This window comes from Amazonocrinis nigriterrae CENA67 (assembly GCF_016056305.1).
Taxonomy (GTDB): domain Bacteria; phylum Cyanobacteriota; class Cyanobacteriia; order Cyanobacteriales; family Nostocaceae; genus Amazonocrinis; species Amazonocrinis nigriterrae.
The window spans coordinates 1-57,671 of record NZ_JAECZC010000028.1; the positions used below are offsets into that span (position 1 = coordinate 1).

36 protein-coding genes and 2 pseudogenes (1 of these 38 running past the window's edge) are annotated in these 57,671 nt (G+C 42.6%); 27 read left to right on the forward strand and 11 right to left on the reverse strand.

The window, feature by feature from the left end; all coding sequences use genetic code 11:
- Positions 1 to 623 precede the first annotated feature (623 nt).
- Entirely contained in the window at positions 624 to 3,368 is a 2,745-nt protein-coding gene (locus tag I8748_RS15635) for a zinc-dependent metalloprotease (RefSeq protein WP_198125504.1), read from the forward strand.
- Positions 3,369 to 3,565: 197 nt separating this feature from the next.
- Here I8748_RS15635 and hmpF read toward each other — a convergent pair whose 3' ends face one another.
- The gene (hmpF, locus tag I8748_RS15640; RefSeq protein WP_198125505.1) at positions 3,566 to 5,326 is read right to left on the reverse strand and encodes a pilus motility taxis protein HmpF; all 1,761 of its coding nucleotides are present in this window, start codon (positions 5,324 to 5,326) and stop codon (positions 3,566 to 3,568) included.
- A 474-nt stretch (positions 5,327 to 5,800) separates the two neighbouring features.
- Between hmpF and I8748_RS15645 the strand changes: the two genes are divergently transcribed.
- From I8748_RS15645 to I8748_RS15680, 8 genes are all read left to right on the forward strand, one after another.
- Complete coding sequence (locus I8748_RS15645; protein WP_198125506.1) at positions 5,801 to 7,024, forward strand: response regulator; 1,224 nt, start codon at positions 5,801 to 5,803, stop codon at positions 7,022 to 7,024.
- 171 nt (positions 7,025 to 7,195) lie between these two features.
- On the forward strand, positions 7,196 to 7,561 hold the full coding sequence (locus I8748_RS15650; protein WP_096553275.1) for a response regulator transcription factor: 366 nt from the start codon (positions 7,196 to 7,198) through the stop codon (positions 7,559 to 7,561).
- A 13-nt stretch (positions 7,562 to 7,574) separates the two neighbouring features.
- Complete coding sequence (locus tag I8748_RS15655) at positions 7,575 to 8,105, forward strand: chemotaxis protein CheW (protein ID WP_198125507.1); 531 nt, start codon at positions 7,575 to 7,577, stop codon at positions 8,103 to 8,105.
- 16 nt (positions 8,106 to 8,121) lie between these two features.
- On the forward strand, positions 8,122 to 11,046 hold the full coding sequence (locus I8748_RS15660; protein ID WP_198125508.1) for a methyl-accepting chemotaxis protein: 2,925 nt from the start codon (positions 8,122 to 8,124) through the stop codon (positions 11,044 to 11,046).
- Positions 11,047 to 11,214: 168 nt separating this feature from the next.
- Complete coding sequence (locus I8748_RS15665) at positions 11,215 to 16,671, forward strand: hybrid sensor histidine kinase/response regulator (RefSeq protein WP_198125509.1); 5,457 nt, start codon at positions 11,215 to 11,217, stop codon at positions 16,669 to 16,671.
- Between the two features lie 135 nt (positions 16,672 to 16,806).
- Positions 16,807 to 18,876 (forward strand): prolyl oligopeptidase family serine peptidase, encoded by a 2,070-nt coding sequence (locus I8748_RS15670; RefSeq protein ID WP_198125510.1) that lies wholly within the window; start codon positions 16,807 to 16,809, stop codon positions 18,874 to 18,876.
- A gap of 163 nt (positions 18,877 to 19,039) precedes the next feature.
- Positions 19,040 to 19,543, forward strand: a complete 504-nt coding sequence (locus tag I8748_RS15675) for an SMI1/KNR4 family protein (protein WP_198125511.1) — start codon at positions 19,040 to 19,042, stop codon at positions 19,541 to 19,543.
- A complete protein-coding gene (locus I8748_RS15680; RefSeq protein ID WP_225896430.1) occupies positions 19,524 to 19,856 on the forward strand; it encodes a Uma2 family endonuclease in 333 nt (110 codons plus the stop codon). Before I8748_RS15675 ends, I8748_RS15680 begins: the two co-directional genes overlap by 20 nt.
- 171 nt (positions 19,857 to 20,027) lie before the next feature.
- Here the strand turns inward: I8748_RS15680 and I8748_RS35115 are convergent.
- Together I8748_RS35115 and I8748_RS35120 are read right to left on the reverse strand one after the other, a co-directional pair.
- Positions 20,028 to 20,072: pseudogene (locus tag I8748_RS35115) on the reverse strand (hypothetical protein); the annotation flags it as partial.
- Between the two features lie 5 nt (positions 20,073 to 20,077).
- On the reverse strand, positions 20,078 to 20,338 hold the full coding sequence (locus I8748_RS35120) for a GNAT family N-acetyltransferase (protein WP_225896431.1): 261 nt from the start codon (positions 20,336 to 20,338) through the stop codon (positions 20,078 to 20,080).
- Between the two features lie 430 nt (positions 20,339 to 20,768).
- On the opposite strand from I8748_RS35120, the gene I8748_RS15690 reads away from it, so the two are divergent.
- The gene (locus tag I8748_RS15690; RefSeq protein ID WP_225896432.1) at positions 20,769 to 23,540 is read left to right on the forward strand and encodes a M16 family metallopeptidase; all 2,772 of its coding nucleotides are present in this window, start codon (positions 20,769 to 20,771) and stop codon (positions 23,538 to 23,540) included.
- Between the two features lie 418 nt (positions 23,541 to 23,958).
- On the opposite strand, the gene I8748_RS15695 is transcribed toward I8748_RS15690, so the two are convergent.
- Together I8748_RS15695 and I8748_RS15700 are read right to left on the reverse strand one after the other, a co-directional pair.
- Positions 23,959 to 24,222 (reverse strand): hypothetical protein, encoded by a 264-nt coding sequence (locus I8748_RS15695; RefSeq protein WP_198125513.1) that lies wholly within the window; start codon positions 24,220 to 24,222, stop codon positions 23,959 to 23,961.
- A 695-nt stretch (positions 24,223 to 24,917) separates the two neighbouring features.
- Entirely contained in the window at positions 24,918 to 25,784 is an 867-nt protein-coding gene (locus tag I8748_RS15700) for a thermonuclease family protein (RefSeq protein ID WP_198125514.1), read from the reverse strand.
- A gap of 1,132 nt (positions 25,785 to 26,916) precedes the next feature.
- On the opposite strand from I8748_RS15700, the gene I8748_RS15705 reads away from it, so the two are divergent.
- The 4 genes from I8748_RS15705 (at position 26,917) to I8748_RS15720 (ending at position 39,163) form a co-directional block, all read left to right on the forward strand.
- Positions 26,917 to 30,513 carry a non-ribosomal peptide synthetase gene (locus I8748_RS15705; RefSeq protein ID WP_198125515.1) on the forward strand — a complete coding sequence of 1,199 codons (3,597 nt, stop codon included), beginning with the start codon at positions 26,917 to 26,919 and terminating at the stop codon, positions 30,511 to 30,513.
- A complete protein-coding gene (locus I8748_RS15710) occupies positions 30,510 to 33,911 on the forward strand; it encodes a non-ribosomal peptide synthetase (RefSeq protein ID WP_198125516.1) in 3,402 nt (1,133 codons plus the stop codon). The genes I8748_RS15705 and I8748_RS15710 overlap by 4 nt, the downstream gene beginning before the upstream one ends.
- On the forward strand, positions 33,908 to 38,059 hold the full coding sequence (locus I8748_RS15715; protein ID WP_225896433.1) for a non-ribosomal peptide synthetase: 4,152 nt from the start codon (positions 33,908 to 33,910) through the stop codon (positions 38,057 to 38,059). Before I8748_RS15710 ends, I8748_RS15715 begins: the two co-directional genes overlap by 4 nt.
- 162 nt (positions 38,060 to 38,221) lie before the next feature.
- Positions 38,222 to 39,163 (forward strand): glycosyltransferase family 2 protein, encoded by a 942-nt coding sequence (locus I8748_RS15720; RefSeq protein WP_198125517.1) that lies wholly within the window; start codon positions 38,222 to 38,224, stop codon positions 39,161 to 39,163.
- A gap of 64 nt (positions 39,164 to 39,227) precedes the next feature.
- Here the strand turns inward: I8748_RS15720 and I8748_RS15725 are convergent, their stop codons facing one another.
- Complete coding sequence (locus tag I8748_RS15725) at positions 39,228 to 39,641, reverse strand: RidA family protein (RefSeq protein WP_198125518.1); 414 nt, start codon at positions 39,639 to 39,641, stop codon at positions 39,228 to 39,230.
- Positions 39,642 to 39,804: 163 nt separating this feature from the next.
- Positions 39,805 to 39,963: pseudogene (locus tag I8748_RS15730) on the reverse strand (response regulator transcription factor); the annotation flags it as partial.
- On the opposite strand from I8748_RS15730, the gene I8748_RS15735 reads away from it, so the two are divergent.
- The 5 genes from I8748_RS15735 to I8748_RS15755 all read left to right on the forward strand — a co-directional run bounded on the left by I8748_RS15735 (position 39,914) and on the right by I8748_RS15755 (position 44,725).
- A complete protein-coding gene (locus I8748_RS15735; protein WP_198125519.1) occupies positions 39,914 to 40,075 on the forward strand; it encodes a hypothetical protein in 162 nt (53 codons plus the stop codon). The pseudogene I8748_RS15730 and the gene I8748_RS15735 overlap by 50 nt on opposite strands.
- Positions 40,076 to 40,464: 389 nt before the next feature.
- On the forward strand, positions 40,465 to 41,928 hold the full coding sequence (locus I8748_RS15740; RefSeq protein ID WP_214662589.1) for an ABC transporter permease subunit: 1,464 nt from the start codon (positions 40,465 to 40,467) through the stop codon (positions 41,926 to 41,928).
- Positions 41,921 to 42,655 (forward strand): amino acid ABC transporter ATP-binding protein, encoded by a 735-nt coding sequence (locus I8748_RS15745; protein ID WP_198125520.1) that lies wholly within the window; start codon positions 41,921 to 41,923, stop codon positions 42,653 to 42,655. Before I8748_RS15740 ends, I8748_RS15745 begins: the two co-directional genes overlap by 8 nt.
- Before the next feature lie 871 nt (positions 42,656 to 43,526).
- The gene (locus I8748_RS15750; protein ID WP_198125521.1) at positions 43,527 to 44,264 is read left to right on the forward strand and encodes a DUF1995 family protein; all 738 of its coding nucleotides are present in this window, start codon (positions 43,527 to 43,529) and stop codon (positions 44,262 to 44,264) included.
- Between the two features lie 167 nt (positions 44,265 to 44,431).
- A complete protein-coding gene (locus tag I8748_RS15755; protein ID WP_198125522.1) occupies positions 44,432 to 44,725 on the forward strand; it encodes a hypothetical protein in 294 nt (97 codons plus the stop codon).
- A 123-nt stretch (positions 44,726 to 44,848) separates the two neighbouring features.
- Here I8748_RS15755 and I8748_RS15760 read toward each other — a convergent pair whose 3' ends face one another.
- A complete protein-coding gene (locus tag I8748_RS15760) occupies positions 44,849 to 45,466 on the reverse strand; it encodes a TetR/AcrR family transcriptional regulator (RefSeq protein WP_198125523.1) in 618 nt (205 codons plus the stop codon).
- A 515-nt stretch (positions 45,467 to 45,981) separates the two neighbouring features.
- Here I8748_RS15760 and I8748_RS15765 point away from each other — a divergent pair.
- The 5 genes from I8748_RS15765 to I8748_RS15785 all read left to right on the forward strand — a co-directional run bounded on the left by I8748_RS15765 (position 45,982) and on the right by I8748_RS15785 (position 52,009).
- Positions 45,982 to 47,175, forward strand: a complete 1,194-nt coding sequence (locus I8748_RS15765) for an ABC exporter membrane fusion protein (RefSeq protein WP_198125524.1) — start codon at positions 45,982 to 45,984, stop codon at positions 47,173 to 47,175.
- 159 nt (positions 47,176 to 47,334) lie between these two features.
- Positions 47,335 to 48,507 carry an ABC transporter permease DevC gene (gene devC / locus I8748_RS15770; RefSeq protein ID WP_198125525.1) on the forward strand — a complete coding sequence of 391 codons (1,173 nt, stop codon included), beginning with the start codon at positions 47,335 to 47,337 and terminating at the stop codon, positions 48,505 to 48,507.
- Between the two features lie 113 nt (positions 48,508 to 48,620).
- Positions 48,621 to 49,349: a DevA family ABC transporter ATP-binding protein gene (locus tag I8748_RS15775; RefSeq protein ID WP_198125526.1), complete on the forward strand. Its 729-nt coding sequence runs from the start codon at positions 48,621 to 48,623 to the stop codon at positions 49,347 to 49,349.
- Between the two features lie 1,063 nt (positions 49,350 to 50,412).
- On the forward strand, positions 50,413 to 51,348 hold the full coding sequence (locus I8748_RS15780) for a M23 family metallopeptidase (protein WP_198125527.1): 936 nt from the start codon (positions 50,413 to 50,415) through the stop codon (positions 51,346 to 51,348).
- Positions 51,349 to 51,469: 121 nt separating this feature from the next.
- On the forward strand, positions 51,470 to 52,009 hold the full coding sequence (locus I8748_RS15785; protein ID WP_225896434.1) for a late competence development ComFB family protein: 540 nt from the start codon (positions 51,470 to 51,472) through the stop codon (positions 52,007 to 52,009).
- An 86-nt stretch (positions 52,010 to 52,095) separates the two neighbouring features.
- On the opposite strand, the gene I8748_RS15790 is transcribed toward I8748_RS15785, so the two are convergent.
- Positions 52,096 to 52,929 carry a L,D-transpeptidase gene (locus I8748_RS15790; protein ID WP_198125529.1) on the reverse strand — a complete coding sequence of 278 codons (834 nt, stop codon included), beginning with the start codon at positions 52,927 to 52,929 and terminating at the stop codon, positions 52,096 to 52,098.
- A gap of 417 nt (positions 52,930 to 53,346) precedes the next feature.
- Complete coding sequence (locus I8748_RS34610) at positions 53,347 to 53,532, reverse strand: hypothetical protein (protein WP_214662591.1); 186 nt, start codon at positions 53,530 to 53,532, stop codon at positions 53,347 to 53,349.
- 703 nt (positions 53,533 to 54,235) lie between these two features.
- Between I8748_RS34610 and I8748_RS15795 the strand changes: the two genes are divergently transcribed.
- On the forward strand, positions 54,236 to 54,892 hold the full coding sequence (locus I8748_RS15795; RefSeq protein WP_198125530.1) for a sigma-70 family RNA polymerase sigma factor: 657 nt from the start codon (positions 54,236 to 54,238) through the stop codon (positions 54,890 to 54,892).
- 155 nt (positions 54,893 to 55,047) lie between these two features.
- A complete protein-coding gene (locus I8748_RS15800; RefSeq protein WP_198125531.1) occupies positions 55,048 to 55,659 on the forward strand; it encodes an anti-sigma factor family protein in 612 nt (203 codons plus the stop codon).
- Positions 55,660 to 55,678: 19 nt separating this feature from the next.
- Here the strand turns inward: I8748_RS15800 and I8748_RS15805 are convergent, their stop codons facing one another.
- Positions 55,679 to 56,134 carry a gamma-glutamylcyclotransferase family protein gene (locus I8748_RS15805; RefSeq protein WP_198125532.1) on the reverse strand — a complete coding sequence of 152 codons (456 nt, stop codon included), beginning with the start codon at positions 56,132 to 56,134 and terminating at the stop codon, positions 55,679 to 55,681.
- Positions 56,135 to 56,221: 87 nt separating this feature from the next.
- Between I8748_RS15805 and leuS the strand changes: the two genes are divergently transcribed.
- Positions 56,222 to 57,671, forward strand: partial view of a leucine--tRNA ligase gene (gene leuS / locus I8748_RS15810; RefSeq protein ID WP_198125557.1) — the 5' portion only. The gene runs 1,151 nt beyond the window's last position; only the first 1,450 of its 2,601 coding nucleotides appear in the window; its start codon is at positions 56,222 to 56,224; the stop codon falls past the right edge of the window.

The window sequence follows — 57,671 nt, forward strand, 5'->3', positions numbered from 1 at the left end:
GGAGCAGGGGGGCAGGGGAGCAGGGGAGAATTGTTTCTCAGTCCACTAAAGTGGACTTTAGCTATTAGTCAAGAAATAAATTTCTTGGCGAGATATTAGGCAGGTGCAAGATTCAGTTTAAAGGACTGACAAATCACAAAACACTCCATTGCACTTGTACCTTACTGAAAGTCAACAGTCATCATACCAATTTGAAAAATGATTGCGGCTGATGGTTCCACGCAACCCAGACACAGAAAGCGATTCCTAATCTAAAATCTAAAATCCAAAATGGTATCAGCCATCGAAAACTCCTGTCGCTGCCAAATGTAGCGCGAAATACATTTTTGGGTTTTAATTACAATATATAGTTCAAAAAAACATGTATCTTTAGTTTGAGCAAGCATCTACCGTAAGGCATAAATAAATCGATTTGACAATTGAAAAATTACTGAAAAGCTCCACTACCAATCAAAAGACACACTACTTTGAGGTTAGTGACCTTGTTTTCCCTGGTGACAAGCAATTGTCGCACTGAGGTGGATTTGACAGTACGTAAGTCCTAAGTATTTGAGGACTTGCATACAACCGATAAATCCACATTTTTCCCAACACAAGAACCGCTTCAGGTGAAAAGCGAAAGGATGAAATACTGGTTCAGGAAATTAGCAATCTATACAGTCTTGCTATATCACTTATTAATCGGAAATAGTTACGCACAAGCCAACCAAGTTGCGAATATTGATGTGCAGGGATTAAACGCGCTTCCAATAGTTGAAAACTTAGCAAGTGCTAATAATTTTGGGGAGAATCGCAAGGAAGATTGGTGGCGATTTCATGAGATAGTCAAAGGAACAGAGAAACTAGAGGGACTTTTCACACTTTATAGGAATGAAAACTCAGGTCAAGTTTACTTGGAAATTAAACCGGAACAGTTAAATAAAGACTATTTAGCTACAGTAACATTAGAATCCGGCATTGGGGAAAGTAATATTTATAGTGGATTAGCTCTTGATGATTTTCTCTTCTATTTCCGGCGAGTTAACAATAATTTACACTTTGTTGTGCGTAATGTTAAATTTCGTACAGAAGCAAGTGAACCAGAACAGCGATCGCTTGCTCGTTCCTTTAGTGACTCAGTTCTTTATTCCCTAGAAATAGACAGTATTGATCCGCGCAGTAAAAATATTTTAATTAATCTGGAAGACTTGCTCATGCAGGATTTACCAGGTTTAACGCCTCTATTGAAATACTCTTTGCAAGCTGATTATCGCTTAGAAGCAAGCAAGTCATATTTTGGTGATGTCAACAGCTTTCCTGAAAACATAGAGATTGATTCGATTTACGGTTTTTCATCACCAGAAGGAGCAAATTTAGTCACCTTACCCGATAGTAGGGCCCTCAGCCTCAAGGTACACTACAGTTTTTCCAAACTTAGAGAAAACAACGGTTATATTCCCAGACTTGCCGATGACAGAGTAGGATATTTTATTACTGCCTTTAAAGATTTCTCTAAAAATAACTCCCAAGAACCATTTGTCAGATACATTAATCGTTGGCATCTGGAACCATCCGACCCTAACCTACCCATATCTCCACCCAAAAAGCCAATTGTATTTTGGATTGAAAATGCTGTGCCTTTCGAGTACCGCAGCGCCATTCGTGAAGGTATTCTCATGTGGAACAAAGCATTTGAAAAAGCAGGATTCCAAAATGCTATTGAAGTACGGCAAATGCCAGATGATGCTGATTGGCAACCCGCAGATGTACGCTATAACACGATTCGCTGGTTCAATTCTCTGGATGCAGGTTTTGCCAGAGGGCCGACGCGCGTCAACCCACTCACTGGGGAAATCTTGGATGCAGATATTATCGTAGATGCCAATATGGTGCGATCAATTCAGCAAGTATATGGCACCTACGTAGAGTCAAAAGTGAACAAGAAAGGATTGAGGAATAGAAACATTACTCAAGCCTCTGAATGCATTTATGAAGATTTACCTCAGACTGTCGCGTCTGGAAAGTTGAATACCGGAAGCGATTCTGAACTCTGCTATGGTATGGAATCTTTAGATCAGGCAAGTATGGGGGCGTTGACATTATCAGTTTTGCAAAACGCCACACCCAATAGTGAAGCGATGCAGAATTACGTGCATCAATATTTGCGTTCTCTCATCGCCCACGAAGTCGGGCATACTCTCGGTTTACGCCATAACTTTCACGGTAGCACCATGTTAGCGCCCGAAGAATTAAATAATACTGAAATCACTCACACCAAAGGTTTAGTCGGTTCGGTGATGGATTATCTACCCGTGAACATAGCACCGCAGGGAGTACAGCAAGGTGACTATTTCCCCCAGGTTATTGGCCCTTACGACGAATGGGCAATTGAATATGGTTATAAAAGAAGTCCTCAAGTGCTACTTGAGGCAATGATTCCAGAAACAGAAAAAAGTTTTTTAGAACAGATTGCTTTGGCATCACCTCAACCAGAATTATCTTACGCAACTGATGAGGATATTTGGGACATCAATCCCCTGGCAAATGTTTGGGACATGAGTAGCGATGTGCTACTTTATTCTCAGTGGCAAATGGATAATGCCCGCGTCATGTGGCAGCGCCTTGACAAAGGTTATCTCTCCAAAGGAGAAAGCTACAGTAACCTGCGCGCCTTATTTAATAGAGTACTTCAATACTATTTTCGTAACGCCACCTTGCTATCTAAATACATTGGTGGGCAATCGTTTCGCCGTCTCCATGCTAGTGATGATACTTCCTGGGCATTTGTACCAGTTTCCCTAGCAAAACAACGTCAAACATTGACAAAGTTGCAAGAATATGTATTTGCTGAAGAAGCTTTTCGTTTTTCACCACAATTACTGAATCAGCTAGCACCATCGCGGTGGCAACACTGGGGTAGTCCTGTACCCAACAACCGCCTTGATTATCCCATTCACGAACGTATTTTGAACTTCCAAACTGCGGTATTGCGATCGCTACTAGACAGCCAGAGGCTAAATCGTTTACAAGATATAGAATTAAAAACCTCGCCTGGGGAAGCACTTTCCATACCAGAACTGTTCGACACCCTGCAAAAAGACATCTGGACAGAAATTTTGACTCAAAGCGAACCCAAGCCAATTTCTAGCATCCGGCGTTCATTGCAACGCGAACATTTGAATATTTTGCTAGAAATGGTGTTGCGTACTACTGATGCGCCTGAAGATGGGCGGACACTAGCTTGGTATGAATTGCGCCAACTGCAAAAAGCTATTGAGTCCAGGCTGAAACAATTTCCTGAAAACCTGGATATTTACACATTAGCTCACCTAGAACTTTCAGGCGATCGCATCACTAAAGCATTAAATGCACAGTTGCTCTCGAAGTGAGATGGGGGGATGGGGAACTCGGGGCCCCCACGACCGAAAGGAGGAGCCACTGCGTTGGGCGGCTCTGCCGACAGCCGCGCATGTGGCGTTGGGGATTAGGGGCGATGGGGGGATGAGGGGAAAATAATAACTCCTAACTCCCAACTCCTAACTCCTAACTCCCCACTCAGCACTCAGCACTCAGCACTCAGCACTTTCTAAGAAGCTAGCAATTCTGGCTGACATATCAAACTTTGCAGAGTCTGACGCATTTCGCTAATAGTCTGGAGTTGATAATCACCAGTTTCTTGAACATGAGCCAAAGATTCCCCAACTCCTTGCAACTTATGCCGCAAACCATCCAAAGAATCTTGAATTGGTTGCAATGCTTCTTCATAGAGACGCACACGACCCCAACATTCAGCGGTTGCTGTTCGCAAAGATAGCAACTTTGCTTCCATCTCTTTGAGTTCTTGCTGTTTTTCTTGTTGGTCTTGGGTTTGATTATCAATCATCCCTTGGTCTAGCTCAAGAGCAGCAAGCATCTGCCCAATTTCACGTTCTAACTTTTGTAGTTCTTGGGACTGTTGTTGTCGCTGAGTTTCAATTTGCAACAGAACTGGGCTTAAATCAATTTGCTTATCTTCTTCTGTATTAGTAACAGTATGACCTTGCCGCCGTAACAATACAGCTTGATGTTGTTTGACCAACTTCTGCCGCTGTAGTAAACTACGGCGTTGTCCTACCAAGCTAGAATTTAGCATCTCGTAGTGGTCTTTTTCATCTGCCAGTTCCATTTCTAAATTGATTTGGTCATGGTCAGGTGCTTTACTGATTTTAATTTGCAGTTCTTGTATAGTTTCTTGCTTATATTTAAGTTCTTGTTCTTGATCGTGGACAAAGCTAGAGTCTATTTCCAACTTTTCCAACAAATCTTGTACTATCTTTTGCAGTTCTTCTAAAGGCATTTTTTCTAAAGCTTCTACATCAACTTTCTCGCTGGGAGACACATTGCCACAAGTAGCAGCCAAGGAGTAAATTTGTTGATATAACTGTTCTTGATATTGCAACTGCTCTTTGACCACCCGGACATATTCTTGCTTGCTAGCAACAATTGCTGTATTCACTTGCAATTGGGCTGTTTGCTGCTTGAGAAAATCCTGTGCTTGTTGCCATGCATTTTGGCGATCGCTATAACTTTGCGAAAGGCGATCGACTTCCTCCTGTTGTTGATTTGCTAAAGTTCGTTGTTCCTGTAGTTGTTGCCAATGTGGGTTGAGAGTAGCTTGCTGTCTTTCCACCACTTCAAAAGCAAAATGCAGATGCTCTCGCACTTTTTCCGTAGGAGCAACACGATTAGACAAGCGATCGAGTAAATCACTCATCACCCGACTTTGCTCTTCATCCAAAACCGTACCCTGTTGGCAATCGGCTTGGCGTTCCTCAAAGCGGCGCTGCTCACCCCGCAAATGTTCCCAAGCTCCCTCTAATTCTTGGCGATTCCGCTCAATTTCAGCTTGCAACTGTTCAATTTGCTCACGAAATGCATCAACTTCCTGTTTTTGTGACTCCAGCTGTTGAAACTCTTCCTCCATTTGTTGCAACTGTTCCAGACGTGCTTCCATATCCATTTCACGGCGATTCATCTCTTGCGCCTGAAACGTCAACGACTGCTTCCACTGGTCAATCTCATCTTCCTTGAGCTTAAATTTTTCTAATTGGCGAGAAAAATTTTGCAAAATGTTCACTAATGGGCGTCCTGCTTCTTGAATCCGCTGTACTTGACGATTGGGATTCAGTTCCACAAGTACCAACGCACCATCATTTAATTTGCTTGCATCCTCAGCGGCAATTACTTCTTCCGACACAGTACTCCAATTCTGGTCGGTTCGCTGACAAGCTAGCAGTTTCAGTTCGGTTTTGGAACTACCACCGAGTAAGCCGCCTTTCTGCTTTTGTACTTCTGCTAAATACAGCACACCGTTTGTCCTTTTGTGTACTTGATGTCCGTGTTTTGGGATATACCTGAGATAATTCTGTCAACCTGTCTGATACCAATTTAGAGACTGGGCAATGGGGACTGGGGGCTGGGGATTCAAACCCTGCCCAAATCAATCCTTATTAGCTATCCTAATTGGGTATGATGCACCTCAATTTGGGAAAACAAGACAGACAAAACTATTGATAGATGCTAACCACGTCTTGATATTTATAAAAACGATTTGATCACGCCTTTATATTCTCTACTGATGACAGTGATGATGGCTTCCGTGGTATCACTAGCTTTGACAAAATCTATTACGAAAATTTACAGTTTGTATTTGAATGTATCCCCTGATCAGGATTAGTTACAAAAGAAATAAGATTTTGAGTACCCCAGACAAATTGGGATAGCTAATATTGTTTGAGATTAAAGAATGCAAACGGGATTAGAAGGAGCGCTATCGAGCTAAATGCAGGGAAATTTAAGTGAAATTGATATTCGCAGTATCCTGCAATTGATTGAGTTAGGGCAGCGAACTGGGCAACTTTTGGTGGAAGCCAGCTTTCACAACAACGACAAACTCACACTAGACGAAGCAATCAGACCTCGCCATTCTCGGAACTACAAACAACAGTCTTGGTTTGTCTTTTTCCTCAACGGTCAAATTATTTATTGCCAAGAAGGCGATAGTAATTTATTACGGATTGATGATTACTTACGCCATTACCGAGTTGAAATCCGGCTCGAAGAAAAGCAACTTGCCTGCCTAGGATTACAGAGTGTGCCAGAGTATGGATATATCTGGGCACTCTTAGAACGGAATATTATTAACCCCAAGGTCGCTCATAGTATCATCCACCACTTAGTGCATCAAACACTCTTTGATTTACTGAGTTTACACCAGGGTAATTTCGTTTTTCTTCAGGGGGCTGCACTTGCCCCACAACTAACTAGCTTAGAAATTGCTCCTTTAGTAACTAAAATTATGCAACAAGTACAAGAGTGGAAGCAACTACATCCACACATTCAGTCTCCCGAACAATTACCGATGCTAGCTGATATAGTGCAGCTCAATTCTTCACTACCAGCAGCAACCGTCAGTAAGCTACAACAATGGGCAGATGGGAAAACATCGCTGCGCCAACTAGCTCGTTATCTCAACCGAGACATTTTGACAGTTGCTAAAGCCATGTATCCATATGTACAACAAGGTTGGTTGCAACTAGTATATTCCGCGAGCAATAACTCCAAGACACACATACACGATATGGGAGTGGGAGAAAAGCATACTCTGCGGATAGTATGTATTGACGATACAACAACTATCGGTGAGACTGTAGAGTCTATCCTTAAAGCCGAGGGTTATGAAGCGATCGCCCTCAGTAATCCCCTAGATGCCATTAGTCTCATTTTTCGACTACAACCAGATTTAATTTTATGCGATATTGCCATGCCAGAATTGGATGGTTATGAAATTTGTGCCATGCTGCGACAATCCACAGCATTTCGGTTTGTACCAATTATCATGCTCACTGGTAAAGATGGATTTATTGATCGAGTCAGAGCTAGTATGGTCGGGGCAACAGATTATTTAACCAAGCCGTTTGGTGACACTGAGTTACTGATGCTCGTAGAAAAATATATAAACGCAAAATCTGATTTAGGCACACAAATAAGATACAAGACTTGTTGATTCTTAAAAGATAGAGTAAAAAATGTTATCACAGAATCAACCAACTCCAGTACAACGTTATTATCTAGTAAATTAGTGACTTAGTAGAATTAATTTATACAATAAATACTTACGGAGGATCAGGGAATGTTCCAAAAAGGAACGTCTACATCAGGAGGTAGATAGCCATTTATGAGTATAGTTCTGATTGTGGAAGACAGTATTGCACAAAGGGAGATGATTACAGACCTCCTGAAAGCCAGTGGCTTAAAAGTCACCCATGCCAGTGACGGAGTAGAAGCATTGGAGGCAATTCAAACTGCACCTCCGGATTTAGTGGTATTGGATATTGTCATGCCCCGGATGAACGGCTACGAATTGTGTCGTCGTTTAAAGTCCGATCCAAAAACCCAAAATGTTCCCGTAGTCATGTGTTCTTCCAAAGGTGAAGAATTTGACCGCTACTGGGGCATGAAACAAGGTGCTGATGCTTACATAGCTAAACCGTTTCAGCCAACAGAGTTGGTAGGAACAGTTAAACAACTACTGCGAGGATAAGGATGAAAACAACATGGTCAGCAAACCGGACTTTTTAAGTGGCAGTGGTCAAGACCACTTCCGTCCAGAATTACAAGTAGAAAGTCCAGAGGGTGAGTTACACTTGCGGTTTTACATACCCTCGCATCAGGAGTTTGCACTACCAGCAACCGGTATTAAGGAAGTGATGGAACTGAGTCCTGATAGAATCACCCCCATTCCTAATGCTTCTCCTTTACTTTTGGGTACTCTAAATTTACGAGGTCGAGTAATTTGGGTGGCTGATTTGGGTCAATTTCTTGGGGAAGCAGCTCCGTTAAACACAGATCGAGCAGAAATTCCGGTGATTGCTATTGAAGAACAAGACACAATAGTGGGCTTAGCAGTAGAACAAATCGGTGGTATGGACTGGCTGGATGTACAGCATTTAATGCCACCAGCGAATCTACCAGATACTATGGCTCCCTTTTTGCGCGGAGAGTGGGTATTGGCTGATAAAAACAACCAGTGTCTGCGACTGCTCGATCAAATGGCAATTATACGGAGTGCAAGGTGGGCAGGATGAAATTGGGAGAGAGTCAATGGCAGCTAGTATAGATGATTACCTCGAAATATATCAGCAGGCTTGTACAGCCTACGCGCAACAGAACTATGAAGTTGCGGTCAATTTAGTTGATCAGGTGGTACAAAATGTACCAGATGACCCCAATTGCCATTTACTGAGGGGTCATATCTATTACGTTTTGCAGCAATATGATGTAGCTAAAGCAGAATATCAAAAAGTGTTGCAGTTGACTGACAATCAAGAAATTATTGATTTGGCCAATAATAGTCTTGAAAGCGTCATTCAATACCAAAAATCCTTAGAAGGACAGTTTGCTGCTGTAGACAATAGCTCGCAAAAGCCAGCAAATTTTACAGAAATATCTGATACTCTTGACTCTGGTGAATTCAGATTAGAAGATTTAGGAACGTTTGGGGACTTAGATAGCAGCAGCTTTGATTTGAACTCCTTTGATTACCAGCAACAAGCTGTGGATGTAGAAGAGCTATCCAGTAGTAGTCCGTTTGATATCTCTACAGATAGTAGTTCGTTTAATAAAACCCTAGATTATTCAGAATCTTTAAGCGATGACCCTTTTGCTTTGAATCAACACTTAGATGAACAAGAGTCGAACGCCAACGTTTGGGAAAAGCAAACAGAATTAGAGTTACCTATTTTCTGGCAGGAAGAAAATGTTGAGCAGCCAGAAATTAATAGTAATTTACTAGATAGTGGTGGCAATTACACTAATAACAAGTCACCATTTAATAAGAGTATCGACTCACCTTTCGCAGAAAATAATTCGCCAACTAGCAATGACTTAGAAACAGATGATGAACTTTTGGAAGAAGAAAATTACCAAAAGCCAAGTAGTGCAGGATTGGACTTGAAAGTGAATAGCCTGCAAGATGAAACTTTACTGTTCACCAAAGAAGAATCCAAAAATGATTCTACACAAAAAAATACAATCAAATCTAGTAGCCCAAACAATTTATCTGAACCAGAATCAGGTAATTGGGTGCAGCGACTAGAAGAACAAGAAAAATTTTCAGAAGTTCCCTCATCTGTGAAGGAAAAATTTTCTTTGAAAGACCAGCAGGTGAAAGCAGATTTAACAGCAGAACCAAATAACTTTGATAGTGATGAAGGTTTTGACTTTGAAGCCTTTGAGTCTGCCTTTGGTTCAGAAGAATTCTCATCTGATGCAGACCTTAACAGCATACCAAGCAAAGGAAATTCTAAAAGCAACATCGAATTCTTAGACGACTTTGATGAATTCGACGACTTAGGAAATATTCCTGGGTTTGACTTGGCAGATGCAGACTCTAGCTTTGGTGATGTGACAATGCTTTCCACTGCCATGGAAACAGGTGGGAAGACACGCGCTAAAGAAGGTAATAATGGAGCAAGCGATCGCGACGATGAACTGTTTTCCATTACTGGCTCCCACACAGGCGCACAACAGTCAGTACCAGTTTTTACCCAAACCGATGCCTCGAAGCTAGAACCCACCGTCAGTGTTGAACAGGGCTGGTTAGCACCATTAGAAAATGCCTCCCTAGACACGAAACCCTGGTTTGTTGCTGGTACTGTGGGCGCTTTCTCAGCGCTAGTTGTAGCCACAGTCAGCTTCGCGGCTACCAGCTTTTCTCCACCCCTACAACGGGAATCAGTACGGAATACAGGCTGGGCCATGTCACTAGCAGCTGGCATTGCTGGGTTTTCTACCGCTGCCTTCATGGGCAATCTCACACTCAAGCAAATTCGCCGCACAACTAGGGATCTGCAAGCTCAGTTTGATGCAGTCCGCCAAGGAAATCTCAATGTTCAAGCCACGGTGTATTCCGAAGATGAATTAGGAATGTTAGCCACTGGCTTTAATGAAATGGCGCGGGTAATTTTCACCACCACCAATGAAGCCCAACGCAAAGCCGACGAACAAGAGGAAGCTAAAGAAAATTTGCAACGTCAAGTGATTCGCCTGTTGGACGATGTAGAGGGCGCTGCTAGAGGAGATTTAACAGTCCAAGCTGAAGTCACAGCTGACGTACTGGGAGCCGTTGCTGATGCTTTTAACCTGACAATTCAAAACTTGCGAGATATTGTACAACAGGTAAAAGTGGCAGCTAAAGAAGTTACTAAAGGTGCAACTAACTCGGAAACTTTTGCTAGAGCTTTATCTAGTGATGCTTTGCGGCAAGCGGAAGAGTTAGCAGTCACTTTAAATTCCGTGCAGGTAATGACCGACTCAATTCAGCGGGTAGCTGAAGCGGCGCGGGAAGCGGAAACAGTTGCTCGTGATGCCAGCACCATCGCCCTCAAAGGTGGGGAAGCGGTGGAAAATACTGTGGCAGGTATTTTAGAAATTCGAGAAACTGTAGCTGAAACAACTCGGAAGGTGAAGCGCTTAGCGGAATCTTCTCAAGAAATTTCTAAAATTGTGGCGTTAATTTCTCAAATTGCCTCCCGTACTAACTTGCTAGCACTCAATGCTAGTATTGAGGCAGCACGGGCAGGAGAAGCCGGACGCGGGTTTGCAATTGTGGCAGATGAAGTGCGGCAATTAGCTGACAAATCTGCTAAATCCTTAAAGGAAATTGAACAAATTGTGATGCAAATCCAAAGCGAAACAGGCTCAGTAATGACCGCAATGGAAGAAGGCACACAACAGGTAATTAAAGGCACAAAATTGGCAGAAGAAGCCAAGCGATCGCTAGAGAATATCATTCAAGTAGCGAATCGTATCGATATTCTTGTGCGCTCAATTACTAGCGATACAGTAGAACAAACGGAAACTTCCCGCGCCGTTGCTCACGTCATGCAATCAGTGGAATTAACGGCCCAAGAAACCTCCCAGGAAGCGCAGCGAGTTTCTGGTGCCCTACAAAACCTAGTGGGTGTATCCCGTGACTTAATTGCCTCCGTTGAACGTTTCCGCTTGGAAACCCTGGAAACAAGATAAATCTAAGTTAGGAGTGGTAAAAGTTAGGAGTTAGGAGTTAGGAGTTAAGAGTAAAAATCAGAATTATAATTGATAACTCATAACTCATAATTGATAACTCATAACTCGTAAATCACAACTCATAACTCATAACTCATAACTAATAACTTATAACTCATAACTTTTGCTATGCTGCCGGAACAACAACAGCGGATTTTGGGTTACTTTATTGAAGAAGCAAGAGACCACCTGAACACAATTGAACAGGGGTTGCTGAATCTCGAAAGTACCTTGAACGACCCGGAAATGGTCAATGAAGTTTTCCGGGCGGCTCACTCCATTAAAGGAGGAGCGGCAATGCTTGGTTTGACTAGTATCCAGCAAACCTCCCACCGTCTGGAAGATTGTTTTAAGGTTCTCAAAGAGCATCCGGTTCAAATTGACCAAAAGTTAGAGTCTTTATTTCTTGGTGTGTCTGATACCCTCAAGTCGCTGTTAGAGCATTTGAGTGGGCCGTTTGGTCTATCGGAAGAGGCTGCTAGTACTCTCATGTCAGAAGCGGAGCCAGTTTTTAAATGGCTCAATGAGCATCTCGATATACTTGTAAAACAAGGAACCAGTGGCAGCGAGAGTACTGTAACACAAATACAGCCATTCCCAGGCGATAGCGTCAACACCCTCACGGAGATTTTCCTGCGGCCGGATAATCTGACTCTGGGAGAGGACACTTCCACAGAAATACCTTCGTCTGTGGTATCCCAAGCAACAGGTTCGCCAGCCACCGCCAGAGAAAATTTGAACGCGGGCGAGTTCCAAACTCAGGTTTTACAGGCATTGCGGGAAATGTTGCAATCATTTAAGCAAAAAACAACACCCGAATCGCGGCAAAATCTTCAGCAATCCTGTCAGCAGTTAGTTAAACTCGGCGATACATGGAATTTATCCAATTGGTGTAGTTTATGCCAAGCAGCAGCAAATGCGATCGCTAATCCTGATAATACCTATCTGACTCTAGCCAAAATCGTCATTACTGAAATTAAGCAAGCCCAAGAATTAGTTCTCCAAGGTAGAGAAGCCGAGATTGCAATTAGTCAGCAATTAGAAGGACTCTTAACCTTTCCAGAAATTGATTTATTAACAATAACTACAGATTTGCTGGATGAACGGCTAGCCATCATCACAGAACCACCCACTGAGCTAGCACCAACATCTCATCAAGATCATATTAATAATAATGCTACTGTTGTACAACCAACAGATAGTGTAATTAGCCTGACAGAAATATCCGAGCAACTTCACATCGATGTCGCCACACAAAACGCTGTTACTGGGGATGTACCTGCCAATCTCTTATTTGGTAGTGAAGATGATGCATTTATTCTTAGTAGAAGTACTGACCAACATGGCCCAGAGGTAGGATTAGCTGAGTTAAACACACTTGCCGATTTGTTTGAAGGCGAGACTCCTGAACTTGATGAAACCTGGCAACAAGAAGAAGTTCTAGATATTAATGGTGTCAGTAAATTAGGAATTGAACTGAAAAAAAGTAATATTGAGGATGCTGATAGCGATTTAGCAGATTTCCTCTCATTGGATGAAGATAGAAACAGCAATGGCTCTCAAATCAGCCCGACTACAACAGAAGACTTAAATCTGTTATTTGGTGACAACTTCCTAGAAAAAGATAATTTTGAACCGCAAAATTTACCCACATCTGCGGCAATTCCTGGTGAACTTTTAGAAGAATTTACAGAAATCTCTAGCGAATCACAGCAGTCTTTGGAAATTCAGCCGAAAGATGTAATAGGCGATTTATTGTCAATAGCATTAGATGAAAATGACACACTCTCTGTAAGGGAAGTCACTCAACCAGAAACCAAGGTTGTCACCAGCAGCGAACTATCTACAAACCAACAAAGCAGTTTTGATGAATTATTTATAGAAACTGCAAATGCAGGTAGTTTTGAGGAAATAACATTTAGTAACGACCAAGAATTAAAATCTACCATATCCCAGCCAGATGCCTTGTCTGTGGGTAATCTGTTTGCTGATCTCGAAGAAAATACAATACTGTCCACGAACGAACCAGAAATTGCTGATTTATTTGATGCATCGCCTACAACAGCAACAGGAGTGTCTCAAACAGACGAGGATTTGAGCAACTTCTGGAACCAGGAAGCTCAAGTAGAACCACAACCAGAATTTGATATTGTAGGTGAGCCGGATGTAGCAAAAGCGCTAGAAGAGAGTTTGCTTGCAGCTGCGGCTTCCGGTGAGATTTTTAGTGAAATTCAGCAGTCTATACCTTCTCCCACAATAAGTTTTGAGCAAGAAGATTTTGATATGACTTTCTTGCAGCTAGAAGAGCCGCAAGATTTGATATTATCATCAAATGGTAAGGATAATTTGTTTGAAGAGTTAACCACAACTAACTCAACAATTTCTCCTGAAGTGGGTGATCATAATGTTTATTTGCCAGAAATTCCTAGCTTATCGCAAGAACCAGAAGTTTTAGATTTTATTCCTGAATTTACTAACCAGCCAACAGAGAACTCTTTGATAGATTCTCCTCAAGTATCTGCAAAACTAGAAATTGATTTGTTCGATACTATTGAAGGCAACAAAAATGAAAAAACACAAATTCTATTTGAAGATATAGCTGTCATAGATAATTCAACTTATATTCAAATCGAAACTACAGAAAATCTGCTTGGTAATGATTTATTTATTTCAGAAAATACTTTAGATATAAGTTTAGGAGAAAATTCAGACTTACAACAGTTTTCCACTCATCCAGAGTTTTTAAATACTAATACTAACTTAGAAGCGCTCACTGAGTTTTCAGAGACAGCAGAACTCGGTTTAGGTGATGAATTATTTGCACTATCAACTGAGTTATCTAGTGAAGACAGTCACGCTAACTTAGAAGCGCTCGCTGAGTTTTCAGAGACAACAGAACTCAGTTTAGGTGATGAATTATTTGCGTCATCCACTGAGTTGTCTGCTGAAGACATTAACACTAACTTAGAAGCGCTCGCTGAGTTTTCAGAGACAACAAAACTCGGTTTAGGTGATGAATTATTTGCACCATCCACTGAGTTAACTGTTGAAGACAGTCACACTAACATCGATGCGATCGCTGATTTCTCAGCAACTACTATTCAATTTGATGTATTTGAAGAAACAGCAGATTTGTCCGCACTGTTGTTTGACGCAGATGTTACATCTGAGGCTGTACCACTGGCTGAAAAAGAAGATACTACTGATATAATTGCTGAATTAGGTTTGACAACAGCAGCAGTAGAAACCGCAGAAAATATTGCCCCAGTAGCAGAAGTTACTTTAGATGAAGCTGATATCTCAGATGAATTTGCTGATTTAGAAGCATTACTAGAAGAGGAAGTACCACAAAACACCAAAGCCAACTTTATAGCCGAAGAAGATTTTGCTGCCCTGGAAGCATTACTTGGTACAGACAATGATGAAAAAGCAACACCTACACCAGCAAGCAACCATGTACAGGAATTGCGACCAGAGGCTACAAACAATACTGAGAATAATCCTGTTTCATCACCAAATATAGGAGATGAATTTGGTGATTTGGAGAAACTGCTGGCAGAAGCAGATAAAACCATATCCCACTCCTCACCCGCAAAACATCACACCAGTAAAACTCCCCGTGTCTCTACTCGTCGGACTGCCAGATTTGAAGAAACGATGAAGGTGCCAGTCAAGCAACTGGATGATATGAGTAACTTGGTTGGGGAGTTGGTAGTCAACCGCAACACCTTAGAGCAAGATCATGAACGACTGCGACAATCACTAGATAACTTGTTGATTCAAGTTCAACAACTCTCAGATGTGGGAGCAAGGATGCAGGAATTGTACGAGCGATCGCTTTTGGAAGCATCTTTGTTAGCAAGTCGTAAAACCAAAGAATCTCCTAAACAAACCAATTACCACTCGCCAGATGCAGATACAGACAGGGGTTTTAGCGAACTAGAAATGGATCGCTTTACTCCTTTCCACACACTATCCCAGGAAATGATTGAACTGATTGTCCGGGTACGTGAGTCAGCTAGCGACATAGACTTCGTGACTGAAGAAACCGAACGAGTAGCTAGGCAATTCCGCCAAGTGACAACCCAGCTACAAGAAGGATTAACACGAGCGCGAATGGTGCCATTTTCCCAAGCCATTGATCGCTTGCGGCGAGGAGTGCGCGACAATGCCATTAAGTATGGCAAACAAGTAGAGTTAATCATTGAAGGCGGAGACACCTTAATCGACAAGATGATTTTGGATCATCTCACCGATCCGCTGACTCACATGCTCAACAATGCGATCGCTCATGGCATCGAAACGCCAGAGATTCGGCAAGCAGCAGGTAAACCACCCGTGGGAGTCATTGCCATCCGTGCCTTCCACCAAGGCAACCAAACTGTGATTTCCGTGGGTGATGACGGTGCTGGCATTGATACAGAAAGAGTCAAGTCTAAGGCAGTAAAAGACGGTGTGATTACAGCAGAACAAGCAAAAACCATTTCGCGCATGGAAGTTTACGATTTGCTGTTCCAGTCCGGTTTTAGTATTAAAGATAAAGCAGATGAAATTTCTGGTCGCGGTGTGGGGATGGATGTAGTTCGCTCCGAGATTAGCGAAATTCGCGGCACAGTGAACACAGATTCTACTATAGGCAAGGGAACTACCTTCACTATTCGTCTACCACTGACCTTGAGTATTTGTAAAGCTCTGTGCTGTGTCTCTGATAAAGCTCGGGTTGCATTCCCTATGGATGGCGTGGAAGATACCTTAGATATCCATGTGAAAAATATACAGCATAGCGCCGATGGACAATCATTTATTTCTTGGCGTGATACAGTGCTACCATTCCGACCTTTGAAGGAACTGTTAACCTTTAATCGTCATATCGGTCGGGGCGGCGTTTATGGTGGTACTAGAGATGATGACATGATTTCTGTTGTGGTGGTGCGATCGGGAAATACCCTGATTGCCCTACAAATTGACCAAGTGCTGAGTGAACAAGAAATTGTAATTAAGCAATTTGAAGGCCCTGCACCCAAACCCATTGGTGTAGCTGGTGCTACAGTCCTTGGTGATGGTCGAATTATGCCCATTGCTGATGTGCTGGAAATTATTGACATCTTCCAAGGACGGCTTGCAAAACAACCTGGTGGTACACCTTGGCAGCAAAAAGCTATTCCGAATGTGCCAGAAGCCCCTGCTGTGAAGATTGATCCGACAGTACTGATTGTCGATGACTCTATTACAGTCCGGGAATTGCTCTCTCTAACGTTTAATAAAGCAGGTTATCGCGTTGAACAGGCGCGTGACGGTCAGGAAGCTTGGGATAAACTCCGCTCTGGTCTGCCCTGTGATATTGTCTTCTGTGACATTGAAATGCCCCGTTGCGATGGTCTGGAGTTGCTTTCTCGCATTCAGAAAGACTCCAACCTCAACCACCTACCCATCGCGATGCTGACCTCGCGCGGTGCGGACAAACACAGACAAATGGCAATTCAACTCGGTGCTAGCGGCTACTTTACCAAGCCTTATTTAGAGGAAGCTTTACTCGAAGCCGCAGTGCGGATGTTGAAAGGAGAGAAACTCGTTAGTAGTAGTTAAATGCTAAAAGCCTCATAACGTTGTTTGCTTGCCGAAGAGTACGAAATCCGCCTTAAAGGTTGGTGAGACTAGTCTCAACCGTTGCCTGAACTGTTGAGATTTGTAGAATAGGCAAGTAAGCTATAATCTGACACCATGTCTGATATCAATAAATCTCTGACCTACCCAACCAGCCACAAAAGTGACCAAGTTGATCATTACCACGGTACTTTAGTTGCAGATCCTTACCGTTGGCTAGAAGATCCAGATTCGGAAGAAACAAAAGCCTGGATTTCGGCAGAAAATCAAATTACTTTTGACTACCTGAGCGAAATTCCTGCTAGGGAGAAAATTAAACAGCGACTGACCAAACTTTGGGATTATGAAAAATATGGTATCCCCTTTCAAGAGGGCGATCGCTACTTTTTTTTCAAAAATGACGGACTGCAAAATCAAAGCGTCCTCTACACTCTCTTAACTCTCGATGCTGAACCTCAAGTTTTACTCGACCCGAATCAACTCTCCGCAGATGGTACTGTGGCACTTTCGGGATTATCCATTAGCGAGAATGGTAAACTTTTAGCATATGGTCTATCTGGCTCTGGTTCTGACTGGCAAGAGTGGAAAGTCCGCGATGTCCAAACTGGTGAAGATTTGCCAGACCACCTGAAATGGATTAAATTTTCTCGTGCATCCTGGACACACGATCATCAAGGTTTTTTCTACAGTCGTTACGATGAGCCAAACGCCAAAACCAAATTAGAAGATGTCAATTATTATCAAAAGCTTTACTATCACAAAGTGGGTACGCCCCAATCTGAAGATGTACTAATTTATCATCGTCCTGATGAGAAAGAATGGGGTTTTGGTGGCGACGTTACAGAAGATGGACGCTATTTAATTATTTCTGTTTGGCTGGGAACTGACTCTAAAAATTTGGTTTTCTACAAAGATTTGACTAATCCCAATTCAGAAGTTGTAGAATTAATCAATCAATTTGAAGCAAATTATAGCTTTATTGACCACAATGATAGCATCTTTTATTTCCGTACGGATTTAGATGCACCACGCGGTAGAGTTATCGCTGTTGATATCAATAATCCTGCTAAAGAAAACTGGAAAGAAATTATTCCTCAAACGGCGGCAACTTTAGAAGGTGTTAACATCCTCAACAACCAGTTTGTTGCTGATTATCTCCAAGATGCTAGCACTCAAATCAAAATTTTTGACCTCCAAGGTACATTTGTGCGTGATGTAGAATTACCCGGAATCGGTACGGCTGGTGGTTTTAATGGTAAGCGTGATGATACGGAAACTTTTTATAGTTTTACTAGCTTCACGATACCGGGCGCTATATATCACTACAACATGGTGACAGGAAAAAGTGAACTTTTCCGTCAACCAGAAGTAGATTTTAACCCTGATGATTACGAGACAAAACAAATCTTTTACAGCAGTAAAGATGGTACGCAAGTGCCAATGTTTATTACTCATAAAAAGGGGATTAAATTGGATGGTAATAACCCCACCTATCTTTATAGCTATGGCGGTTTTAATATCTCCATCACCCCAAATTTTTCTGTGAGTAACTTAATCTGGTTGGAGATAGGCGGCGTTTATGCTGTGGCTAATATCCGGGGTGGTGGTGAGTATGGTGAAGAATGGCATCAAGCTGGAATGAAAGAGAAAAAACAGAATGTTTTTGATGACTTTATCGCCGCAGCTGAATGGCTAATTGCTAATAATTATACAAAGCCTGCAAAATTAGCGATCGCTGGTGGTAGTAACGGTGGCTTATTGGTGGGTGCTTGTATGACTCAGCGTCCCGATTTATTCGGTGCAGTTTTGCCAGCCGTCGGTGTCATGGATATGTTGCGATTCCACAAATTTACCATTGGCTGGGCTTGGACTTCTGAATTTGGTTCCCCGGAGAACCCAGAAGAGTTTCAAACCCTTTATGCTTATTCACCACTGCACAACCTCAAACCAGGTACAGCTTACCCAGCAACCTTAATTACTACAGCCGATCATGACGATCGCGTTGTCCCTGCTCATAGTTTCAAATTTGCCGCTGCTTTGCAAGCTGCTCACGCAGGTGATGCACCAGTGTTGATTAGAATTGAGACAAAGGCAGGACATGGTGCAGGTAAACCGACGGCTAAGATGATCGAAGAAGCCGCAGACAAGTGGGCTTTTTTGGTGCGTACCTTGAAGATGGAAGTTTAATTATTTCGTAGGATAGGCAATGGCATCCTAGTTATTTGAAGGCTAACAAAATACTACTTTTTATTCCTAGCAGGATGATGGACTTCTAAAAGTTTTGTAGTAAATATATCGCAATATTTGCTAACAAAAGTTTAGAAGTCCTTTATGCATAGTGAGATGAAAAATGTCGAATTTAACTAGTGTTTTAGAAAGAATATTAGATTTAATAGAAGAGTATGAGTATGAAGGATACAACTTCTTACCCACTAACTCGCCTTATTATCAAGAACAGTCTGACTTTTTACAGCCTGGACTAAGAGCTTTAGAAACCGAAGTACAGTTAATACTAAAAGCTTTACCATTTCATCTACCGCAAGAACTACTAGAACTATATTCCTGGGCGAATGGTACACACAAGTGGGGATGTTATGCTTTTATAGGCGATGAAGTATTTTATTCTTTACAAGAAGCATCCCAAACATATCATCGCATATATAGTAATGCGGTGAAAGAAGCTAAGAGATATAAACTGGACACGTCTGAAAGCTGGTGGAAAAGGCACTGGTTTCCAATCTTTATTCGTGACGATCAAGACTATTTCACTCTTGGTGGAAATGAACCAACAAAGAAAGCACCCATATTCTTGTATGACTATAGAGACGGTGTTAATGCCTACAACAAAAGGTGAAGTGATGCCAGAATGTGCTATTAACACATCAGACGGCATCAAAGTTGCTGATGTTGTCTGGTGTTCAGAGGAACGATTTACTCAAATTGAAGATGAGGTATCAGCATCTATTGCACCAGAAATTTGTGTAGAAGTTAAATCCAGTGGTAACACTTTGGATGAAATAGAATTTAAAAAAAACTTATATTTAGAAGCTCAAGCTTTGGAAGTATGGTTATGTAATCAACAAGGTGAAATGAAATTCTATAATCAGCAAGGTGAATTAGAGCAATCTTTGTTAGTTCCTAACTTTCCTAAGCAAATTAAACGGTAATTAAAATAGTTGCAAAACTTTATAGCTGCCATTCATCGCGCAAAATGGCAAACCACAGTTCATCTACCCAGTTGCCTTTAAACCACAAACTTTTAAAAAGTGCCCTTCGCATCTCATACCTACACGTTGTAACAATTTAGCAGATGCTATATTCTCTGGATCGCAATTTGCAATTACGCGATGTAGGTTGTGTTGTGTAAATAAATAATCGAGCAAGCGAGTTACAGCCTCAGTAGCATAGCCTTTTTTTGGTGTGTCTGCGATCGCGTGAAGCCAATCTCCGCTTGCTGCCCGTCATCGGCTATGCAGAAGGCACAATCATCAATCATTTCGCCTGTTGCCTTGAGTTCAATTGCCAACTGATACCACTCGCCTAAAGTACCTGGCGTTGCCTGCTTCATCGCTTTTATGAAAGTCATCGCTTCGGCTTGTTGGTAAGGCTTGTCCCAAAACTGCAACTTAGTATGAAGTGAGTTCGACAAGTGCTGTTTTGACCTCTCCCCCGGCCCCTCTCCTACGAGGAGAGGGGAGTAAAACCCTTGTTTTTTCGTTCCTCCTCCCTCGCCTTTTAGGAGAGGGAGGCTGGGAGGGAGAGGTTCATCGAACTCACGTTAGTATGAAATGCACGCAGCAGTAAACGTGCTGTTTCTAGCTTGATGTTTTTTTGAGACATAATTAATACCAAAATCTAAAATTGCATGACCTGTCTACAAAGGCGATCGCTCATTACACTAATAAATGGCAAATTGATTCTGTGATGCAATCTCATCACTTTGTTGATTCAGTTTCCAGTCAATGAACAATAGCCAGAATGGTTGATTTCAAAAGTAAAAATTACTATGCAGTTGGGAAACTTCAATTTTAAATCACCCTCTGGAATTGTGTTTTATAATAGTAGATTTTGAATTGCTTATGAAACTACCCTCATACATGCTTATAGGATTGTTCCTCAGCTTCCTCCTCAATTTTGTGCCGTTTTCGGGCAATTTCACCAATGCAGCAACACCGACAGCAGTGGCACCCGTGTCTGGTATCTCACTCACCAATGGAGTGCAAAAAACGGTATTAGACAACGGCTTAACAGTATTAACCAAAGAAGTGCATACTGCCCCAGTAGTCAGTGTACAGGTTTGGTATAAAGTTGGCTCACGCAACGAACTGAAGGGAGAAAATGGTATTTCCCACCAATTAGAACATTTGATGTTCAAGGGTACAACCGATCGCCCAGTGCAGTTTGGACGGTTGTTTAGTGCATTGGGTAGTCAGTTCAATGCCTTTACCAGCTATGACGAAACAGCTTACTTTGGTACAGTCCAGCGAGACAAACTCGAAGCACTGCTGACCTTGGAAGCAGACCGCATGGAAAACGCTTTAGTGGGAGCTGAACAACTAACTAGTGAAAAGCGGGTAGTAATTTCCGAATTACAAGGGTATGAAAACTCACCAGGCAATCGTCTAGATCAGGCAGTAATGCGAGAAGCTTTCCCAAACCGAGCCTATGGCTTACCCGTGGGAGGCACGAAAGCAGATGTAGAAAAATTCACGGTGGAGCAGGTGCGGAATTATTACCAAACCTACTACAGTCCAGATAATGCCACCTTGGTGATTACGGGAGATTTTGCTACAGAACCCGTCCTGAAAGTTGTCAAAGAAATTTACGGAAAGCTACCAAAACGACCCAAGACAGCTCGTTTTCAGCAAACAACATCCACCTCATCCGCTTCTGTTGCCAAAAAAACCCCTATCGTCCTGAAGCAACCTGGAAGTGCAGCACTGCTGCAAGCTGTGTATCCTTTGACAGATATCAAGCATCCCGATGTCCCAGCAATTGATGTCATGGATGCGATTCTCACGGGCGGACGCAGTTCTCGACTGTATCAGGCTTTGGTAGAATCTGGACTTGCCAGTTCAGTTAGTGGCGGTGCAGCGGAACTGATTGAACCAGGTTGGTATGAGATTAGTGCTACGGCAGCTCCTGGTCAAGAGTTGGGGAAAATTGCCCAGGTACTTGAGCAAACTTTAGCGAAACTGCAACAGCAACCAGTTACTCTAGAAGAGTTGAACCGAGCCAAGACAGCACTGCAAGCATCATTTGTACTGGGTAATCAGGATATCACCTCTCAGGCCACCCAGTTGGGGTACAATCAAACTGTCGCTGGGGATTATCGTTTTGTTGAAAAGTATTTGGCTGCGATCGCCAAAGTTACCCCCGCCCAAGTCCAACAAGTAGCAAAAACTTACCTCAATCCTGCTAAACAAACCATCGGCTTTTTTGAACCAACTCAACCAGATGGTAAACCAGGAACTTCTAGCACTGATTCTGGTCGCACTGCGGAGAACTTCAGCCCCGGTAAGCCTGTAGACCCAGCAGAACTTGCCAAGTATCTCCCACCCGCCACATCAGCTACAGATTCCAGCAAACAATCGTTACCAGAACAGTTCACTTTGGCAAATGGCTTGCGGGTGCTGCTGTTAGCTGACCACAGCGTCCCCACTGTTAACCTCAGCGGCCAAATTGATGCAGGAACTGAATTTGACGGCAATCAAAAAGCTGGATTAGCCAATCTGACTGCTGGTAACTTAACCAATGGCACCCAGACTAAAAATGCTCTCACCATAGCCAAAACCTTAGAAGACCAGGGAGCAAGTTTAAGCTTTGGTGCTAGCCGCGAAGGAGTTAGCATTAGCGGTCAAGGATTATCAGCCAACTTACCGACATTAATTGAAACTTTGGCAGATGTGGTACAACATGCCACTTTCCCCAAAGACCAGTTAGAATTAAGCCGTCAACGGGCATTAACAAGTCTTAAAGCCCAGTTGGATGACCCCAACTCACTCGGACGACGGGTATTCCAGCAAGCCATTTATCCAGAAAATCATCCGTTCCACAGCTTTCCCACAGTTGAAAGCTTAAAGAGTATTACTCGTGATGATTTATTGCGCTTCTACCAACAACATTATCGACCAGATACTACAACGATCGCTTTAGTAGGTGACTTTGATCCGGCTAAGGTAAAAGTATTGTTCAATCAGGTGTTCGGTAAATGGCAGGCTACGGGTGAACCGCCTGTGATTAACTTGCCAACGGTGTCATTTCCCCAAACTTCCACACGCTTAAATAAAGTAATTCCTGGTAAGGCAGAAGCCGTTACCTACATCGGCTATAACGGTATTTCTCGCAAAGACCCGCGTTATTATGCCGCATTAATACTGAATCAGATTTTAGGCGGTGATACCTTATCTAGTCGTTTAGGTACAGAAGTGCGCGATCGCCTGGGTCTGACCTATGGTATTTACAGTGGGTTTGCAGCGGGAGTTAAGCCAGGCCCGTTCTTAATTAGTATGCAGACTGCACCAGGAGATGCCCCGAAAGCGATCGCTAGTACTATTGCTTTACTCAAACAGTTACGTGAACAAGGAGTAACTGAAGCTGAATTCAATACTGCGAAACGCTCAATTACTAACAGTTATCCTGTGGAATTAGCTAATCCCAGTGAAGTATCTAGCATTATCTTGGATAATGCTGTATTCGGGCTATCACGAGCAGAAATTCGAGAGTTTCCTCAGCGAATTCAGGCTGTCACTATGGCCCAAGTGCAACAAGCAATTGAGGAGTTAATTAAGCCAGAAAATCTGGTTATTGTGACAGCTGGGCCTGGAGATATTACACCCAAGGGCAGTTGAGTATCAATAAAATTTGTAGAGACGTTGCAATTCATATCTCTACGAAATTGTATTGGTTTATCACAATAGTAAAAAACCTAGTCCATGAAAATGGGCTAGGTTGTTAATTGTAAGGAGGTATGATAAATATTTGACACTAACTGAGCTATCTAAATAGCTAGTAGTGCGCCACACAAACTTTGCCTGGTGACAAGCTGGTGAAGCTGGGGAAGTTAAGAAGTTACATTTAAAAACTCTTTCTTCCCCGTTTGTTCTCACCCGACAATTTGGGGTTCATCGAGTACTAGTTTTGGTAGACGCTTTTGGAGGTTTAGTAATTTATAACCTTCATGCTGATAGCAGAGATTATTCTCTACCTTACCTCCTATAAGCATCAAAAAGATTAGTAGTGAACTATTATTGCTAATAGTCGCTTAACCTAACCTTGGTGTGAATTTGGTTGTGGATTTCCGCCACTGAATGATTTAGCAATAGTGTCAATATGACTGATAGCATATACATACACAAATGCTTCAGCCAGCTTAGTCAATGCGGTAGGATTGCTAACGTCACCACCATTATGACCTGTACCACCATTGATAGAGGTGGAATCTGCATCGCTTAATTCATTGAGAAAGCTTTCGGAATCTTCAAACAATTGAAGGCCAGTATTATGTAGTTCGTAAACAGCGATAGTTGACATAATTTACTCCTAGATTGATTGATCGATTGAATGCAAGTTGTTTTCGTAGGTAATTAAGTTCTTTAACTTAACTACTTGATGCTATTCTGCTCTAAATATTTTTGAGATTCAACTAGGAAATCTCGTTCAAAAAGACTTAATATTTTTAATTATGTCTATCATAAATTATTACTGGAAATAAATATTGTCTCTTCCAATTTATAGTCAAATTTAATCTTAAAAAATCAAGTAGCATAAATTTCCAAATTCAAATATCAATAAAGAAATATTCCATCAGACATAATTAGCTTTCAACTAAAAGTCTGAGACTAAACACGCAAAGCCAGTAACTGAAGGCTATACAGCAATTTGTTTCAGCTAATTACCCTAATTTTCTATATAACTTTTGGATTATGTCCAACGAGAAACAAGATGGTGTCTGCATTTACAACTGCTGTTTACAATTTCTGTTTTGCTTATAATATGCGTGCATTTACGGATTTATTTATCATTCAATATTTCAAACATAATTCCAGTAATTTTGTCTACAAAAGTGGTGAGCTTTTAGGCATGTACAATTTGAGTAAATTAATTATGTAAATTTGATATAATAGACTTTTAGTTGTTTTTATAGGTAATTAAAGTTTCTGCCCTCTGACCTAGACAGAGGGCTTTTTTTTGGGCCATTACCTCACTTTGATGAAAACTGCTGTAAATTATTTTTCTATAAAAACCAAATCTTCAGGCTGAGCAGTTAACTTGATATTTTGACCATTGACTTGAACCACGAAGTCAAAGCCAGTAACATGACCTTCTGGGAGAATGATGAGGCGATCGCTCAAAGACTTGAGATAATTGGGAAATCCTTCACTAGACACGCTACCATCATTAATGGCAAGATAACCGAGGAGTCGGCGAAATAGTTTTGGCAAAATAACGGTGTTGTCAGTGATAGTTTCTAAATCTTCTAAAACGAAACCATCATTAGTTTTGTCTAATGCCCACAAACCTTTCTTGTCCTTACGAACTTTCTCGGTGACAGCTATTAACTCTTTGCGGATATCGGGATATAGTTGGGAGTAAAAGGTAGGGTAAGCTAGCCCTTTATTCAAGAGATGGTAATTAGCGCTCTTTTTCAATAAAGATTTATCGAAGTAAATACTGCTACCATCCTCTGCGTCTGAAGTGCCCTTGAAGGCAAAGGCTACACTTCTACCATATGTGTCTGCAAATCGGGTAAGGATAAAACCAGGAACTTCTTCTGGTTCTGCCGCAGTCACTATTTCATTAGAATTACGAGTAATTTTTTTAAATCCTAAAAATTTGAGCAATTCGCTAGCAGCACTATGAGCAAATTCCAGTGGCTGGTGCTGCATCCCTACACTACCGCCCTTGGGATGGAAGTGTGTTTCTAGTGTATCAATACTATCTAAGCGTAACTGTGCCCCTCCTGCACGGTTAGTAACGATTCGTGTCGCTAATTTCTCCCATAGCTGAGGGTTGTTGGGATAGAAGCGGATAGAATCGCCATCAGGAGCAGCTTTGATCACTCTAAAGTTGCCCTGGATGAGGGTCATTGCCATTTGTTAAGCTCCTTTGATTGTTGACTGATGGCTGTTGACTGCTAACTAAAATATCAAGGTTGCTTTTGAACTTTTCGTAAATGCTCAAACCTTTGTTTTGACGTTACGTCCCTGCGATCATCTGAATGTGGAATAATATGTATAAAAAATACTCTGTTTCCAGATTGACCAGCCCCAAAGGGGCGGGGTGTAGGGGAAGAATCTAGCACCAATGAAATTGCATACAGAGCAACTACTTTCAACTATGGAAAAAGAAAAAATGTATTTCGAGACACGGTTGTGCGAGAAATACGGCGTCCTTGCTTGAAACCCCTGATTTTAATTATGGGGTTCCCTGCACCCCACGCCTACCCCTCACACCCTTCTCATAAATATGTCAAAATGTTATTAATTGGCAAAAAGCAGGACGGATGCGATCGCTAATGATTAAATTAAGGACTGGATAAAGCTAATCACTCTAACTGTCCGATACTTGTTTGAGATGGTATTAATTTTAGATATGCATACCTCTACTATTTTGTCAAGTATAAACACATAATCTGATTTCCAGATCAACTCTATATTCAATGCAAAAAACCTCTGAGAAAACGTATCAATTTCATTGATTTTTTGCTACGCCTTTCTGGAAGAGAGAAGTATGTTTAGTCACAATTAAAATATTTATTAGTCAAAAAAAATTGAGTATTGACAATTAACATAACATCAGGCGTTTGCAATCAAAAAACCTGCCATTTTGGCAGGTTTTTTGATTATGGCTGATAAAATACTTGATTAAAGTTGAAACACAATTGTAAATGTCTTATAAATTACAACAGCCTAAATATTGAAGATTTGGTAAAGAACTTTATGTAACCTTCGGCTCATGTTAAGTAGATAATTATGACTAGTTTGAAAAAGAGTTGGAAAAATAACTAAAATCAATGAATTTTGAGGCAATTACTGAGCGTTCGCATAATCGACCATCCCCAGAAGTAATTAATGTTTTTCAGCATAATTACGCGAACGATGAGTCATTAGCTACCTAGTTATAAAATTCCAGATATTATATTTATATAGATTGGCTCTGTTGCGGCCTTTACGGGTCTAAGCAACAAATATAACAAAAAATGTAGGCTGTGTTGCTTAGTTAATTATGGGTAATCAATTTAGTTGTATTATTATTGGTGAGGGAACTTTACCGCTCCAATGCGTACAAATACTTAGAGAAAAAGGTCATGAAATTTACGGATTAGTCTCCGCAGACAATTCAGTACATACCTGGGCTGAGAGTAACAAAATACCTCATATTCAGCCAACTGATAATCTCAGAGAATTTTTAAGCCAGCAGCCTTTTGATTACTTGTTCAGCATTGTCAATCCCTCTGTCTTACCCGAAGAAATTCTAGAGTTACCACGCCAGTGTGCTATTAACTATCATGATGCTCCCCTACCGAAATATGCGGGAGTAAATGCAACTTCCTGGGCGTTGATGAATCAGGAAAAAACTCATGGGGTGACGTGGCATGTCATGGCGGCTACCGTTGATGCAGGTGATATTCTCAAGCAGGTAATCATCGATATTGCTGATGATGAGACAGCTTTAACGCTCAATGGTAAATGCTATGAAGCAGCCCTTAACGCATTTGCTCAGTTAGTAGATGAGCTATCTTTTGGTATAGCCCAAGCAACCAAACCAAACCTGAATGAGCGCACCTATTTTTCGCGCTCCAAAAGACCGAGTGCAGGTGGAATCATCTCATGGAAGCGTTCTGCTCATGAGCTAGATGCCATGATTCGGGCTTTAGATTTTGGTACTTACCCTAATCCATCAGGTAAGGCAAAATTGTTTATAAACAACAACTTTTTTATAGTTTCCCAGCTTGAGGTTCTGGAAAACTTGTCCAAACGCGCTCCTGGAACGATAATCGCCATTGAACCTAATTTGATCCAAGTTTCCACAGCAAGTTATGATATTGCCCTCCATCAAGTGCTGACTATTAATGGTCAAGCGCTATCGATCGCGGATTTGGTGGAGACATTTGGACTACAGGTTGGGTGTCAGTTTTGTGATATCGAGCCGGATCAAGTAAGGCAGATTGAAAAGTTGGATAAATCAATTCCCAAGTATGAGACTTTTTGGGTAAAAAGACTAGCAACTTTAGAATTGCTGGCGCTTCCCTATGCACAACACACAGCATTACATTTAGACAAGCAGCAATATGCATATGCAAAGATGTCGCTACCCCATGAGGCGATCGCCTTTTTGCAAGAGCGCCGTCCACAATGGAACTGGGGCGATTTTCTAGAAACTGCTTTTGTTGCTTATCTCGCTCGCATTGGTGGCCCTGGCTCTTTTGATATCGGATACAAATATATAGATCTGCAACAACAGTTAGTGGGAACCGCAGGTTTGTTTGCATCAGTTGTTCCTCATCGAGTAGAGGTAGATTGCGAGCAAAGTTTTGAGCAAATTTTTCAGGAATATCAAAAACAAGTCAACTTGACCAAACACAACCTGACTTATCCACAAGATGTAGTATCGAGGTATCCGGCTCTGCGTTCCTTGCCGCAACTGGGTAATAAGCAGTTGTTTCCAGTGGTTATAGAGCGAGTGGAAAAGCTCGAAGACCACCAAGGTGAGTCCGGCAATGAACTGAGCTTCATAATTGCAGCAGATGGCAAGGAATGTTGTTGGTTGTATAATACAGCGGTTTTAGATGGTGACAAAATTGCCAGGATGCAAGAGCAGTTTGCTGTTTTTCTGCAAGGTATTGTCACTCAACCTGAAGGGTCTGTTGCTTATTTGCCTTTACTATCTGAGCAAGAACGGTACAAAATTTGGGTGGAGTGGAATGATACAAAAGTAGATTATTCCAAAGATAAGTGTATCCATCAGTTGTTTGAGGAACAGGTAGAGAAAACACCGGATGCCGTTGCAGTAGTATTTGAAAACACACAACTCACATATCAGCAGCTAAACCAACGAGCAAATCAGCTGGCACATCATCTACGTAGCCTAGGTGTTGGGCCTGAGGTTTTTGTTGGCATATGTTTAGAGCGCTCTTTAGAGATGATAGTAGGACTGCTAGCAATTCTCAAAGCTGGAGGTGCCTATGTGCCATTAGATCCCACATATCCCTCGGAACGCTTAGCTTTTATTTTGCAAGACACTCAAATACCTATAATTCTCACCACCGCACAATTAGTCAACAGCCTACCTGCTCATGCAGCACAAGTAGTTTATTTAGACTCACAGTGGCAAGCGATCGCCCACAATAGTCAAGAGAATTTAGTTTGTGAGGCTACACCTGATAACTTGATGTACATCATTTACACTTCTGGTTCTACAGGACAACCCAAAGGTGTAATGATTCCTCATCGGGGAATTTACAACCAACTGCAATGGCGGCAAACAACTTTTAAATTAACTCAACAAGACAAAGTTTTACAGACCATTTCTTTTAGCTTTGATCCCTCGGTGTGGCAGATATTTTGGCCGTTGTGCAATGGAGCGCAATTGATTCTAGCCCGCCCTGGTGGACATCAAGACCCTGCCTACCTCGTGAAGGTGATTGTGGAACAACAAATCACTGTTCTAGCCTTAGTACCTTCCATACTGAGTGTATTACTGGAGCAGCAGGGAATTGAAAATTGTCAAACTCTCAGACACGTCACCTGTGGAGGTGAAGCTTTACCTGTCAAACTCATAGAGCAATTCTTTGCCAAATTGAACTTGCACAATGTTCTGATTAATTGCTACGGCCCCACAGAAGCTTCCATTGACGCCACTTTCTGGAAATGCCAGCATGACACCAATTATTTGATTGCCCCTATTGGTCGTCCCATTGCCAACACGCAGACTTATATTTTAGACTCCCACCTGCAACCAGTACCAATTGGAGTCCCTGGCGAATTGTACATTGGTGGCGTTGGTCTGGGCAGGGGCTATCTCAATCGCCCAGAATTAACACAAGAGAAATTCATTGCTAACCCTTTTTATCAAAGCAGGGGAGCAGAGGAGCAGGAGAGCAGGGGAGAAATAAGTATAGAACGTCTCTACAAAACTGGGGATTTAGCTCGTTACTTAAGCAATGGTGACATTGAATTTCTCGGTCGCCTCGATAATCAAGTTAAGGTACGCGGCTTCCGTATTGAACTTGGAGAAGTTGAAGCAGCAATAGCACAACATCCAAGCGTTCAGCAGACTGTAGTCATAGCCAGGGAAGATAACCCAGGTGACAAACGTCTGGTTGCTTACATCATTCCTCACCCAGAACAGACGCCCAGCAGCGACGAACTGCGCGGTTTTCTCCAAGAGAAACTCGCTCTGCACATGGTGCCTAGTGCCTTTGTTTTCTTAAACACCCTACCCTTAAACCCCAACGGAAAAATCGACACTCGTGCCCTACCAGCACCCAGCTTTTCTAGACCAGACCTGCAACAAGCCTTCGTTGCTCCTCGCACCCCCATCGAACAGGAGATAGCTGAGATCTGGGTTTCTGTCCTCAAACTAGAAAAAGTTGGTATCGACGACAATTTTTTTGTTTTGGGGGGACATTCCTTACTAGCCACTCAAGTCATGTCTCGACTGCACCAAGCCTTTGGAGTAGACCTTCCTTTACGTACTTTATTTGAATTACCGACTGTAGCTCAATTGGGAAATCGCATCGAGACAGTTCAGTGGGCAAACCAACTGTTGCGAGCTTCTGAATCCGAGACGACAAACGATTATGAAGAGGGAAGACTATGAGAACGCTGGATGAGTTGTTATCTGACCTGCGCCGTTTAGACGTAAAACTATGGGCTGAAGGTGAAGACTTGTGCTTTCAAGCTCCCTCAAAAACAATCACACCAACCCTGCGGCAAGAGCTAAAAGAGCGTAAAGCAGAAATTTTAACTTTCCTGCACAACGCCAATGCAGCATTTAAAGGCAATGCTTCACCGATATTACCAGTGCCGCGATCGCAAAATTTACCCTTATCTTTTGCCCAACAACGCCTGTGGTTTATCGACCAATTAGAACCAGGCAGTTATACTTATAACATGCCTTCTGCTTATCGCCTCACAGGGCAGCTCAACGTCACTGCCTTGGAGCAGAGCTTAAATGAAATTGTCCGTCGCCACGAAGCCCTCAGAACCAACTTTCCATCAGACAATGGGCAACCAAAGCAAGTTATTACCCAAGATGCAATTTTAACTTTGCCAGTCATAGACCTACGAAATATTCCTGAAACTGAAAAAGAAACACAAGCCCAAGAAATTATTCGCTTGTTTGCACAAAAGCCGTTTGACCTAGCTACTGACTTATTGGTTCGCGTCCAACTTCTGTGCCTAAAAGAAACAGAATATATACTGGTGCTAAACATACACCACATCGTTTCTGATGGCTGGTCTTTTGATGTCTTGTTGCGGGAACTGACAGCACTTTACTCTGGGTTCTCCAGCAATCAACCTGCAAAGCTTCCCTCATTACCCATACAGTATGCCGACTTTGCTGTTTGGCAACGTCAGTGGTTACAGGGTGAAGTTCTAGAATCTCAGTTGGAATACTGGAAAAAACAACTCAGCAGTAGTCCTGCGGTACTCAAATTCCCCACTGACCATCAAAGACCACCAGTGCAAACCTATGGGGGTGCTGAGCAAACTTTTTCCATTTCCCAAGACTTAACTGAAAAGCTTGTAGCTTTGTGTCAGCAAGAAGAAGTCACTTTGTTTATGACTCTTTTCGCGGCGTTTCAAACATTACTTCACCGCTACACAGAGCAAGAAGACATCATTGTAGGCACTCCCATTGCTGGGCGCAATCAAATTGAAACTGAAGGATTGATTGGATTTTTTATCAACTCCCTAGCCCTGCGAATTAATTTTGAGGGTAACCCAACTTTTAGGGAGTTACTCAGTCAAGTTAGAGAAGTAACATTAGAAGCCTATGACCACCAAGACTTACCTTTAGAGAAACTCATAGAAGAACTACAACTAGAACGAGACCTCAGCCGTTCGCCACTGTTCCAAGTCCTGTTCGTCTTGCAGAATACCCCAAGACAAAATTTACAGCTTCCAGGACTGACCATCACTCCTTTTGAAATTGAGAATCACACAGCAAAATTCGACCTTAGCTTTTATCTTCGAGAAACTTTAGAAGGCATCAGTGGCAGTATCGAATACAACACAGACTTATTTAATGCTGCAACTATCACTCGACTGGCGGGGCATTTTCAAACTTTACTACAAGCCATTATCACCAACCCAGAGCAACGCCTTTGGGATTTACCTCTGTTAACAACATCTGAACAGCATCAACTGCTAGCAGAGTGGAATGATACCGAAAGTGAATACCCCCAAGATACCTGCATTCATCAGTTATTTGAGAGCATAGTCGAAAAAACTCCCAACGCTGTAGCAGTCATCTTTGAAAACCAGGAAATAACTTATCAGCAACTCAATGAATCTGCTAATCAGCTAGCAAATTACTTGAGAACGCTGAAAGTCAAGCCAGAAGTTCCAGTTGGCATCTGTGTTGAGCGAACGCCCTATTTAATCATAGGACTTCTAGCCATTCTCAAAGCAGGTGCAGCCTACCTACCACTCGATCCAGCATATCCAAGAGAGCGTCTTGCTTTCATGTTAGAAGATGCTGCTGTGACAGTTCTAATAACTCAAAAGCACTTAATTGATGAACTTCCTGCACACCAAGCCAAAGTAGTTTGTCTAGACACAGACTGGCACATTATTAGTACAGAAAATTCACAAAACCCACAAAGCGAAGTCAAATCCACTAACCTAGCCTACCTGATCTACACCTCTGGCTCTACAGGCAAACCTAAAGGAGTACAAATTATTCATCGCAGCGTCGTCAACTTTCTCACGGCGATGCAACAGCACCTAAAATTAACTAACCTTGATAGTCTACTATCAGTTACTTCCCTATCTTTTGATATTGCAGTTTTAGAAATTTTTCTGCCTTTAACAATAGGAGCCAAGGTAATTTTAGTCAGTCGGGAAGTTGCTTTTGACGGTTTACAGTTATTACAACAACTCAATAACTCTGCTGCAACCGTTATGCAAGCCACCCCTGCAACTTGGCAGATGTTAATCAAAGCAGGATGGGAAGGAAATGCACATCTAAAAATTCTCTGTGGTGGTGAAGCCTTACCTCAAAGTTTAGCCAACCAACTATATCAAAGAAGTGCAGAAATTTGGAACTTATACGGCCCCACAGAAACAACTATCTGGTCTACAATTGGGCGAATTGATCAGCAAGAAGCTTTAGTAACTATTGGCCGTCCCATCGCCAACACTCAGATTTACATCTTAGATAAATATTTGCAACCCGTGCCCATAGGTGTTCCTGGAGAACTACATATTGGTGGCGCAGGATTAGCGCGGGGTTATTTCCAGCGACCGGAATTAACAAAAGAAAAGTTTATTCCAAATCCCTTTAGTTTTGATGCTGAAAGCCGCTTATACAAAACCGGAGATTTAGCTCGTTATTTACATGACGGTACTATAGAATACTTTGGTCGCATTGATAACCAAGTGAAGGTACGGGGTTTCCGTATCGAACTATTAGAGATTGAAGCTGCGATCGCTCAATACCCCAGTGTAGATCAAGCGATCGTCACTGTCAGAGAAGACAATCCAGGTGATAAACGCCTAGTAGCATACATCGTTTCTCGCTCAGGACAGAAGCCCACCACCGACGAGCTGCGTCAATTCCTCAAACAGAAACTACCTGAGTACATGGTGCCTAGTGCCTTTGTTTTCTTGGACACCCTACCCCTAACACCCAATGGAAAAATAGACCGTCGCGCCCTCAAAGCGCCAGACTACTCCACACCAGACTTAGCAGCAACTTTTGTTGCGCCTCACACCCCCATCCAACAGCAGATAGCTGATATCTGGGCTTCTATCCTCAAACTGGAGCAAGTCGGCATTTATGACAACTTTTTTGCGTTAGGAGGACATTCCCTGCTAGCCACTCAACTGATGGCACGACTGCGAGATGCCTTCAAAATCGACTTTCCCGTGCGTACTTTATTTGAAGCAGCTACCGTAGCGGAATTAAGTTCACGCATCGAGACAGTTCAATGGGCAACCCAACAGTCACAGGATGACACCACGGGCGAATATGAGGAAGGTGATTTATGAAAACAATGAAAACAATACATGAATTTTTATCTGACCTCCGCAGTCTAGATGTTAAAGTCTGGTCAGAGGGAGATAGACTGCGCTACAAAGCTCCTAAAGAAACACTCTCCCCAGACCTCTTACAAGAATTGCGACAGCGAAAAGCAGAAATTCTCTCGTTTCTCCACGACGCTGCGGCAATTACAAACAACAATTTTTCACCCATATTACCAGTATCACGTTCTGGCAATTTACCCCTTTCTTCTGCCCAGGCTAGACTTTGGTTCCTCAATCAAATGGAACCCAACAGTCCCGTCTATAATATGCCCGCAGCTTATCGACTGACAGGGAAACTTAATGTTACTGCTCTCAAACAAAGCTTATGTGAAATTGTTCGCCGCCATGAAGTTTTTAGAACAGTCTTTCCATCACAAGATGGAGTAGCAAACCAAATTATATTTAACGATGTTAATTTAAATATTCACATTAAAGATCTCAGCGAATTTTCACAAGAAGATAGAGAAGCAGAAACTCATAGGCTGGCAATAGAACAATCCCAACAGCCGTTTGATTTAGCACAAGAACAATTATTGCGTGTCCAACTTTTAATTTTGTCGCCAGATGAACATGTGCTGCTTTTAAATATGCACCACATTGTTTATGATGGCTGGTCTGAAAATATATTTTTTCAAGAACTGATAGCACTGTACTCAGCTTTTTGTGTTGGTAAACCTTCACCATTACCAGAACTTGCTATCCAATATGCTGATTTTGCAGTTTGGCAACGCGAGTGGTTACAAGGTGAAGCCCTGAAATCTCAACTGGAATACTGGAAACAGCAACTAAGTGGCAACCTACCCGTCCTGCAACTACCAACTGACCATCAACGTCCGCCAGTCCAAACTTACGAAGGCACTTATCAATCACTTCAGTTATCCCCCAACTTAGTTTCGGCGCTCAAATTCTTGTGTCAGCAGTCAGGAGTCACTTTATTTATGATTCTACTGACGGCATTTAAGACGTTGCTATATCGTTATTCTGGGCAAGAAGACATCATAGTTGGTACTCCTATTGCTGGTCGTAATCAAGTCGAAATCGAAGGGTTAATTGGACTTTTTGTCAACTCCTTGGCCTTGCGGACTAATTTGCAGGGAAACCCGACTTTCCGAGAACTTCTCAATCAAGTTCGAGAGGTCACACTAGGAGCATACTCTCACCAAGACCTGCCTTTAGAGAAACTCATAGAAGAACTACAGCTAGAACGAGATACCAGTCATTCGCCACTGTTTCAGGTGATGTTCGTCTTCCAGAACACTCCAAAACCAAACTTGGAACTTCCAGGAGTGACTATTAACCCCATAGAAATCCATAGCGGTACAGCCAAGTTTGACCTGACCTTGATGCTAGAAGAAACATCAACAGGTATTAGGGGAGCCATTGAATACAACACAAACTTATTCGAGGCTGCAACCATCACTCGAATGCTGGGGCATTTCCAAACATTACTGGAAGGTATCGTCACCAACCCAGAAAAACGCCTCAAAGACTTACCATTATTAACACCATCCGAACAACATCAGCTGCTTTTTGAGTTCAACCAAACCAAAACTAACTATCCCCGCGATCTCTGCATTCACCAACTGTTTGAGATGCAAGTCGAACGTTCACCCCATGCAGTCGCTTTGGTTGAGCAAAATCGCCAGTTGACTTACCAAGAATTAAACTCTCGTGCCAATCAACTCGCAGCCTACTTGCGATCGCAAGGAGTGGGGTCAGAAGTTCTTGTGGGTATTTGCCTTGAACGTTCCATTGAAGCAATTGTGGGAATTCTGGCGATCCTTAAAGCTGGTGGCGCTTACGTTCCCCTAGACCCAGCCTATCCCCAAGAGCGTTTGGCTTTCATGCTAGACGACACCAAAGTTTCTGTATTGCTGACTCAAAAGCAGTTTCTGGAAATATTGCCAGCAACACCTGCCAAAATTGTAGATTTGGATGCCTTTGATGCATACAGTGATGATTTTGTCAATGTTTCTAACAACGTCACCGCGAATAGTTTAGCTTATGTGATGTACACATCTGGCTCAACTGGGCGACCCAAAGGAGTCAGCGTGATTCATCGCTCGGTTGTGCGGTTAGTTTTGGGTAATCACTATGCTAGTTTTAGTTCACAAGAAGTATTCCTGCAACTAGCGCCGATCTCCTTTGACGCTTCCACCTTTGAGATTTGGGGTAGTTTGTTAAATGGAGCAAAACTGGCAATCTTCCCCAAGGGCACTCCTTCTTTAGAAGAGTTAGGAAAAGTGATTCGTCGTCAGGGAGTGACTACGCTTTGGCTGACAGCAGGCTTATTCCACCTGATGGTTGATGAACGCTTAGAAGACTTACAATCTTTACGGCAGCTATTGGCTGGGGGCGATGCCCTATCAGTGCCTCACGTGGAAAAGTTTTTGGCAACAGTGAAAAACTGTCAATTAATCAACGGCTACGGCCCTACAGAAAATACAACTTTTACCTGTTGCTATCCAATGAGTGCTGCAACTGTGGTGGAAAATTCCGTACCCATTGGAGGTGCGATCGCTAACACTCAAGTCTACATTTTAGACGAGCGGATGCAACCAGTTCCTATCGGCATTCCTGGGGAATTGTACACAGGTGGCGACGGCTTAGCCAGAGAATATTTAAATTGTCCTGATTTGACTGCTGAAAAATTCGTTACCAACCCTTTTAGCGACGAACCAGATGCACGTCTGTACAAAACAGGCGATTTAGTCCGTTACCGTTGGGATGGCAAAATTGAATTTCTCGGTCGCATTGACAATCAAGTGAAGATTCGTGGTTTCCGTATCGAACTTGGAGAAATTGAAGCTGTCTTGACTCAGCACCCCAGCGTACAACAAACTGTGATCACAGTCAGGGAAGATAACCCAGGTGACAAGCGTCTGGTTGCCTATGTCGTTCTTCATCTACAACAGACAGTCACTACTGATGAACTGCACCGCTTTCTCAAAGAAAAGCTGCCTGAGTACATGGTGCCCTCTTCCTTGGTGATCCTAGACAGTCTGCCCCTCACCCCCAACGGTAAAGTAGACCGCCGCGCCTTACCTAAACCTGACCAAGGAAGACAGGAGTCTGAAAAAATTTTTGTGGCTCCTCGAAATAAATTGGAACATCAGTTGACCAAGATTTGGGAAAATGTCTTAGGTATCCAGCCCATTAGCATTACAGACAGGTTCTTTGATTTGGGAGGACATTCCCTACTAGCAGTTAAACTGTTTGCTCAAATCGAAAAAACTTTTCAGAAAAATCTGCCCTTGGCTACATTGTTTGCGTCGCCGACCATTGAACAGCTAGCTGTTGTTTTGCGTTCCCAAATCGAAGATTCTCCTTGGTATTCCCTAGTGCCGATTCAGCCTAACGGTTTCAAAAAACCATTCTTTCTGGTTCCTGGTGGTGGCGGCGGACAATATGAATTAAAGGTCTACGCCCAATTGCTGTACCTTCTGGGTGATGAACGTCCCATTTATGGGTTTCAAGCACGAGGTTGGGACGGCATACAGGCTCCTCACACGACTGTAGAGGCTATGGCTGCTGACTACATCAAAGAGATCCGTAGCGTCCAACCAGAAGGGCCATATCTGATTGGAGGTGAATGCATTGGAGGAGTAGTTGCTTGGGAAATTGCCCAGCAGTTAGTCGCACAAGGACAAAAGGTCAACTTAGTCTTAATGGATACAGCTCCTCCAAATAATAAAAGAGAACTGCGTCATCGCATAGAGCAATTTTTCCAAGTTAAAAGAATTGGTTATCACTTGGAGCAACTCAAGTCGATTTCGCCATCACAAAGGATCACCTACATTCTTAATCTACCCACAAAAGCCAAAGTTAAGCGTCAAGCAAATGACCCAACAAGGTACAGCAAAAAAGTGGAACAGAGTTATATGAATGCCCTCATGCGCTATAGGCTTCTTCCCTACCCCGGTCGCATGACATGGCTGATGACCGAGACTGTGGATCGTCAAGCTTTCATTCAACAGTGGAAAAAACTTGCAACCGGAGGCTTGGAAATACATAGAATCCCAGGAAAGCACAAGTCTTATCTGGGCAAAGATGTACAGACCACGGCTCAAATGTTAAAGACTTGTCTTGATGCAGCACCAGCAGAATCGTAAAAGGGACTGGGGATTGGGTGATGGGTAATGGGTGAGATCTGATGACTAATAGTAGAATCCAATTACCAATTACCAATTACCAATTACCAATTACCAATTACCGACCTCCACAGGTATCATAAGTGTTTAAACGGACATGATATTATTGATTTGGTATTACCTATGACCGCCCCAGTCGCCTTTTTTATCTTCAACCGACCTGCTTTGACTTTGAAAGTATTTGAAGCAATTAGGCAGGCCAAGCCCCAAAAACTTTTCGTGATTGCTGACGGCCCCCGAACCGAACGACGAAATGAAGCTGAGAAGTGTGCTGCTACTCGTGCTGTGATCGAGCAGGTTGATTGGGACTGTGAAGTGTTCAAAAACTATTCAGACGTAAATTTAGGCTGTGGTCAGCGCGTATCTACAGGCATTAGTTGGGTGTTTGAGCAAGTTGAAGAAGCTATGATTCTGGAAGATGATTGCCTCCCTCACCCTAGCTTTTTCCCTTTTTGCACTGAATTATTAGAGAAATACAAAAATGAACCAAAAATCATGACCATCACCGGAACCAACTGGTTAGGGGAATGGAAACCACAGCAGCAAAGCTATCACTTTAACTTTTGTGGAGGCTTTTGGGGATGGGCTACTTGGAGAAGAGCCTGGCAAGGTTATGATTATGATCTCAAGTTATGGGCAAATGAAGAAGCCAAAGAGCGTGTTCGTGATTTTATTGCTGATGACAAACATTTTCATGCTTTGGCTAACGTTTGCTCACAAGCTTATAACAAAGAGGTTGATGCTTGGTCTTATCAGTGGCTATTCCAATGTTGTTTACACTCAGGAATAGAGGTGGTTCCCTCAGTCAACCTCATTTCTAATATTGGCTTTGGTCAAGATGCAGCCCATACCAAAAATGCTTATGATGTCAGAAGCAAAATTCCCTTATCACCTCTGTTATTCCCTCTCAAGGAACCAGATGCAATGGTGATAGATAGAAAGTATTTCAATATGGTTAGCAAGAGACTATCCAAGAATAATCATCCTATTTTGAAATTGAGAAATAAAATCAACAAATTGTTTTCCAAGGTGAACAATGCGATCGCACTCACTAGGTCAGCATAAATATCTGTAATCTAGCTTTGAATAAATTCTGAGGAATTGCGTTGAAGCAGTGTAGTTAATAAGACTAACTATCACGACCGACGACTGCGATCGCTTCAATCTCAATCCGCAGATGTGGGTTGGCAAGTGTTTGCACACCAAGCCATGTGCTTGCTGGCGGTTTGCCTCCAAAAAACTTGTTCAAAATGGGGATGACAATGGCGGCGTAGTCAGGTTTATAGTCAACAAAAAACACATGAATCATGGTGACATCAGATACAGATGCACCTGCACCCTTTAATGCTAAATCAAGGTTTTTGAGTACTTGCTCAGTTTGTGCTGCTAGATCCGTATCACCAACAAGTTGGCGATTGATGTCCCAAGGCACTTGTCCCGACACAAAGACCAACGTTCCTGGAGGGGAGGTAACAACCTGAGTAAAGCCTAAAGCAGACCCATCAAATATTCCCTCTGGTTGAATGTATTGCTTTTCCGTCATGGCTAGTTTGCTCGTGATTGTTGGGTAATGGAAAGATTTTTGACATATTTTGCCCAAGCACTACTTTATCAATTTGCCCTACCAAAAGGAGATTGATTAATAAAAAGCTTAACTTTGAGAGCAATCAGAGCGAAATTCGCCATTAAACAACAGATTCAGGCGATTAGTTAGTTAAGCCTTGTTCGAGAGCATAGCCCACTAACTCGGTGCGACTATTTGTACCAGTCTTGCAGAACAGTCCACTAACGTACTTCTCAACGTTGCGAACGCTAATGTTTAGAATACGGGCAATTTCTTTATTTATCAAACCTTCTGCTACTAGGACTTACGCACAGGTAATGGAAAGAAAATCGAACCGCACAGAAGCCAGTGCGTTGGGCGGGTTCCCCGACTTGAAGCAACTGGCGCGACGCAGAGAACACAGAGAAATATGAGTTTGAGAGGTTTTTTGCGTAAGTCCTAATAAATAAGAATTATCAAGAGATTTTGCGTAAGTTTTATATATTTAACGTGAGTTAAATTTTACGCGTGGTTTTTCTCCTGGCTGCTGAAAAAATGTCACTATACAAGGCAAAAGCCGCTCTAGAGATATCTGGAACGGCCTGGAGAGAGTTGTTCTTGCATCAGGGCTTCATAAGTGTAATGCCCTATTTTCGGTATAGAAGATTCGGTATATACCCGTTATACAGTCTACTTTTGACGCTTTCCGGAAAAAAGATTCAAAAGTTACAGTGATATAGTTCCCAAAATCATTTCCAATTAACACAGAGTGCATCGGATAATTAGCAAGTTCATAAACAAACGCCAAGTATGGCTATTGACGATGCTGTTTGCTGCTGTGGTGGCAATCAGTGTAGTCATCGCGGGTGGTCATAATTCCCTACAAGCAGCTTCTTCTGTGGGTAAAGACACACTGACAATGATTACTTCGCCAGATTATCCTCCCTACGAATTTTATGATACAAAGGGGGGCGATCGCCAAATAGTTGGTTTTGATATTGATATTGCTAATACCCTGGCTAAGGAACTGGGATTTAAACTCAAGGTGATGGAATCTGATTTCAATGGCTTAATTCCAGCACTGCAAGCAAATCGAGCTGATTTTGTCATGGCTGGGATGACTCCCACCCCAGAACGCCAAAAAAATGTCGATTTCTCAATTATCTATTACGAAGCTAAGGATACGATTGTCGCTCCCAAGGGTAGCAATTTCAAGCAGCCAAAAGACTTGTCAGGTAAAAAGGTGGGGGTACAATTAGGGACTATCCAAGAGCAAAATGCGAAAAAAATCGCCGAAAAAGTTACAGGTATTCAACTCAAGCAACTGAATAAAGTACCGGAAGTCATTCAGGAAATGAAATCTGGACGAATTGATGCAGCAATTGTTGAGGATACTGTGGCTAGGGGTTTCGCCCAAGCTAACCCAGAGTTAGAGTTTAATGTGATTCCCTCAGAATCAGCAAGTGGTTCAGCGATCGCTTTTCCCAAAAATTCTGCTTTGGTTGCACCGTTTAACAAAGTCCTTCAGCAAATGAAAGACAAGGGTGAATTGGCAAAACTTGCAACCAAGTGGTTTTCTGTGAACGCCAAGGTCGATGCTGCATCTTCATCTGCTGCTAAAGGCGGACTAAATCTCGATTTCACCAGAATCTTTCCAGATATTCCTTTTATTCTTAAGGGTATACCCATAACTTTGTTGTTCACTTTGTTATCTGTATTTTTGGGGTTAATCTGGGGAACAGTACTGTCATTATTGAAGATTACTAATATCAAGCCGCTTACCTGGCTGGCTAATGCTTATACTTCTGTATTCCGAGGCACACCTTTACTATTACAGTTGGCTTTGGTTTATTACGCAACGCCACAGCTGACAGGTTATGACATTTCGGCTTTGCAAGCAGGGGTGCTGACTTTTACCTTGAATTCTGGCGCTTATATGTCAGAAACCATTCGCGCTGGTATTCAAGCGGTAGATAAAGGACAAAGTGAAGCAGCCATGTCTATGGGTGTGTCCTACTGGTTGATGATGTGGGATATAATTTTGCCCCAAGCTTTGAAGAATATTCTCCCCGCTTTAGTCAATGAAACTATCGGACTACTCAAAGATTCCGCCTTAGTGTCAACCATCGGTGTCGTGGAAATATTACGTAGTGCCCAAATTGTCGGTGCAAATAAATATATTTACTTTGAACCGTTGTTATTTGCAGGATTAATTTACTACATTCTGGTTATGGGTCTGACCTTTGGTGCATCTGCTTTAGAAAGGAGGTTAAGGCAAAGTGAGTAATGTAGTCATTCGCACCGAGTTTTTGTGTAAATCCTTTGGCAAGCTTGACGTACTCAAAGATATTTCCACGGAGATTTACCAAGGGGAAGTAGTGGCAATTTTGGGGCCTTCCGGTTCGGGTAAGTCTACGTTTCTGCGATGCATGAATTTGCTAGAACGCCCTACCAGAGGACGAATTTACTTTCACGAACAAGAAATCACTGATCTCAAAGTTAATATTGCCAAGGTTCGCCAACGTTTGGTGATGGTATTTCAGCACTTTAATTTGTTTCCTCACATGACTGTGTTGCAAAATGTCACCTACGCACCCATAAAGGTGAAAGGCGTAGAGAAGCAGCAAGCACAAAGTAAGGGTTTGGAGTTACTAGCTAAGGTAGGTTTGTCAGAAAAAGCAGATGTGTATCCATCTAAATTATCTGGCGGACAGAAACAGCGTGTAGCGATCGCCCGTGCATTAGCCATGGAACCAGAGATGATTTTGTTTGATGAACCCACCTCTGCATTAGATCCAGAAATGGTTAAGGATGTGTTGGAAGTGATGAAAGCTTTGGCACAAACGGGAATCACCATGGCCATTGTCACCCATGAAATGGGGTTTGCCAGAGAAGTTGCCAGTCGGATTATGTTCCTTGACCAAGGTAGTTTAGCAGAAGATACCACTCCTAGCGAGTTTTTCCGCATTCCTCAGTGCGATCGCGCTCGGCAGTTCTTAGAAAAAATGCTTTGATGATTTTATAACCTGGGGCAGTTGACTCGACAAACGCGATCGCACACTTTTCATATCATTGTGACAAATATGTCATATCTCCTTGATATTCTGAATCAAAGTGAACATCAGTTCGCTCCTCACACCATACCACCACCTCTTGCTATTGAAAAACAAGAGGTTTTTTTTATTGGATACTACATCAGGTCGATGTGATGAAATTTATCTATCGAATGGAGGAATTAAGGTAGGCAGTTATAGATATTAAATAAGTAAGATTCCGATCACCTGACGAACTTTAACTGTTTAATCTCCTTGCTGCCATATCACAGCAGGAGATTTTTTTTACGATAACTAAAGATAGCCATAATTTCAAGTCCCAACAATCACTCCTCAAAGAGGGGAACAGTTTTTCCTATTTCCTGTTCCCTATCCAAAAGTGAGAAACCTTGACTTGGGCTACGTGAGGCTAAGGGTTTTGACTATTGTTTGCCTCAGTCCTAAGAGTAAGGCATAAAATCTCTCAGCTTTGGAAGTATCCAGAGTATCGGGGAGGCACTTGATGAGATCAATTCTCCTACTGACGAGCAAATGGCACTGATTAGAATTTCACTGGAAAGGCGCAAGATGAACTATCCAGAGCGATATGAGCAAGAAAGACTGTATACCCTGTATAAAATCAAGTTCCTCTTGAGTGAGGTAATTAATCTTCTCAACCAATAATCAGCCTACGACATCTCATCACATCTTCACGGCATCCTCTCAAGTAGGGGATTTTTTGATGGGTGGTTACGCTACCTAAAATGAAAAAATCAAAAAGTTTAGTTCAGACAGGTAAAAATGGTCATCTTTTTGAACAATAGAGGTAGACACTAAAGCCAGATAATAAACTATGAGTGAACTTCCCAACAGTTTAGAAGATGCGATCGCTCAATCACGAGTAGCTACCCAAGCCGCCCTTGCAGATGGCCATACTCGCCTGCAAGTTGAGTTTTTGTTCCCAGAACTGAAACACCAGCTAGTTGCAGAAGATTTTCTCCCAGTGTTCGCTGAATATGAGTCTCACCTGAAAGTTTTCTTTGCTGATGCTGGTGGTGCAGCCTTAGCCCGTCGTGATTGGGCAGATGCAGCATTTAAAATTACAGATATTGGTACGGGAAGGGCTGCTTCTCTACAGTCGAAAATTCAGCCAGAGGATGAAATTTTCTTGTTCGTTGCGCCTACTTCTGTGGAAGTTCCCCAACTAGAAAAGCTATGTCAAGAAATTGGCGATCGCCCTTTAGTCATTTTAAACCCTCGCCTGGAAGATGCCGGTACTGTGGGTATCGGTTATGCTGCTAGGAAAGTGCGCGATCGTTTCCTCAGCACCATTGAATCCTGCTACTACCTGCGTCCTGTAGATGAGCAAACAGCCGTATTTCGCTGCTACCCAGGACAGTGGGAAGTATGGGTAGAAAATAACGGTGAATATCAAATAATTGCCGAATTACCCGAAAAACCTTCAGGCGATGACTTGGATCTCATCCTCATGAAAGGACAACCCCAAACAACAGCAGCAGCCGCCACACCCACGAAAAAACCCAGTATGTTCAAGAGTTTACAACGGTTTTTAAAAGCGTTGAGTAGCTAGTGCCAAAAGTTAGGAGTTAGTAGTCAGTAGTCATTGATACTGCGTCGGCATCAATTCTTTCAAGGTGTAAACTAAATCTTGGGCGTGGGCAAGCATTGTTCTTGCTTTATTAATTAGATATTTCACGCCCTTTTTCTCATATTTTGAACCTAGAACGTAAATCCGAAATGGAATTTTTGATTAAGCAAACTCATGGTTATTGGTTTAACTTGCCTTCTGAGTTATTTTCCGAGGCTTTGCATCCGAACTCTATAGCTTCAAAGGCCATCGCTGGTTGGGGCGATTACCGCATAGAAGTCATGGAATGTGAAATTGCATTTTCTTTTGAAAGTCCTGGTATTCAAGTGATATTTGGAAACGACAATATACCAGAAGCACTTGCTCAACAACTGATAGAAGAAATTTGTCAAAATATTACAACACTAACAGGTCAACGCGCAGAAGTCATTTGGTTGTCATAACTTAGAGTTATATTCAATCATATTACTAATGCTTTAGTTAAATTGTATTGATTGTCTGGTGAGGCTTCTAGTGATTGCCCTCCCGGAAAGTGACACAATAGAGATATACAATCAAAAAAAGTTTTAATCAGCACAATTTACAATCAGGTGTGTCAAGGCATCAATCAAGCGATCGCTTTCCATTGGCATAATATCTTTACCATGCATAATCTCTTGAGTCATAACAAAATGCACTAATGACCCAATCAGAATTCTTGCTGTTGCCTCTGGATCAGGTATTTTCAGTTCAGTTCGAGAAGCCAAATATTTACTAATAGTTTCTATCGCCGGTTTAGCAATGCTGAGAATAAAAACTTGAGCTAATTCCGGAAACCGCGCTGATTCCCCAATTAAAAGTCGCTCAAAGGCTTGATATTCCTGGTCATTAACCATTTGTTCCAATGCGGTTTTTGCTAAACGCCGCAATACAATATAGGGTTCCCCCACCAAACCTTGTGTCCCCAATATTGAGTGAAACCGCTTTCTTGCCAGTTTCTCTATCAATGCCCGAAACAGCCCTTCTTTATCTTGAAAGTGGCTATACACCGTTGCTTTAGAAACCCCCGCCGCCTCTGCTACTTTATCCATACTAGTAGCAGCGTAGCCATGAACTAGAAACTGCTGCATCGCCCCAAGCAGAATTTTTTCTACTTTATCTGCTGAATTTGAGCGATCTATTTCCCCAACTTTTGCACGCACCATTTTTAAATAATCCTTTCTTGTAAACAGTCTTAAGAATTTCTGTACTTTGTCACAACCGAGTGGTGATTTTGGATTTTGGATTTTGGATTTTAGATTTTGCGGAAAGTTTCCTACGGAGGGAAACCCTCCTTGGAACTTTCCAAGACAGATTTTGGATTTTAGGTTTTGCTAATAGGTCTTCTGGTTCATGCGTTGTACAGCAGTTTGTTCAATGGGGAAACGCCCAATGCCCTTAAAGATGACATTCGTTGGCGCGATCGCTTGACTAAACTAACCAGTTTAGTATAATCCTATTATATAACTATACAGTTTAGTTTTGTATCTTACAGATCATTCTGTTTGTTGAGCATACAACTGAAGGGTGGAGCATGAAACCACATGCAGTGGGGATCTATTTCTCCTCTGCTTTTTTGCCCTCCTTTCCCCGTTGCTTCTTTAACCAGGACATTTACCAAAATTCGATTTTTTTCTAATTTGAATCAGCGAATTTGGAATTGCTTCAAAGGTATGCTATTGTGCAAAACTCAAAGCTAAACCGTTCAATATCTCCTCAGAGAATTTTACGCCCGCCCATTTTTATAGCTATTATTGTATCTTTGACTGTCATTGGAATTAGTGTTTATACGGTATTAAAATTTCAGGATACCTCTACTCAAAAAACACAAACTCCGGCAGTAATCCCAGAGCTAAAAACAGTCACAGCCTTGGGAAGGATCGAGCCAAAGGGAAAAGTAATTAAACTTTCTGCTACTACATCTACGGATGGTAGTCGGGTAGAAAAACTGCTGATCAAGGAGGGAGATAGGATAAAAGCAGGCCAGGTGATTGCCATTCTTGATAGTCGCGATCGCTTAGAAGCAGCATTAAAAGAGGCACAAGAACAAGTAAAAGTAGAGCAGGCAAACCTTGCTCGCATCCAAGCAGGTGCCAAACATGGAGAAATTGCTGCACAACAAGCAACAATTGCTCGCCTAACAGCAGAACGCCAAGGTGATCTTAACGCCCAACTAGCAAATATTGCCCGATTGCAAGCCGAAGTCCGTAACGCCTCAGCAGAAGATCAACGCTATCAACTGCTATATCAACAGGGAGCAATCTCCGCCTCCCAAAAGGATAGCAAGCGCTTAACTTTAGAAACAGCCCAAAAAAATCTGCAATCAGCACAGGCACAATTACAGCGCATCCAGTCCACTAGCCAGCAACAACTCAAAGAAGCCACAGCAACACTCAATGAGATTGCGGAAGTACGGGTAGTAGATGTAGAAGCTGCCAAAGCACAAGTGAGTCATGCCATCGCAGCCATGAATCGGGCAGAAGCGAATTTAAAACAGGCTTATGTGCGATCGCCTCAAGATGGTCAAGTATTCGAGATCCACACCCATCCAGGAGAATTGGTATCAAATGATGGCATTGCCGACATTGGGCAAACCAACCAGATGTATGTGGTAGCCGAAGTCTACGAAAGCGATATTAGCAAAGTGCGTATAGGGCAGCAAGTGCGAGTAGTGGGTGATGTGCTACCCAGTGAATTACAGGGAAAAGTCGAACGTAAAGACTTGCAGGTGCGACGACAAAATGTAATTAACACTGACCCCACCAGCAACATTGACAACAGAGTAGTGCAAGTCCATATTCAACTAGATGATACTTCCAGCCAAAAAGCTGCCGACCTAACCAATATGCAAGTCAAGGTGGTTATTGAATTGTAAGACAAAGGGTATGGGGCATTGGGCATTGGGCATTGGGAATTGGTAATTGGTAATTGGGAATTGGATTTTACTATTAGTCATCACATCTGGCCCATTACCCATCACCCATTACCCATTACCCCATCCCCCCACTCAGCACTCAGCACTCAGCACTAAAAAATGGGAATACTCAAACAACTACAGCGGCGAACACCTCTAGGATGGCTGCAACTGAGTCATGAAAAAAGTCGTCTATTGGTAGCATTATCAGGCATTGCCTTTGCTGACCTTCTAATGTTCATGCAGCTGGGCTTTCAGACTGCTCTGTATGACAGCAACACTAGACTACATCGCAGTTTGCGTTCAGACATTGTTTTAATCGGTTCTCAAACCCGTAACCTGCAAAGAATGTCTACATTTTCTCGTCGGCGACTGTATCAGGCAATGGATATACCAGGAGTGAAATCGGCAGAGGCAATGTATGTTAGCAACATGATTTGGAAGAATCCCCAAACACGACGAGATACAGAAATTCTAGTGATTGGGTTGAATCCAGACAAGCCAGCTTTTGATTTTCCAGAAGTTAACCAACAGTTGCCAGAAATCAAGCTACCAGATACCGTCTTATTCGACCGTGCTTCTAGAGGAAATTATCAACAGACCATTGCCCAACTTGAGTTAGGTAAAACTGTGAAAACCGAAGTTGAAGGTCGCACAGTTACTATTAGTGGTTTATTTAAACTAGGGGCTTCTTTTAGTGCTGACGGTACTATAATCACCAGCGATCAGAACTTTTTGCGGTTATTTCCTCACCAACTTGCTTCTAGTGTCAATGTCGGTTTGATTGAAGTGCAACCAGGCTTTGATCAAAAGCATGTGGTAGCAGCATTAAAAGCACGTCTCAAAGATGATGTTAAAGTACTAACCCACGCCGAATTTATTCAGTTTGAGAACGACTTCTGGAGGGTAAACTCTCCAATTGGATTTATTTTTAGCATTGGTGTATCGATGGGTTTCGTGGTTGGTGTGATTCTTGTTTATCAAGTCCTCTCCACAGATGTTAATGCCCACGTTAGGGAATACGCCACCTTTAAAGCAATGGGGTATCGCAACTACTACCTGTTAGGTGTGGTGTTTGAAGAAGCTGTGATTTTAGCCGTGTTGGGATTTATTCCAGGAATCACAGTATCTTTCGGACTTTACCATTTGACTGGCATAGCTACCAACTTGCCCATATATATGACCGCTATTCGGGCATTGCAGGTACTAGTACTCACGATTATCATGTGTACTCTTTCCGGTGCGATCGCCACTCGCAAACTCCAAGCTGCTGACCCCGCTGATATGTTCTAAAAAATGGGGACTGGGTATTGGGGGTTGGGTACTGGGTATTAGGAAGAAAAGATAACCAACTGACTACTCCCCAATCTCTAGTCCCTAATCCCTAGTCCCTAATCCCCAGTCCCATGAATAAAATTATTTCCATCCACAACCTCAGCTATTACTTTGGTCAAGGTACACTGCGTAAGCAAGTTTTATTCAACATCAACCTGGAAATCTATGCTGGTGAAATCGTGATTTTGACTGGCCCATCTGGTTCTGGTAAAACTACCCTTTTGACTTTAGTGGGTGGACTGCGTTCTGCTCAATCTGGTAGTTTGCAAGTTTTAGAAAGAGAACTTTGTAATGCTAGTGTTGAACAATTAGTCCAAGCACGACGCCATAACGGTTATATTTTCCAAGCACACAACTTACATGGTAGTTTGACGGCACTCCAGAACGTCAAAATGGGTTTAGAATTGCATAACCATATTGGGCAACAACAAATGCAAACTTGGTCAGTGCAAATGTTGGAGCAGGTAGGATTAGGAAATCGCCTCCATTATTATCCCGATCAACTCTCAGGAGGACAAAAACAAAGAGTGGCGATCGCCCGTGCTTTGGTCAGTCGTCCTCGAATTGTACTAGCGGATGAACCCACTGCTTCCCTTGATAGTCAATCGGGTCGAGATGTGGTTAACTTGATGCAAAAACTTGCTAAAGAACAAGCCTGTACAATTTTAATGGTTACTCATGACCATCGCATTCTAGACATTGCCGATCGCATCGTTCACATGGAAGATGGCAAGCTCGTGCAGGAAGGCAGCATCCAGCAAGCAGTCCCAATGAAAAAATCATCGCATCTAGGATTTTAGCCCTCCACGATCACTCTTTCCAGAAGATATTCCCAAACCCTTGCAGCGCAAGGCTTTACGCAATAAGCAATGTTTCTGGCTTTGTGTGAGAACTTAAAGTTTCAAACCCTAATTTTATCTGGGTTTCAGATTTTGCTTTTGATTTTTCTCTGACCAAAGTGATATAGGAGTCACATACTCAACACCTTCAAGTCAGTCAATCACAGGAAAATCCTACAACCAAGCATCCAAAAGGAATATTGCCTACTCCCTACTCTCTTTTTCAAGTCAGGAGGCTGCCAATTAAAAAACTCTTCTTTTTGACATTTATTCACACTTTCGTCGTAGTTTTGTAATGGTTCTGTCACAACTGTATGTGATATTGAATTTGTATTTGGTTACAAAATGCTTTTTTTGGGTTAAAGGCGGGTTTTCCTGCCTTTTATTTTTTTATAGGTTTATTTCTATGATTATCATCATTAGACCTCTTGCAAAAGTGTTTTTTGCACTCTTGTGAGAAAAGGGACTCATGTTAAAGGGGAAAGGAAAATACCAAACCTTTCCACCTTTCCCTTTCCCCTTTTCCCGACTTCTGCAAGAAGTCTATTGATCTTGACTTAGATGAAATACGTTGCATTTGTAGCGAGAGTGGAAGCTTTTGTAGTCTGGTAGCTTATCGTATGTCTACGGTCTACAAGAAATGTAATTTTATGGAAGTGTAATACCAATTTTATGTAAGGTTGCGCTTGATTTGCGTCCAGGAAACTCATGAATTGCCCCTACAGTATGTAATTTTTCGTTAGTGCTATCAGCGCAACTTCATACAGACTTGGTATTATTCCTGATGATAGCTGTGTTGACGACGGCAGAAAGTACTTTCCAAGATTAAAGTTTTTCAATTTATTAGAGCCATTTTACCCAAGAAGCGATCGCCTGAGTTAGTATAGTTTAGTTCCGAAAGCACTGCTTAATATTACTTAAGATATTGTATTGTTTTCCCTAAAATCTGCTTCGGTTGGGAAACACTAGCTATCATAAGCTAGTCTGTTGGTCAGCAGAAGTTCAGAGGTTGTTTTATAGGTCTATGACTACCAAGGATCGCACTGGAAACTCCCAAAATAACTTGCTCTGTCTCGGCATTAAAGGGTGGAAACCCAATGGCCGTACGACAAAGTTGTTCATGGGCATATTTGCCTCCTTCCCTGTCACCTTGGCATTGCCAGTAGATGCTTTACAAGTACAGGTGGCTCCGAGTAATCCGACATTGGGGGATACTCTGTCTGTGGTAATTAATCTAGATAATTCCAACAATGGCAGCAATCCAACAGTGGCTGTTGGCGAAAAAACTTATCCAGCGTTTGCAATTGCACCCAATAAGTATCGGGCTTTGGTACCGACAACGCCACTGGAAAAGCCAGGAACCAGAACATTTAAGATTTCTGGTGATGGACAAGTGCAGAATTTAGCAGTGAAAGTGAGCGATCGCAAATTCCCAGTACAACGCATTACCTTGCCACCGGGAAAAGCCGGGGTAGATGCGACCGAGTATGAACTCAAGCGTGTAGCAGCTTTTAAAGCCTTACAGACACCAAAAAAATATTGGAATGGCCCCTTCCTCAAACCAAATGCTGGGCAGATTTCTACAATCTATGGTGTACGTCGCTACTATAATGGTAAATTTGCAGAGGACTACTACCATCGTGGCGTTGACTACGCTGGTAGTGCGGGTTCGCCCGTAACTGCTCCAGCTGCTGGGCGGGTTGCTTTGGTAGGCAAAGTATCCCAAGGATTCCGAATTCACGGAAACGTAGTTGGCATTGACCACGGTCAGGGCGTGACAAGCATTTTCATGCACCTCAGTCGCATTAATGTCAAAGAAGGCGATATTGTCAAACCTGGTCAAGTAATTGGTGCAGTCGGTTCAACAGGGGCAGCCACTGGCCCACATTTGCATTGGGGTCTGTATGTCAACGGACAATCTGTTGACCCAGTACCCTGGCGAAACAAGGTCTTTGAATAGTAAAGACGATTTGAGTATGTCCGTGCATAATTTGTATATTGTTCGCCAATAACCAGGCAAATAAATTAAATTGATACCGTCCCTACCTTACTTGGGTGGCTTTATAAAGAAGATGAGCGTTATGAGTATTGAAAAAATTGTGGATCAAGCTCTCCAGGATGGCTATCTGACACCAGCAATGGAAGCAGAAGTTGGGCGAATCTGTGATAACGCATCGGAACTCTCTATTGAAGAGTACATGGCGCTGGATCGACTGATGGGGGCGCTATTGACAGGTGAGGTAGTGGCGGTTCCTCGCAAACAATTTATTAACGTCATGGAAGAATTGGTGCTGACCGAAGCGATCGCGCGAGTAGCAGAAATTGAGGCTACCAGCGAAAGCTCTCTGGATGTGGGAGACATTGCCGCTTATGCTCTGAATAGGCTGCCGCCCTTGTACGCTACCACAGGAGAAGGTGCTAACTACCAACGCCAACGCGCTCAGGCAGACCTTGAAGAATTAATTTCCCAGCAAGTAACTGAGGCGATCAACCGTAGCCTCCATCAACCCAATGACAACAGAACACCGATCCCCAAAAACACTGGTAATGAAGTTCTGCGCCAAGTGAGTACCTTACTCCAAGTTTACGCACCTTCCTTTGAGGAAAAATCACAATATTAAAGTCAGTGATCATTAGTCATTTGTCATTATGTCAGTTGTTTTTTACTAATGACAAAAGACTAATGACCAAGGACAAAAAAAACTCATCAATCCCGCACCATTACCGTAGTACCTAATTTTACCTGCTCATACAATAAGCGGACATCAGGATTACGCATCCGTATGCAACCGTGGGACACAGCAGTTCCCATGACTCCAGTATCCGGTGTCCCGTGAAAACCGATTTGATTGCGTCCATCTGACCAAAAACCAATCCATCGTTCTCCCAAAGGACTATCACTACCAGGCGGAAATACTTTGCCAGTAATGGGGTGACGCCAAATAGGATCGTGTTGCATATGGTTGATTTTGAAAGAACCTGTAGGTGTCTCCCAACCCTTCTTACCTACGGCAATGGGGTAGCTGGCTATCACCTCATCTCCTGCATAAACATAGGTGCGGCGATCGCTTAAATCTACCACTACTTGGGTCTTCACAGATGCTTGCCTATTAGATGATTTTTGTTGGTCTGAAGCTTGGAGTAAGAGAAGCTTAGGCTGGTCGGCTTTAGAATTGTGCTTTTGTCCTGGAGCTACTAGGCGCATCTTTTTGCCTACATCAGTTACCTCAGCTACATTTTCACTCTCTGTAAATGATTTATTATCAGGCTTGACAGTAGGAGATTTTAGTGTGGGAGTCTTGTTTTCAGTTTTTCTTAAGGTGGCTTCACCAGGAAGTGTAGACGCCCCAAAAGCGGTTTCCCCTAAACCACCTAATTTTCCTCGCGAACTGTCTGTGCGGCTTCCTGTAGCGTCAGCTGAGTTCTCAAACTGCCGTTGAGTTGATGCGATCCGCCAATGGACAGCTAGTGATAACATGGCTGTACCAAAACAGACAAACATTACTAGACGCGCTACAGATTCATTTCTTACCATTACCATCGCCTATTGTTTATCCCTGACATATCCAAATGACTTATTGGATGCACTCATGATCCGATTATCAAGAATTTATAAATTCTTATCTGTTCTCTTATAACTCTTTCAGTATTTTTGGGCAAACTAAGGTTATGCCGACATCCCGGCAAACAAAATTCTTGGCAAAGAAATTTATTCACTAGTGCAACCTCCAAGTGCAGCCATCAATCATTAATAGTGTGGGTGGGAGAAAGACCATGTTTGAAAAACTATTGCTAGCGCTCACGATTACATTGTCCCTCAATTTCTTTTTTCAAGTCCGCTTACCCGATCCAACAAAAACAGGTACTATTTACCAGCAGCACACAGAAACATCAACAACAATTCTAGTAACAAGACCGGAAAAATAACATATTAGTCGCTACAGCTACTTGATAATAATTAGTAATTCGTAATTAAATAGGTGGACATAATTAATTGTAAAATGATAACTAGGAAAACCCGCTCATCACCTAACTTTTTACGAAAAGTGCTGAAACCCTCATCAAGGCTAGGAGTAGGGTGTAGGGAACTGAAGAAAGTCTTATACCATTTCACATTCCACATACCGTGAAAAGTCAGGCTCATCACAGGGCTTTTCTCTCTTGCCTTGTGCCCTAGCCTGCGGCAAGCAGCTACGCGTCTACGGCTTGATGCAGTGACCCTCTTACGTCGCTACCGCGCTTCGCAATCGACGCAAGGCTTAAGATGTGCGACTACTTCACCTTCTATCCCTGTTTCCTACTTAAGACAGATGCCAAAAAGCTTGATACAAGAGTTTTACTATTTAGGGAACTGAGATTTGATCACAACAAAAGCAACGCGCCTCTTGCTTTTTTCCCTTTTTACTCCCAATTACTTAATCTTTGTTACCTCTAAACCCCAAAGGCGATCACGAGTTAGCCAATCTTGTCACAAGAAAATTTTTCTTTTGGGCTACGTCAAAGGGTACACTGCTACAGGAGCAAAAAGCGGCTTTCAATTGGATAGCTGTATTTTTCCTTTTATATAAGTAGAAAATCATACATTCCGTTTTTTGTCAATGGTAGGTGGTCAGATGACGTTAGTTGCACAAGTGTACGTAACATTGCTGTGCCCAGAACAAGTGGGCAATAATAGCTGAAAGAATTGCATGTAATCGTTCATAGGAATAATGGACTGTTTCTACAGCCATGAACATGCTCAAAATTATATACTTCAGTGTTCCAGTCATAAATCCGTCACTGACGCAGGAACATCGTGCCAATTAGCAGGTCTAATAGATAGGGATGATTTACAGCCAGTACGATCTATGAGTCAATCGATTACTGTATCCTGGTCAACGTTTGATGCAAGGTATCCGGAAGCATCGGTGCAAGTTGACAAACTCTCTAACCACGATTTAATTTTGCGCTGTCAAGTGGGGCAGCGTCCAGATCGTGTTGCCTTTGCAGAGCTATTGCGCCGCTATCAGACGCAAGTTGATAGAGTTTTGTATCACCTGGCTCCAGACTGGCCTGACAGAGCCGATTTGGCTCAAGAAGTTTGGATTCGAGTGTATCGGAATATCAACCGATTACAAGAGCCGTCTAAGTTTCGGGGCTGGTTGAGCCGTATTGCGACCAACTTGTTTTACGATGAGTTGCGTAAACGCAAGCGGGTTGTTAGTCCTTTGTCGCTGGATGCTCCGCGCTCGGTAGATGATGGCGAGATGGATTGGGAAATTGCTGGAGACACTCCAGGCCCAGAGGAAGAACTGACAACTAGAGAGTTTTACGAGCAATTGCGCGAAGCGATCGCGGATTTACCAGAGGTCTTTCGCACTACTATTGTCCTGCGAGAAATCGAAGGTATGGCATATGAAGAAATTGCCGAAATCACAGGTGTTTCTTTGGGCACAGTCAAGTCGAGAATAGCCAGAGCTAGATCCAGATTACAAGCTCAGTTGCAAAATTATCTTGATAGCTAATTGACAGTACTCTGACTCTGCCTAATGGCAGAATTAAAGCATTAATGAAGAATGATTTTGAAATACATAGCACTACGCCATTAGGAATAAAATTGATCAATTTCTCAGGATTGCTCGTTGTTTTTCCCCGTACATAAATTGGCAATAATGCTAAAATGACTACTGATTCTCCATTCTCCAACCGTTCTCTCTGGCAAAATCACAAAAATTTGTCAGAAGGAATGGCACAGCATACCAATGAATCAACGGGCGCTATGGATATGATGAAGCGCGATCGCTTCGAGTTATTAAGTGCTTATCTAGACGGTGAAGTTACAGCCGCCGAAAGCAGGCAAGTAGAAGAATGGCTAGCAAACGATGCTGCTGTTCAATGTTTGTATGGGCGATTATTAAAGCTAAGGCAAGGGTTGAAAAATCTGCCAGTGCCAGCAGCCCAACCGCCAAGTGAAGTTGCCGAGCAAGTATTAGGGCGTTTGCGCCGCCGTCCCCGGTTAGTTTGGGTATTTGGCGGTGCAGCGATCGCTGCTTGTGTTGTTGGTACATTATCTGGCTTACTACCAGGTGGTGAATCCAAGCTGCAACTGGCGCAAAAACCAATCAGCAAAACTGCACAAACTACCACAACGCCTGTAGCTCCAGTTTCACCGCTGATGGTAGCTTTAAACAACCCAGTGATTGAAATTCCCAAAGCAGCGGTGGTTTCTCCACAAAAGCCAGCAGTTTTAGAGAAACCCCGACCAAAGGTAGTGGAACCAGACATAAATTAATCGCCAAGCGGGCGTTCAATCAGAACTCACAACCCCGCTTTGTGGTTAAACCGCGACCACTCCACCAACCATCAGGTTGGGGGATGCCGCCCAAATTGTCAACTAGCTCCAGAGTCATCAAATAGACCCAAGCTCGACCCAAAGATAACCCATGTAGATTATATATCTCTACTTGCTGACGATTATAGAGGTTTTCTGAGATTTGTCTAGTGGGCTGGTAATCTTCCAGTTCGTCTAGGGTGTCTAAGATGCTGCGATCGGCAAAAGAGAGTAAATAACCGTGAACGGGGTAATCTCCAGTTGTCATCGCCGGGTAACCCATCGGCAGAGCAAATAATTTGCCTAGGGCAACTGCTCTAGTGGCATCAACCACCTTGTGACTACAGTATCTACCATAATTAGCTTCACCTGGTTTGAGCGTACCGTAAACAAAGACTCGCACTCCGCCAGAAAAATTTGCATTTGATTTAGCCATCCTCGTGTTAACCAACTCCTTCTCTTGCCTACCATCATCTACAATATGGAGGCAGACACGATTACAGACCCAGTAGGAGAACTTTCGGTGGATTCGCGATATATCCCAGCAGAGATTGAGGAAAAATGGCAAAAAACATGGACAGAACAAGGCTTAGATAAAACACCAAAAAACAGCAACAAGCCAAAATTCTACGCTTTATCCATGTTCCCCTATCCATCGGGCAGCCTACATATGGGTCACGTCCGTAATTATACAATTACCGATGTAATTGCTCGTCTCAAGCGAATGCAAGGCTATCGGGTATTACATCCAATGGGTTGGGATGCCTTTGGCTTGCCAGCAGAAAACGCCGCCATTGATAGAGGAGTTCCACCAGCAAAGTGGACTTATCAAAATATTGCCCAAATGCGGCAACAATTGCAGCGTCTTGGTTTATCCATCGACTGGGATAGAGAAATTGCTACCTGTTCGCCAGATTATTACAAGTGGACACAATGGATTTTCTTGCAGTTTTTGCAAGCGGGTTTAGCTTACCAAAAAGAAGCCGCAGTCAACTGGGATCCTGTTGACCAAACTGTACTGGCAAATGAGCAAGTGATCGATGGACGTTCTTGGCGTAGTGGGGCTATAGTAGAGCGCAAATTGTTGCGTCAGTGGTTTTTCAAGATTACCGACTACGCTGAAGAATTGCTCAATGACTTGGATAAGTTGACAGGTTGGCCAGAACGCGTCAAATTAATGCAAGCCAACTGGATTGGTAAATCCACAGGCGCGTATTTGGAATTTGCGATCGTCGGCAGCGATGAAAAAATCGGTGTGTATACCACACGCCCAGATACAGTTTACGGTGTCAGCTACTTGGTATTAGCACCAGAACATCCTTTAACACAGCGCGTCACCACAAAAGAACAAAAAGCAGCAGTAGAAGCCTTTATTAAGGAAGTTACTAATCAAAGTGAATTAGAACGTACTGCTGAAGACAAACCCAAGCGAGGCATTCCCACAGGCGGTAAGGCAATTAACCCGTTTACAGGTGAAGAAGTGCCCATTTGGATTGCTGACTATGTGCTGTATGAATATGGTACTGGGGCAGTCATGGGTGTACCGGCACACGATGCACGAGATTTTAAGTTTGCCAATAACTATAACTTGCCGATTGAGTTTGTCATTGTAGAACCAGAGGCAGTTGCAGATGTGGACTTCCAGCAGGAAGAGCCACCTTTAATCATGATTGATTATGATAGTGCATATACCGAATCAGGAATTTTAATTAATTCTGGCCCCTTTAGTGGTATGAATTCCACAGATGCCAAGCAAGCAATAGTTAAGTTTGCTGAAGAACAGGGATTTGGCAAACTGCGAGTACAATATCGCTTGCGGGATTGGTTGATTTCGCGCCAACGGTATTGGGGGACACCAATTCCCGTGATTCACTGTCCTAATTGTGGCATCGTGCCAGTTCCTGACAAAGATTTGCCAGTGCAGTTACCAGAAGAAGTGGAATTTACCGGACGCGGCGGTTCACCATTGACTC

Excerpts from the sequence above, each read along its gene's own strand:
- I8748_RS15635 (WP_198125504.1), top strand. The coding sequence starts at position 624 with ATGAAATACTGGTTCAGGAAATTAGCAATCTATACAGTCTTGCTATAT.
- I8748_RS15645 (WP_198125506.1), top strand. The coding sequence starts at position 5,801 with ATGCAGGGAAATTTAAGTGAAATTGATATTCGCAGTATCCTGCAATTG.
- I8748_RS15650 (WP_096553275.1), top strand. The coding sequence starts at position 7,196 with ATGAGTATAGTTCTGATTGTGGAAGACAGTATTGCACAAAGGGAGATG.
- I8748_RS15655 (WP_198125507.1), top strand. The coding sequence starts at position 7,575 with ATGGTCAGCAAACCGGACTTTTTAAGTGGCAGTGGTCAAGACCACTTC.
- I8748_RS15660 (WP_198125508.1), top strand. The coding sequence starts at position 8,122 with ATGGCAGCTAGTATAGATGATTACCTCGAAATATATCAGCAGGCTTGT.
- I8748_RS15665 (WP_198125509.1), top strand. The coding sequence starts at position 11,215 with ATGCTGCCGGAACAACAACAGCGGATTTTGGGTTACTTTATTGAAGAA.
- I8748_RS15670 (WP_198125510.1), top strand. The coding sequence starts at position 16,807 with ATGTCTGATATCAATAAATCTCTGACCTACCCAACCAGCCACAAAAGT.
- I8748_RS15675 (WP_198125511.1), top strand. The coding sequence starts at position 19,040 with ATGTCGAATTTAACTAGTGTTTTAGAAAGAATATTAGATTTAATAGAA.
- I8748_RS15680 (WP_225896430.1), top strand. The coding sequence starts at position 19,524 with ATGCCTACAACAAAAGGTGAAGTGATGCCAGAATGTGCTATTAACACA.
- I8748_RS15690 (WP_225896432.1), top strand. The coding sequence starts at position 20,769 with ATGAAACTACCCTCATACATGCTTATAGGATTGTTCCTCAGCTTCCTC.
- I8748_RS15695 (WP_198125513.1), bottom strand. The coding sequence starts at position 24,222 with ATGTCAACTATCGCTGTTTACGAACTACATAATACTGGCCTTCAATTG.
- I8748_RS15700 (WP_198125514.1), bottom strand. The coding sequence starts at position 25,784 with ATGGCAATGACCCTCATCCAGGGCAACTTTAGAGTGATCAAAGCTGCT.
- I8748_RS15705 (WP_198125515.1), top strand. The coding sequence starts at position 26,917 with ATGGGTAATCAATTTAGTTGTATTATTATTGGTGAGGGAACTTTACCG.
- I8748_RS15710 (WP_198125516.1), top strand. The coding sequence starts at position 30,510 with ATGAGAACGCTGGATGAGTTGTTATCTGACCTGCGCCGTTTAGACGTA.
- I8748_RS15715 (WP_225896433.1), top strand. The coding sequence starts at position 33,908 with ATGAAAACAATGAAAACAATACATGAATTTTTATCTGACCTCCGCAGT.
- I8748_RS15720 (WP_198125517.1), top strand. The coding sequence starts at position 38,222 with ATGACCGCCCCAGTCGCCTTTTTTATCTTCAACCGACCTGCTTTGACT.
- I8748_RS15725 (WP_198125518.1), bottom strand. The coding sequence starts at position 39,641 with ATGACGGAAAAGCAATACATTCAACCAGAGGGAATATTTGATGGGTCT.
- I8748_RS15735 (WP_198125519.1), top strand. The coding sequence starts at position 39,914 with ATGTTTAGAATACGGGCAATTTCTTTATTTATCAAACCTTCTGCTACT.
- I8748_RS15740 (WP_214662589.1), top strand. The coding sequence starts at position 40,465 with ATGCTGTTTGCTGCTGTGGTGGCAATCAGTGTAGTCATCGCGGGTGGT.
- I8748_RS15750 (WP_198125521.1), top strand. The coding sequence starts at position 43,527 with ATGAGTGAACTTCCCAACAGTTTAGAAGATGCGATCGCTCAATCACGA.
- I8748_RS15755 (WP_198125522.1), top strand. The coding sequence starts at position 44,432 with ATGGAATTTTTGATTAAGCAAACTCATGGTTATTGGTTTAACTTGCCT.
- I8748_RS15760 (WP_198125523.1), bottom strand. The coding sequence starts at position 45,466 with ATGGTGCGTGCAAAAGTTGGGGAAATAGATCGCTCAAATTCAGCAGAT.
- devC (WP_198125525.1), top strand. The coding sequence starts at position 47,335 with ATGGGAATACTCAAACAACTACAGCGGCGAACACCTCTAGGATGGCTG.
- I8748_RS15775 (WP_198125526.1), top strand. The coding sequence starts at position 48,621 with ATGAATAAAATTATTTCCATCCACAACCTCAGCTATTACTTTGGTCAA.
- I8748_RS15780 (WP_198125527.1), top strand. The coding sequence starts at position 50,413 with ATGACTACCAAGGATCGCACTGGAAACTCCCAAAATAACTTGCTCTGT.
- I8748_RS15785 (WP_225896434.1), top strand. The coding sequence starts at position 51,470 with ATGAGTATTGAAAAAATTGTGGATCAAGCTCTCCAGGATGGCTATCTG.
- I8748_RS15790 (WP_198125529.1), bottom strand. The coding sequence starts at position 52,929 with ATGGTAATGGTAAGAAATGAATCTGTAGCGCGTCTAGTAATGTTTGTC.
- I8748_RS34610 (WP_214662591.1), bottom strand. The coding sequence starts at position 53,532 with ATGAGCCTGACTTTTCACGGTATGTGGAATGTGAAATGGTATAAGACT.
- I8748_RS15795 (WP_198125530.1), top strand. The coding sequence starts at position 54,236 with ATGAGTCAATCGATTACTGTATCCTGGTCAACGTTTGATGCAAGGTAT.
- I8748_RS15800 (WP_198125531.1), top strand. The coding sequence starts at position 55,048 with ATGACTACTGATTCTCCATTCTCCAACCGTTCTCTCTGGCAAAATCAC.
- I8748_RS15805 (WP_198125532.1), bottom strand. The coding sequence starts at position 56,134 with ATGGCTAAATCAAATGCAAATTTTTCTGGCGGAGTGCGAGTCTTTGTT.